Raw genomic sequence first — 57338 nt, forward strand, 5'->3', positions numbered from 1 at the left:
CCGGCACCGAAGGCTTTACCCTGAACCAGACGATGCTGCGCGTGCGCGACCCCAGTGCCAGCCTGGCCTTCTATCAGGACGTGCTGGGCATGACGCTGCTGCAGAAGCTGGATTTCGAGGAGGCGGCGTTCTCGCTCTATTTCCTCGGCTATCTGCGCGATGGCGAGAGCGTGCCGAGCGACCCGAAGGAACGCGCCCGGTTCGTGTTCACCCGCGAAACCACGCTGGAGCTGACACATAACTGGGGGACCGAGGACGATCCCGACTTCGCCGGCTATCACAGCGGCAACGACGATCCGCGCGGGTTTGGCCATATCGGGATCAGCGTGCCCGATGTGGCGGCGGCATGCGCGCGGTTCGAGGAACTGGGCGTCGATTTCCGCAAGCGGCCGGACGAGGGGCGGATGAAGGACATCGCCTTCATCACCGATCCCGATGGCTATTGGGTCGAAATCCTGTCGCCCAGCGGCATGACGCAGGCGGTGACCGATGCGGAGGACGCGGCATGAAGGCGATAGCGCTGCGCGCGCCCGGCGGGCTGGACCAGCTGGAAGTCGTCGAGCGGCCCGATCCGGGGCAGCCGGGGGCAGGCGAAATCCGGGTGGCGCTGCATGGCAGCTCGCTCAACTTTCACGACTATATCGTGGCCAGCGGCAAGTCGCCTGCCGAGGACGGCCGGGTGCCCATGGCCGATGGCGCCGGCACGGTCGAAGCGGTGGGCGAGGGTGTCACCGACTTTGCGGTCGGGGACAGCGTGGTGTCGTGCTTCTTCCCCGACTGGCAGGACGGCGGCCCGACGATCGGCGATTTCAGCCGGACGCCCGGCGACGGGATCGACGGCTTTGCGCAGGAGGTGGTCGTGTTGCCGGCGACCGCTTTTACCCTCGCGCCGAAGAGTTGGGACGCGGTAGAGGCGGCGACGATCACCACCGCCGGGCTGACCGCCTGGCGCGCACTGGTGGTCGATGGCGGATTGAAGGCGGGCGACCGGGTGCTGCTGCTCGGTACCGGAGGCGTCTCGATCTGGGCCTTGCAGATCGCCAAGGCGATGGGGGGCGTGGTCGCGATCACATCCTCCAGTGATGAAAAACTGGCGCGGGCCAGGGCGTTGGGCGCGGACTTTACCGTCAATTATCGCAACGATCCTGATTGGGGCACGACCGTCGCGAACTGGGCCGACGGGCGCGGGGTCGATCATGTGGTCGAGGTCGGCGGGCCGGCGACGCTGGCGCAGTCGATCGCTGCGGTACGGGTTGGCGGGCATATCTCGCTGATCGGCGTGCTGACCGGGCGCGGTGGCGAAGTGCCGACGGCGGCGCTGATGGCGAAGCAGGCACGGTTGCAGGGGCTGATCGTCGGCAGCCGGCGCGAGCAGCAGGATTTCGTGGCGGCCTTGGACGCGACGGGCATTCGACCGGTGGTGGATCGCCGGTTCGGGCTGGAGGCGTTGGCCGAGGCGTTCCGGTTTCAGGAATGCGGCGACCATTTCGGGAAGATCGGGGTAGGGTGGTGAGGGCATCGCCTGACCCCGACGCATAGACGCCGTACCCCCGCGCAGGCGGGGGTCCAGAGCCAAGCAACGCAACCGTTGCGTTCGGGACCCTGAACCCCCGCCTGCGCGGGGGTACGGTTACCTTACCGGAACGCGCTCACTCCCCGCTGGGCGTCTTCGCCTTCACCGTTTCCGGCGGGGTGATCGGCGAGAGCGTCTGCTTCTGCGTCGCGGTGTTGATGCGGCGGCGGCGTTCGAAGGGGGGCAGGTCGACGCGACGACCGGTCTTCAGCGCTTCCATGATCCCCTCGATCACGCGCAGGTCGGCGATCCCTTCCTCCGCATCGGGTTCGGGATCGTCGCCGTTCAGGATGCAGTCGGAGAAATACTTCATCTCGCCGCCGAACTGGTCGGTCGGCTTGAACTTTTCCTCGCGCTTGTCGGTGCCGATCGTGATCGTCTGATGCTGGGTATCGCCATAGCCAAAAGCGGGGTCGATATGGATGCTGCCCTTCGTCCCGGCGATGGTCAGGTGATCGACATTGCCGGCATAATAGCTGACGGTGAAGCTCGCCAGTCGATCGCCCGGCATCCGCAGTACGACCGCGAACGTATCATCGAGGTCGCCGAAGCCCGCGCCCGCCTGCCGCGTCGCGACCGCCGATTCCACCGCGGCCGGTTCCTCGCCGAACAGATAGCGGATGGCGTTGATCGGGTACGGCCCCATGTCGAACAGCGGGCCGGCGACGATGCCGTGCTTGGCGCGGTGGTTGTCGGGGTCGAGCGACTGGCTGAACGTCGCCGAGAACGTGACCAGATCGCCGAGCTTGCCGTCACGCACCATGTCGATCGCGGCCAGCGTGCCGGGCTCGAAATGCAGGCGATAGGCGGTCATCAGCTTGGCCGACGACGCGGCCTGCGCCGCGGCGATGGCGCGACCCTGTTCGACCGAGATTTCCAGCGGCTTTTCGCACAGGACATGGATGCCCGCTGCCAGCGCGGGAATGGCGAATTCGGCATGGCGCCAGTTGGGCGTGCCGAGATAGACCGCGTCGATCGTACCCGACGCCAGCAGTTCGTGGAACTGGTCATAGTCGTAGGTCGCATCGACCCCGTACATCTCGGCCAATGCGGCCGCCTTCTCCGTATCGCCGGTGACGATCGCGACCAGCTTCGAATTGCCGGTATGCTTGATGCCCGGCAGCATCGACCGCTGCGTAATGTCGCCCGCGCCGACGACGGCGTAGCGGACCTTCTTGCCTAGCCCGAAGGCGGACGCGATGCTCATGAAGCGGTTCTCCGTGGGGGATGGAATGGAGCGCCAACGCACGCGACGCGGACAATCTCCCGCGCTTTCGGACATTTGGCCCTTATCATGGGTTATCGGCTTCATGCTGTTCCGACCCGACGCCACCCGACCCGCCCTGCTTCGCGATGCCGAGGGCTATCTGCCACTCGCCTGCTATGGTGCACTGGGCGACGGGCGGGCGGTGGTGTTGTCGGGGACGGACGGGTCGATCGACTGGTGGTGCGTGCCGAACATGGATTCGCCGGCTTTGTTCGACCGGCTGTTGGACGGAACGCTGGGCGGCTATTTCGCCATCACCCCGGTGGAGCCGTTCACTAGCGAACAGTGCTACCGCGACGACAGCAACGTGCTGGAGACGATCTTCACCACCGCGACCGGCCGGGCGAAACTGGTCGAGAGCCTCAATAGCGGGACGGCGGGGCGGCTGCCCTGGGCCGAACTGGCGCGGCGCGTGGAGGGGCTGGACGGGCACGTCGCGTTCGCGCTGACGCTGCGGTTCGGGCGGCGGGCGGATACCGTCAGCCCTTATTTCGCGCGGGCCGGCGGGCATGACGTATTCCATGTCGGCGCGGTGCTGGGGCTGGTCCGGTGCAGCGATACCGTCGTGATCGATCGACAGGGCGATGACGGGATCGACGGGCGGATCGCCGTCGCGCAAGGCGAACGGGCGACGGTCGCCATCGTGGCGGGTGCCGACGAACCGCTGGTCGTACCCTCGATCGAGGCGATCGACGCGCGGATCGACCTGTCCTACCGCGAATGGCGCGACTGGACGCACGCGCTCGACTGGGCCGGGCAGCTCCATTGCGACGGTGCGCGAAGGGCGGTGGCGATCCGCAGCGCGCTGGCGCTCAAGCTGCTGCTTTATTCGCCGACCGGGGCGATCGTCGCCGCCGCCACGACCTCGCTTCCCGAAAAGATCGGCGGGCCGAAGAACTGGGATTATCGTTACGCGTGGATTCGGGATGCGGGCTACACGATCAAGGCGTTCCTGCGCATCGGTGCCTTTGGCGAGGCGAAGGCCGGGTTCACCTGGCTGCTCAAGCGGCTGGGGCAGGGGGTGCCGAAGGTCTGCTACACGCTGGGCGGTGATCCGGTGCCCGAGGTGCGCGAGATCGATATTCCGGGCTATCGCGGGTCGCGTCCGGTGGTGAGCGGCAACCAGGCGACCGACCAGCATCAGCACGGCATCTATGGCGACATCTTTGAAACCGCCGAGCGGTTCGTGGCGTGCGGCAACATCCTCGATGGTGAGAGTGCGGCAACGCTGTCGCATCTGGCCGACCTGTGCGCCGATCGCTGGCGACAAAAGGATGCCGGCATCTGGGAACTGGAGGAGGTGCAGCATTACACCATGTCCAAGATCAGCTGCTGGCAGGCGTTGCAGCGCGCGGTCGAACTGGCCGATGCCGGGCAGATTCCGCCGACCTGCCGCGATCGCTGGGCACGCGAACGCGACCGGATCATGGACTGGATCGGCGAACATTGCTGGGACGAGGAACGCGGGGCCTATCTCTGCTATCCCGGCGCCAACGGGCTGGATGCGTCGCTGGCGCTGGCGGTGCGGTTCCGCTTCGACGGGCAGGACCGGCTGGCGCGCACGCTGGACGCGATCGACCGCGAACTGGGCGCAGGCGCGTTCCATTACCGCTATACCGGCATGGAACGGGAGGAGGGATGTTTCCTCGCCTGCACCTTCTGGATGGTCGAGGCGCGCGCGATCCTGGGGCAGCATGACCGGGCTGAGGCGGCATTCGCGGCGGCGATGGACGGACTGGCGCATGGCACCGGCATCCTGCCGGAAATGATCGACCCCAGGACCGGCGACTATCTGGGCAACCTGCCACAGGGGTTGAGCCATCTGGCGCTGATCCAGGCGATCGCGACCCTGGGCGGGGCGGAATTATAGGGTTTGCCGGGAGTGCGACGGGCTGCGTCCCGTTCGGACAGGGAACCACGCGGCGTTTCAACAGCTTGGTCGGCTTACTGGCAGGAGAGCGACATGGATTACGGACTGGGCGGCGCGCTAGCGCTGGTGACGGGCGCGGATGGCGGCATCGGGCGTGAAGTGGCGCGGATGCTGTTGCAGGAAGGTGCGAAGGTCGCGATCAGCGACCGGGATGCGAAATCACTGGAACAGGTTCGCGCCGAACTGGCCGAATATGGCGATGTGGTGGCGATTGCCGCCGATGTGACCGACCTGTCGAGCGTGAAGGCGTTGTTCGAACAGCTGCGCGGCGAACGGGGTGATCCGACGATCCTGGTTCATACGGCCGGGGTGACGGGAGCCACCGGCGATTTCCTTGAGGTGGACGATGCCGGATGGCAGTCGACGCTCGACATCAACCTGATGGGTGCGGTGCGGGTTACGCGCGAGGCGATCCCGGCGATGCGCAAGGGAGGCGGCGGGCGGATCGTGCTGATTGCGTCGGAGGACGCGGTGCAGCCCTATGTCGACGAGCTGGCCTATTGCGCGTCGAAGGCCGGGGTGCTGAACCTGGCGAAGGGACTGTCGAAAGCCTATGGCTGTGACAATGTGCTGGTGAACAGCGTGTCGCCGGCCTTCATCGCAACGCCGATGACCGATGCGATGATGGACAAGCGCGCCGAGGAACAGGGCACCGACCGCGACAGCGCGATCCGCAGTTTCCTGAAGGAAGAACGCCCCGGCATGACCCTGGGCCGGCGTGGCAGGGCGGAGGAGGTCGCGGCGGCGATCCTGTTCCTGGTGTCGAAGCCCGCGAGCTTCGTGAACGGCGCGAATTTGCGGGTGGATTCGGGGTCGGTGATGACGATGGCGGGATAAGGATTCCTGCCATGCGGTCGGCGTATCCCCGCGCAGGCGGGGGTACGTACGCGTCAACAGGCCCCACTCTCCACACACGTCACCCCAGCGCAGGCTGGGGTCTCTCCGGGCTGGCGTGGCGCGCTATTCGCGGTAGACCCCAGCCTGCGCTGGGGTGACGTATCGGGTAGGCGTAGGGGACGTGCGTAAAACCCGCCGCCGCTACCTCACACCAGCACCTTCTCCGGCGTCTGAACTTCACTCAGCGGCGTCGTAGCGTCGATTTCCATCAGCGGCTTCAACAGCCCGTCGCGCAGATCATAGACCCAGCCATGAAGTTCGAGCGACTGGCCGGCCGCGAACGCCTTTTGCACGACGTCGGTGCGCGCGAGCTGGACCAGCTGGTCGTGGACGTTCAGTTCCACGAGGCGGTTCGCGCGCTGATCCTCGGGAAGGGCGTCCAGTTCGTCGCGGTGGTTGTCGACCACGTTGCGCGCGATCGCCAGCCAGTCATGGACATGGCCATCGACGCCGCCCTGCAACGCCGCCTGGATACCACCACAGGCATAATGGCCGCATACTATGATATGGCCGACCTTCAGCACCTCGACCGCGAACTGCACCACGGACATCAGGTTCTGGTCGTTCGGATCGACCAGATTGGCGATGTTGCGGTGGATGAACATGCCGCCGGGTTCGGTATTGGTCAGCTGGTCCGGCGCGACGCGGCTGTCGGAACAGCCGATCCACAGGAATTCGGGCTGCTGGCCGACGGTCTGCCGCGCGAAATAGTCGGGATTGTCCTCCAGCCGCTCGGCGGCCCAGGCCTTGTTGGCAAGGAGCAGGTGCTTGTATTCCCTCATGCGTAGGCGACCTCCTTGCGCGGCGCCTTGATCTGCGGTGCGGTGCGGTCGGCAATGTCGCCGCGGACCAGCACGTTGATGCCGCGATACTGCGCGTTCTTGATGAAGCCGTTGATGATGTCGATATTGTCGAGATCGACATAGCTGGTCGCCGACAGGTCGATCACCACCGTGCAGTCGTCCGGCACCTTTTCCAGTTCCCTGGTCAATTCGACCTTGTGGATAAAATACAGGTTGCGCTTGGCGCGCACCATGCAGCTGGCGCCGGGGCCTTCGCCGTCCTGCACGAACGTCACCGCCGGGCGGAAATTGCGCGCAATGACGAACACGAAGCCGACGACCAGCCCGACGACGATGCCCTTCAGCAGATCGGTGAACAGGATCGCGGCGATGGTGATGACGAACGGCACGAACTGGGTCATGCCCTGCTTCCATCGCTTGGTGAACAGTTCGGGCTTGGTCAGCTTGTAGCCGGTCTGGATCAGCACCGCCGCCAGCGCCGACAGCGGGATCAGGTTCAGCAGGAACGGAATCAGTAGGACGCTGAGCAACAGCCACGTGCCGTGCAGGATGGTCGACATCTTGGACGCGGCATTGGCATCGACGTTCGCCGACGACCGCACGATGACCGACGTCACCGGCAGGCCGCCGATCAGGCCCGAGATGATGTTGCCGCCGCCCTGCGCCAGCAGTTCGTGGTTCTTGTTGGTCACTCGCCGCTTGGGATCCAGTTCATCGACCGCCTTCACCGACAGCAGCGATTCAAGGCTGGCTACGATGGCGAGGGTCACCGCCACGGTCCACACCGTCGCATTGCCGATCTGGCCGAAGTCGGGGAGGCTGAACAGCTTCACGAACCCGCCGAGGCCATCGGCGATCGGCACGCTGACCAGATGGGTCGGCTTGACCTGGATCGACGGGGCGACCGCGCCGAACAGCGCGTTCATCGCAACCGATCCGACCACGACGACCAGCGGACCCGGCACGAAGCGCAACGGGCCGTCCTTTGGCTTGTTCTTATCCCACCAGAACAGGAACGCGATGCTGATCGCGGCGATGATCGCCGCCCCCCACACGACCTGTTCGCGCAGCACGAACAGGATGGTGTTGAAGGTGTTGAGGCCATCGCCCTGGCGAAAGGCGAAGTCGCCGCCCGGATCGCCGTCATAGCCGATGGCGTGCGGCACCTGCTTCAGGATCAGGATCAGGCCGATCGCGGCCAACATGCCGGTGATGACCGACGATGGCACGAATTCGCCCAGCACGCCCGAACGCGAAAAGGATAGCAGGATCTGCATACAGCCCGCTAGGAACACGGCGAGCAGGAACGCCTCGAAGCTCGGCAGCTTGGTGATCGCATCCAGCACGATCACGGTCAGGCCGGCGGCAGGACCGCTGACCGACAACGGCGACTTGCTGAGCGAACCGACGACGATGCCGCCGACGATACCGGCGATCAGCCCGGAAAACAGTGGTGCGCCGGAGGCGAGCGCGACGCCGAGGCACAGCGGGAGCGCCACGAGCGCCACCACGATTGAGGACGGGAGGTCCTGCCGCAGATTGGCGATCAGGGAAGGTTGCGTCGACATACGGTCGATAGCCTTTGAAACGGGGTGCGCCGGACGCGCTTGGGGGAAGCACGCCCGGCGCGGAACCCACGGCCGGCGGAACGGGGGAGGGAAGATTCGCCCCGCCAACCCGCAGGAACTGGTTATTCGGCGGCTTCCGCCGTCACGAAATCGGCGGCAAGGCGCTTTGCGGCGGGCAGCGCCACCGGCAGCGGCCGATCCGCATTGATCGGCGCGAAGCGGCCGGTCGTACCGTCGAGGGCGAGGATGGTGCCGGCATGGATGTCGACGAACCAGCCGTGCAGCGTCAGTTCGCCCTTGGCGATGCGCGACGCGACCGCCGGATGGGTGCGCAGGTGCGAAATCTGGACCACGACGTTTTCCAGGCTGGCGGCACGGACCGCCGCTGCATCGTCGAGGTCGGGATAGCTGTTTTCCACCACCGAATGCGCGGCATGGCTGTGGCGCAGCCACGCAGCGACGCTGGGCAGACCGTCGAGCGTTTCCGGCTTCATCAGCGCGCCCATCGCGCCGCAGCCCGAATGGCCCGACACGATGATGTCGGTGACGCCCAGCACGGCGACGGCATATTCGACTGTCGAGGTCGTGCCGCCATTCTGCTGGGTGAAGGGGGGAACGATGTTGCCAGCGTTGCGGATGACGAACACGTCGCCCGGCTTCGCCTGCAGGATATGTTCGGGGACGACGCGCGAATCCGAGCAGGAGATCATCAGGACCTTGGGGCTCTGCCCATCGGTCGCCAGCTTGGAATACAGGTCGGCATCGCTGCCGAACACATCCTTTTCGAAGCCGAAGACCCGGCCGATCACGTCGTTCATCATTTCCCTCCACACCGTGGCGGCGGCGCGAGGCCACCGGTTCGTGATCGGGATATAGAGGACGCAATCTTGCTGCGTTCGGCGGGGTTGTAACGAATTATTGCCGTGCGGCGAAAGGCGCCGGCAGGACGATCGCGGCGCACAGTCCGCCGGTATCGCGGTTGCGCAGTTCCAGCCGGCCGCCCTCCGCCTCCACCGCGCGCTGCACGATCGACAGGCCGAGGCCGAAACCCACCGTGTCCCGCTTGCGCGCGGTGTCGAGGCGGACGAACGGTTCGAGTACTTCGCCAAGCGATTCATCGGGAATGCCGGGGCCGTCATCCTCGATACGGATCACCGTCGCGCCGTCCTCTATGGCAAGGGTCAGCGTGACGCCGCCGCCATAATGGATCGCGTTTTCGACCAGGTTGGTGACGGCGCGGCGAAAGTGCGACCGGCGCACGGCGCGTTCGAAATGATCCGGCCCGACATAGCGCGCGTCATGGCCATGGTCGCCGGCATCGTCGACGATGCTGGCGCACAGCACGGCGATGTCGACCAGCACCGCACGCTCCGGCTCGCTCTCCCCGCCCAGAAAGGCCAGAAGCGAGGTCACCATCGCCTCCATTTCCGCAAGGTCGTTCTGTACGGTGCCCCGCAGGTCGCGGTCGGGAATGGCATCGGTGCGCAGCCGCAGCCGGGCAAGTGGAGTGCGCAGGTCGTGGCCGACGGCGGCCAGCGCGCGGGTGCGTTCGTCGATCAGCCGGTGGATGCGCGCCTGCAGCCCGTTGAACGCGACGACAAGGCGGCGGACTTCGCTCGGCCCCGCTTCCTCGATCGTCGGCAGCGTCGATCCGCCGCCGGGGCCAAAGCGGTCGACCGCATCGGCCAGCTGTCGCATCGGACGCAGCGTCCGCCGGATCAGCAGCCCGCCGACCACCATCAACGCGATCGCGGGGATCAGTGCCAGCAGGATGCGGCCGATCGCGAGATCGAAGGCGCGGAGTGGCTCCAGCGTGCGGAAGTAGAGCCAGCTGCCATCCTCCAGCTGCAAGGCGCCGCTGACGACCGATCGCCGCCCCTGACCGATCAGGGTCAGGTGCAGGCCGGTGGGGGCAAGGCTCGGCTCCCACGCCAGAATCTGCTGCTCCATCTCGCGCAGTTCGGTGCCGCTGGCGGGCAGTTCGGGCGCGGAGCCACGCCACTGCACGGCATAGCGTTCGGTGGTCAGTTCGGTCGCCATACCGGCGCGCTGGTCGACCGGGCGTTCCTCGACGATGCGCGTTGCGATGACGAGGTGTTCGGCGAGGCGGCGGGCTTCGTCGTCACGCACCGAAAACTGGCTCGCGCGTTCGTACAGCAGCACCGACACGCCGAACTCGATCACGATGGTCAGCAGCAGGATCGCGACGATCCGGCCGATCAGCCCGACCGGCAGCGCCGGAAACCGCCGCGCAAGCATCGTCTCAGCGCCGCTCGACCGGCACGTTCAGCATATAGCCGACGCCGCGCACGGTGACGATCGGCGGGGTGCCGCCGGCGGTCGACAGCTTGCGGCGCAACCGGCTGATCAGCACGTCGATGCTGCGGTCGGAACTGTCGCCCAGCCGGGTGCGCGACAGTTCGATCAGCCGTTCGCGCGCGATCACCCGCTGGGCATGGTCGAGCAGCACGACCAGCAGGTCGAATTCGGCCCCGGTCAGGTCGACCTGCGCCCCCGTAGGCGAGGTCAGTTCGCGACGCGGCACGTTCGCGGTCCAGCCTTCGAAGCTGTAGATGCCCTCCTCGCGCTGTGCGGCCTGTGCGTTCAGCTCGCCCCGGCGCAACACGGCGCGGACGCGCGCGATCAGTTCGCGCGTGCCGAACGGCTTGGGCAGATAATCGTCGGCGCCCAGTTCGAGGCCGATGACGCGATCGACCTCGCTCCCCTTGGCCGAGACGAAGATGATCGGCACCGCGCTGTTCTGGCGGATCTGGCGGCACAGGTCGATACCGCTGGTGCCGGGCAGCATGATGTCGAGCAGGATCAGGTCGACCGGCCCCTGTTCCAGCGCCAGCCACATTTCGGGCGCGGCCGAACAGGTGCGGACATGATAGCCGTTTTCCTGCAGCGCGCGGGCGGTCAGGGTGCGCAGCGCGGGATCGTCCTCGACGACGATGATCGAAGGGGCGGTCATGGGGTCAGGCTCTCCATCGCGTTCTTGTCTCGGCCGATCGGCCCGTTCGTCCTTCCCGCGCAGGCGGGAATCCATATGCGCGATCGCTTCGATTCTTTCCGCGATCGTCGCGTTTATGGATTCTCGCCTGCGCGGGGATGACGATGGTTGGCGCACAGGGTTCGTTCAATTCGGCCGGAATGTCCACCGCACCCGACCCCCGGTCAATTCACCTCGCGCCCGACCGGGTACAGCAGATACCGTTGGTCGTAATAGGGCGTGCGGGCATAGAACCATTGCAGCCGCGCGGTCGGATCGGCGGCGAAGGCCGGGTCGGCGGCGACCTTCGCATCGAATTCGGCCTTCAGCTGCGGATCGCTCGCCAGCATCCGGTCGGCCAGCGGGGCGATGGCATAGCCTTCGATATATTCGGTCCGCTGCAGCATTTCAGGCGCCATGTTCCAGGCGAGCACGCCGTCCTCGCTTTCGGGTTCGAGCAGGAAGGCGGCGAGGAGGCCCAGCGGCTGGTCGGCGGGTACGCGGACCGATCCGGCCGGCATGGTTTCGCGGCGGCGTTCATGGACGATGGTCGCGTCGAGCGGGATATGGCCTTCATTGGCGGATCCCAGTTTCGGATCGGTCGCGCGGGCCATATCGAGCTCCAGCGTGCGGGGGGCAGCGATCCGCTCGAAGCGGATGCCGTGCAGCGTCAGCAGGTCGATGACATGCGGCAGGGTGGCGGGCACCCACCATGCCTTTGGCAGCGTTACGTTCCTTTCGGGCGTGCTGCCATAAACCGGCATCCTGAACGTCACCGGCTTCGGCAGCCAGCGCAGTTCGTCGCGACCCGAAGCAGGTGAGCGATAGGTGTCGTGCGCCAGTCCCAGGAAATCGACGCTGTAGATCGGCTCCGGCGTCTGCTTCCACGATGTGGTGACGGTCGCCGGGCGTGAGGCGCGGTCGGCGTTGATCGCGGCGCGGAGTTCCGTAGCGCGCTCGCCCGCCAGTCGCAGCGATTCCTCGACGAAGACATAGGTGCCCAGCACCCGCTGGCGATAGGGTTTGAGCGAATGCGTCTCGACCAGCACCGTCGGGATGTGCGCGATGTCGCCATAGCCGGTCGAGAAACGCGGCGTGTCGACGTCCTGCGTCATCCCCTTTTCGGGGGCGCGGTTGTCGAGCGTACTGACATAATAGCCGGGGATGTGTCCGTTCCGCTTCAGCGCGGCATCCATCGCCGGGCGCAGCCGCGTGTCGAGGAACCGGCCGATCGCCGCCGATCGCGCATAATAGCCCCGCCAGCCGGAAAAGGCGTAGGTCACGTCATAGCGATGGTCGATGCCGTCGGTGACGTGCAGGTCGAGATACAGCACCGGATCGACCCGCCGGATCAGGCCGATCATCGCCTGCGTCTCCGGCGCGTCGGCCTTCAGGTAATCGCGGTTGAGGTTCAGGTTCTGCGCGGTCGTGCGCCAGCCCATGTCCTGCGGGCCGCGCTGGTTCGGGCGGTTGAACGGCGACGAACGCTCATGGCCGTCGACATTGTAGATCGGCACGAACACCAGATCGACCTTATCCAGCAGCCGGTCCTTGCCGCGCAGCGCGATGTCGCGCAGCAGCATCAGTCCGGCGTCCTTGCCCTCGATCTCACCCGAATGGATGCCGGCCTGTACCAGCACGACCGGCTTTGGCGTCGTGCCCTTATGCGCGCGGACAGCGTATAGCTCGCGGCCTTGCGGGCTCTTTCCGAACGTCTCGATCGACAGCAGCGGCGATGCGGCGACCAGCTTGTCGATCCATGCGCGGGTCGCGGCATAATCGGGCGTGGTGACGAACCCGCTCGCCTCCGCAGGGGTGATCCACGGGTCGTTGGCCTTTGCGACCAGCTTCTCGCTGGCGCCATGCCATGGCCGGACCGGCGGCAGCGGTGCCTCCAGCGGCGTATGGGCAGTGGCGGTCGAGGCGAGGAGCGCGGCGGCGAGGATCAGGATACGCATGGATGCGATGGTAGCGGATGTTACCGTGGATACCAGTGGCAGCGATATGCGGCGAAGGGCACCACCGGTGGCGCGCTTGTTGCCCAATGGCAACTATCCCAGCGTATCCATTGCCTATCCGGAACGATCCGTTCCGTAACAAGTTATTGCTCGATCAATATCCCCATATGGAGCCACGGCGATCGCCCCGGCGTATGAATTCAAGCCGCACGAGCGGCCGTTCCTGCCCGGTTCCCCCGCGACGCCCGACCATCCGTTCGGGCGGCGGGTCGGCTATTTCGCGATCGGCATCCTGCTGGGGGTGACCGGCGGGTTCAACAACGGCCTGCTGATCGCGAACCTGCCGCAGATCCAGGGCGCGCTGGGCCTGACCCCGGTCGAGGGCGGGTGGCTGACCGCGATTTCGTCGATGACCAGCGTGTGCATGTCGATGCTGCTGATCAAGTTCCGCCAGCAATTCGGGATGCAGCGCTTTACCCGCGTGTTCCTGGTCGGGTTCCTGATCCTGAACATCCTGCAGGTGTTCGTGCATAGCTATGGCGTGCAGCTGATCGTGCGCGGGGCATCGGGTATCGCCGCCAGCGCGCTGACGACCTTGTGCTTCCTGTATATCATGCAGTCGCTGCCCGCTGCCGCGCGACTGTCGGGGATGATTATCGGGTTCGGCGCGTCGCAGGTGGCGCTGCCGCTGGCGCGCGTCCTGTCGCCGCTGTTGCTCGCCGATGGGCGGATCGAGGCGCTGTTCCTGTTCGAACTGGGGCTGACGCTGATCTGTCTCGGCTCGGTCGCGCTGCTGCGCCTGCCGCCGTCGGACCGGACGCCGGCGTTCGAGCGGATCGATTTCCTTACCTTCGCGCTGCTGGCGCCGGGTGTCGCCTTGCTCTGTGCGGTGCTGGTGCAGGGGCGGGTCCAATGGTGGTCGACGCCGTGGCTGGGATACGCGATGGCCGCCGCCATCCCGCTGATCGGCGGGGCTCTGCTGATCGAGCATAACCGCGCCAACCCGCTGCTCAACACGCGCTGGATGCTGGGGCGCAATATCGTACGCTTTGCGATCGTCGCCGCGTCGTTGCGCATTTTGCTGTCGGAACAGACGTTCGGCACGGTCGGGCTGCTGACGGTCGTTGGCATGGGCAACGATCAGCTCGTCACCTTGAGCCTCATCATGACGCTGGCGTCGATCGCCGGGATCGTGGTCAGCCTTAAGACGCTGAACATGCAGGACCTGTATAAACCGGTCGTGATCGCGGTCGCGCTGATCGGGATCGGGGCGTGGATGGATTCGGATTCGACCAATCTGACCCGCCCCTCCAGCCTGTATATCAGCCAGGCGATCATCGCCTTTGCCGCACTCTATTTCCTCGGGCCGATGGTTATGATCGGCATCTTTCGCGCGCTGGCGCGTGGCCCGAGCCATATCATCAGCTTTTCGGCGATCTTCAGTATTTCGCAGACGATGGGTGGCCTTGCCGGCACTGCGCTCTTGGGGTCGTTCCAGATCGTGCGCGAGAAATATCATGCGTTCGAACTGACCCAGACGCTGACCGCCACCGACCCGCAGGTGGTGCAGCGCATCCAGCAGCTGGGCGGCGCCTATGCCCGCGTGCTGGGCGATGCCACGCTGCGCCAGGCGTCGGGCGCAGGGCTGCTGGGGCAGCAGGTGACGCGTGAGGCCAATATCCTTGCCTATAACGACGTGTTCCTCGGCGTCGCCGTGCTGTCGGCGGCGATGGTGGTGTGGCTGGGCGCGCTGTGGCTGCGCTACCGCCTGAAGGGTGTGAACCCGCTGGCCGGCGATCTCGCCGCCGTGCAGCAGATGCGACAGAAGCAGATGTCATGACCGATACCCAATTGTCCCGAGACGAAGCAGAGCGACTGGCCGATCCGGTCGAAATGCCGCAGGAACCAACCCCCGCGCGGGGGTGGGCGCCACCGCGCGGCGGGCTGAAGTCGACCATCGGCTTCGTCGCGCTGCTGTTGGGCGGGGTCGCGCTGGCGCTGTACGCCTGGGGGCTGTGGCCGTTCGGCAGTGCGATCCAGGCGACGGACAATGCCTATGTCCGGGGCCAGACGACGATCATCGCGCCGCAGGTCAACGGCTATGTCACGGAAGTGCTGGTCCGCGATTTCCAGGATGTGAAGGGCGGGCAGGTCCTCGCCCGGATCGACGACCGCATCTATCGCCAGCGCGCGGAACAGGCGCGCGCGCAGCTGGCGGCGCAACAGGCGAACCTAGCCAATTCGCAGCAGAGCGAGCGGTCGAGCGAGGCGAGCCTCGGCGGACAGGCGGCGGCGGTGCAGAACGCGCGCGCCCAGCTGGCCCGCGCGCAGGCGGATATGGCGCGCGTCAACGACCTGGTCCGCGAAGGATCGGTGTCCTTGCGCGAACGCGACCAGACGCTTGCGGCGCTGCGTGCGGCGGAAGCCGGGGTGGCACAGGCACAGGCGCAGCGCAGCGTCGCGCAGGAACAGGTGCGCACCGTCACGGTCGGCCGGGGCGGGTTGAACGCGGCGGTCGAGAATGCGAAGGCCGCGGTGCGGCTGGCCGAGATCGACCTCGCCAACACCGTGATCCGCGCGCCGCAGGATGGGCGGCTGGGCGAGGTCGGGGTGCGGCTGGGGCAATATGTGACTGCCGGCACGCAGATGATGTTCCTCGTGCCGCCGACCGTCTGGGTCACTGCCAATTTCAAGGAAGCGCAGACCGCCCGCATGGCGCAGGGACAGCCCGCCACGATCCGGGTTGATGCGCTCGATCGCGCCGAGCTGTACGGCCGGGTCGAACGGATCGCGCCCGCCGCTGCCAACGAGTTCGCCGTGATCCGCGCCGATAATGCGACCGGCAATTTCGTGAAGGTGGCGCAGCGTATTCCGGTACGGATCGCGATCGACCGCAACGACCCGCTGTTCCAGCGGCTGCGGCCGGGCATGTCGGTCGAGGCGCGGGTCGATACGCGGGGCGGCGCTTCGCCGGCGGCGCGATGAGGCGGGTCCTGCTGCTGTCGGTCGCGGTGCTGGCGGCCTGTACCCCGGCCACGCGTCCGCGCCCCGAGGCGGCGAACGTGACCCCGCCACCGGCATGGCGCACAACCCTGCCCGGCACCGCCCCGATCGCGGCGAATTGGTGGGAAGCGTTCGGCGATCCCGAGCTGACCCGACTGGTGACGGCGGCACTTGCCAACAATCCCGATATCGCCGTCGCGGTCGCACGGGTGGCGGAAGCGCGGGCGACCGAGCGGGTCGCGCGGGCGGCGCGCTTTCCGACGCTGGATGCCGGGGTCGGGCTGATCGAGCAGCGCGCGCTCAACGCCTTCGGTACCGCCAGCACCGGTACGTCGCTGCAACCTGTGTTTCAATCGGCCTACGAAGTCGACCTGTTCGGGCGGATCGGCAACACGATCGATGCCGCGCGCCTCACCGGCGATGCCGCCGCTGCCGCCGCAGACAGCGCGCGGCTGGCGGTCGCCGCCGCCGCCGCAAGCGGATACATCACGCTACGAGGCCTCGATGCGCGGATCGAAACGGTGCGCGCCACGATCGCATCCCGCGGTGAGGCGCTGCGCATCGCCCGGTCGCGGGCGGAGGTCGGCTATATTTCGCAGCTCGAACTGCGACAGGCGGAGGCGGAATATGCCGCCGTCACGCAGACGCTGCCGCAGCTGGAACTGCTGGCCAAGCGACAGGAAAACGCGCTGGCACTGCTGACCGGCACCCCCCCGCGCACGATTGCGCGGGGGCGGGCGCTCGACGCGCTGGCGCCGCCGCCTATTCCTGCCGGCCTGCCCAGCGACCTGCTGCGCCGTCGCCCCGACATCGCGCAGGCCGAGGCGACGCTCGCGGCGAGCGATGCGTCGCTGGCCGCCGCACGGGCGCAGTTCCTGCCGCAGCTGCGCCTGACCGGATCGACGGGGGAAGTGCTGTCGAGCGCCTTGCCCAATCCGGTCGGCATCTGGTCGATCGGGGCGAGCGTGCTGGCACCGCTGTTCCGGGGCGGGCAGCTGCGCGGCAATTATGATGGCGCGACGGCGCGGCGCGACCAGGCCGCGTTCGCCTATCAGCGCAGCGTCCTGACCGCCTTTCGCGAGGTCGAGGATGCGCTGGCCGGGGTCGACCGGCTGGCGGCGCAGCGGCGCGCGCTGGAGACGCAGCGGACCGCGACGGCAGAGGCGTTGCGCCACGCCACCAACCGCTATCGCGCGGGCTACAGCCCCTATCTGGAGCAGCTGGATGCGCAGCGCGCGTTGTTCAGCGCCGAGCTGTCGCTGGAACAGACCCGCGCCGATCAACTGAACGCGCTGGTCGCGCTGTATCAGGCGATGGGCGGGGGCTGGGGCACGTGATCCGGCCTGCGACCACGTCCGACATCCCGGCGCTGCACATGCTGGTGGAATCGGCGTTTCGCGGGGACAGCGCGCGGGGCGGGTGGACGCACGAGGCGGACCTGCTGGGCGGACAGCGCACCGACCAGGAGGCGCTGGCCGAAGCGATCGCCGATCCCGATCGCACCATCCTGATCGCGTTCGACGGCGATGCGTTGATCGGCTGTGTCGAGGTGAGGCGTGCCGATATGGGACGGTCGGCGCTGGGGCTGTTGTCGGTGCGACCCGATCGGCAGGCGGCGGGCACCGGTCGCCGACTCGTTGCGGCGGCGGAGGGCTATGCGCGCGAGCATCACCGAGCGGCACGGATGGAAATGACCGTCATCGCCGCGCGGGGCGAACTGATCGCCTGGTATGAGCGGCAGGGCTATGGTCGTACCGGAGAAATCCGGCCTTTTCCGATGGATGACCCCCGGTTCGGGCTGCCGCGCGTGCCGTTGTCGTTCGTCGTGCTGGAACGGACGCTCGTCTGATGCCGGTCCATGCGACAAGCCCCGCCCGAGGGTCCGGACGGGGCCTGCGACGACCGCGCAAGGGAGTGCGCGCGATAATCCTATCGCGGCGTCACAAATCCGCAACGACTATTTTCGAAGATCGGGTCCGGAGCCGGGGCGATCAACGCGTCGACATGCGCGTCGAGAACGGCGATCAGGCGGCGGAAGGTGGCGGCCTCTTCGAAATCCGGGTCGCCGATCCGGCGATACAGCACGCCTGCGCCCATCGTCAGGATCATGTCGCACAGCCGCGACCGTTCCTCCGCCTGCGATGCGGCCGGCGCGAGCGCGACCAGCACCCGCATCAGCGCGCCCGACACGCTGCGATTGATCGTGTGCGCGATGCCGCGGATGCGTTCGTTACGTGCGGCCTCCGCCATGATCTCGGCGAACAGGGGGTCGGGTTCGCCGTCGCTGCCGCAGCGCAAAAACTCGCGCAGCCATTCGCGGAGCGCGGGAATGTCGCGGGTTTCGATGGCGCGGGTCATGTCCTGATCGTTCAGGAAGATGGCAAGGTCGCTTTCGACGATCGCGGCGACGATCGCCTCCTTATCGGCGAAATCGCGATAAATCTGGCCCACCTTGATGCCCGACTCGGCGGCAAGCTGGGCGACGCCGGTGCCGTGGAAACCCTGTTCGGCGAACAGTCGCCGGGCGACGCTGACCAGTTGTTCGCGCCGCGCCGCCGCCCGGCCGGCGCGACCTGCCTCTCCGCACTGCAACAAATTCACTTCCAATTCACCTTTACCCTCTTGCCACGTCTGCCCTGGCAGCGTACCCGCCCCAAAGTGTGAGTGATCGATCACTCACGTTTAGCACATCCGTCGAGGACGTTCATGAAAAATCGCATGGCCCCACTGGCACTGGCGCTCATCCTTTCGGCTTGCGGAGGCGGCGGCGATTCGCAGCAGCAGCAGGGCGCGCCGCAGGGACCGCCGCAGGTCGGCTTCGTAACCGTCCAGCCGCAGCCGGTGACGCTGACCACCGAACTGCCCGGTCGCACCGCGCCCTATGAGACGTCGGACGTCCGGCCGCAGGTCAACGGGCTGATCCTCGCCCGGTTGTTCCAGGAAGGCGACTATGTGCGACAGGGCCAGGCGCTCTATCGCATCGATCCCGCGCCCTATCAGGCGGCGGTCGCCAGCGCGCGTGCGGCGCTGGCCCGCGCGCAGGCGTCGATCGCCTCGACCCGTAATCTTGCCCGCCGCTATGGCGAACTGGTCAAGATCAATGCGATCAGCCGCCAGGAATATGAAAATGCGGTGACCGGCGCGCAGCAGGCCGAAGCGGATATCGCCGCCCAGCGCGCCGCCCTGCGCCAGGCGCAGATCGACCTGTCGCGCACCACGATCACCGCGCCGATTTCCGGCCGGATCGGCCGGTCGGTGTTCACCACCGGCGCATTGGTATCGGCGGCGCAGACCAATGCGCTGGCGACGATCCAGCGGCTCGACCCGATCTATGTCGATATCCAGCAGTCGAGCGCCGACCTGCTCAAGCTGCGCCAGCAGATCATGGGCGGCGACCTGTCGCGCGGCGGCAATGCCGCGCGCGTCCGGCTGAAGCTGGAGGATGGCAGCACCTATCCGATCGAGGGGACGCTGAAGTTCACCGACGTCACCGTCGATCCGGCTACGGGCACGCAGGCGATCCGCGCCGTCTTCGCCAACCCGCGCAGCCTGTTGCTGCCGGGGATGTATGTCCGCGCCGAACTGGTCGAGGGTACCAAGTCGAACGGCATCCTCGTGCCGCAGCGTGCGGTCACGCGCGATCCGAAGGGTGCGGCCAGCGTCCTCGTGATCGGTGCCGACGGCAAGCTGGCACCGCGCCCGCTGCAGACGCAGCGTACCATGGGCGATGCATGGCTGGTGACCGGCGGGCTGAACGCAGGCGACAAGATCGTCGTCGAGGGCGCGCAGATGTTGCAGCCGGGTACCCCGGTAAAGGGCTATCCGTGGAAGCCGCAACCCGAGGGGCAGGCGCCGCAGGGTGCCGCCCCCGCCGGGGCCGGCGGCCCCCAGGCACAGGCGAAGTAACGGGCCATGTCACGCTATTTCATCGACCGACCCATCTTCGCATGGGTCATCGCCGTCGTGATGATGCTCGCTGGCGCCATCGCGATCCGCAGCCTGCCGATCGCGCAGTTCCCGGAGATCGCGCCGCCCGCGGTCGCGATCACCGCCATCTATCCGGGTGCCGATGCCGAGACGCTGGAGCGCACGACGACCCAGATCATCGAGCAGCAGCTCAAGGGCATCGACAATCTGCGCTATTTCTCGTCCTCGTCCTCCTCGGCGGGGACGGTGACGATCACCCTGACCTTCGAACAGGGCACCGATCCCGACATCGCCCAGGTGCAGGTGCAGAACAAGCTGCAGGCGGCGACCCCGCTATTGCCGCAGGAGGTCCAGCGCCAGGGCATTCAGGTCACCAAGTCCGCCGCCAGCTTCCTGCTGGTCGTCGGCCTCGTGTCGACCGACGGATCGCATACCAACAACGACCTGTCCGACATGGTCGTGTCGCAGTTCCAGGACCCGATCAGCCGCGTCAGCGGCGTGGGTGAGTTGCAGGTGTTCGGCGCGCAATATGCGATGCGCATCTGGCTCGATCCGATCAAGCTCAACAGCTATCAGCTGACCGTCGCCGATGTGACGTCGGCCGTACAGGCGCAGAACGCGCAGGTCTCGGCCGGCCAGATCGGTGCGCTGCCGGCACCCAAGGAGCAGATGCTGAACGCCACGGTCAGCGTCCAGTCGCGCCTGCAGACGCCGGAGCAGTTCGCCAACATCCGCCTGAAGACTAACGCCGATGGCGCGGTCGTCCGGCTGGGCGATGTCGCGCGGGTCGAACTGGGAGCCGAGAATTACGGCTTCGACGTGCAGTATAACGGCAAGCCCGCTTCGGGCTTCGGCGTCCGCCTTGCCGCCGGTGCCAACGCGCTCGACACGGTGGAACTGGTCAAGGCGCGCGCGCAGGAGATCGGACGCAGCCTGCCGGGCGACGTGAAGGTCATCTATCCGTACGACACGACGCCGTTCGTCCGCCTGTCGGTCGAACAGGTCATCCACACGCTGATCGAGGCGGTGGTGCTGGTCTTCCTCGTCATGTTCCTGTTCCTGCAGAACTGGCGTGCGACGATCATCCCGACCATCGCGGTGCCGGTGGTGCTGCTCGGCACCTTCGCGGTGATGGCGGTCGCTGGCTTCACCATCAACACGCTGACACTGTTCGGCATGGTGCTGGCGATCGGCCTGCTGGTCGATGACGCGATCGTCGTCGTCGAGAACGTCGAACGCCTGATCCAGACCGAGGGGCTGTCCCCCAGGGAAGCCGCGCGCAAGTCGATGGACGAGATCACCAGCGCGCTGGTGGGCATTGGCCTGGTCCTGTCGGCGGTGTTCCTGCCGATGGCGTTCTTCGGCGGGTCGACCGGCGTCATCTATCGCCAGTTCTCGATCACGATCGTCTCGGCGATGGTGCTGTCGGTGCTGGTCGCGCTGATCCTGACGCCGGCGCTCTGCGCCACGATCCTGAAACCGCATGATCCGCACAAGCACGAGAAGGGCAACGGCCTGCTCGCGCGCTTCTTCCGCTGGTTCAACGACCGGTTCGAACGCGGCCAGCAGAAATATGAGGGCGGGGTACGTCGCACCACGCGCAGCTGGAAACGGTCGATGCTCGTCTATCTGCTGATCGTGGCGGGCATGGTCTTCGTCTTCACGCGCCTGCCCTCGGGCTTCCTGCCCGACGAGGATCAGGGCACCGTGCTGGCGCTGGTGCAGGGGCCGGCAGGATCGACGAGCAGCCGCACCGAAAACGGCCTGAACGTGGTTCGCGACCATTTCCTCAAGCAGGAATCGGCCAATGTCGCGGGCGTCTTCACCGTCAACGGCTTCAGTTTCGCGGGGCAGGGGCAGAATGCCGGTCTGGTGTTCGTCAACCTGAAGCCGTGGGAGGATCGTGGCGGCGCCGAGAACAAGGCGCAGGCGATCGTCGGCCGGGCGATGGGGGCGTTCAGCCAGTATAAGGACGGCATGATCTTCGCGCTGGTGCCGCCGGCCGTGCAGGAACTGGGCAACGCCACCGGCTTCGACGTGCAGCTGGTCGATACCGGCGGCATCGGCCACGAACGGTTGTTGCAGGCGCGCAACATGATGCTGGGCATGGCGTCGCAGGACCCGCGCGTGGCGCAGGTCCGGCCGCTCAGCCTCGACGACGCACCGCAGCTCAAGGTGAAGATCGACGAGGACAAGGCACGCGCGCTGGGGCTGGATCTGGCCGACGTCAATTCGACGATCGCGACCGCATGGGGCGGCGGCTATATCAACGACTTCATCGATCGCGGTCGCGTGAAGCGCGTCTATGTGCAGGCCGATGCGCCCTACCGGCTTGCGCCGGAGGATGTCGGCGACCTGTATGTGCGCGGCGCGAACGGGCAGATGGTGCCGTTCACCGCCTTCTCGACGCTCGAATGGGCCAATGCGCCGGTGTCGCTGACCCGCTATAACGGCCAGTCGGCGATGCAGTTGCAGGGTGCACCCGGACCGGGGCTCAGCACCGGTGCGGCGATGCAGGCGATGGAGGAAATCCACGCCAAGCTGCCGCCGGGCACCGCGCTCGAATGGACCGGGCTGTCGTTCGAGGAACGGCTGTCGGGTGGTCAGGCGCCGGCGCTTTATGGCCTGTCGCTGCTGATCGTGTTCCTCTGCCTCGCCGCGTTGTACGAAAGCTGGTCGGTACCGATTTCGGTGCTGCTGGTCGTGCCGCTGGGCATTCTGGGCGCGCTGCTGGCGGCGTGGCTGACGGGGCTGAACAACGACATCTACCTGCAGGTCGGTCTCATCACGACCATCGGCGTGTCGGCGAAGAACGCGATCCTGATCGTCGAGTTCGCCGAAGAGCGGATGGGTGACGGGATGAACGCGGTCGATGCCGCGGTGGAGGCGGCGCGGTTGCGATTGCGCCCGATCCTGATGACCTCGCTCGCCTTCGTGTTCGGTGTGCTGCCGCTGGCGATCAGCACCGGCGCCGGCGCGGGCGGCCAGAACGCGATCGGCCGGGCGGTGGTCGGCGGCATGTTGTCGGCGACGATCCTCGCAATCTTCTTCGTACCGATGTTCTTCGTCGTCGTGCTGCGCCTGTTCGGGCACGGCGGCAAGGACACCCCTGCCGACACGCGGGACAATGACCGCGAAGACGGCAACCGCTCCACCCACGGCGACGAACCCGCGCCGCAGGGAGCATGACCATGAGCAAGAACGCCATGACGCTGCGTAACCTGACCCTCCTCGTCGCCACCACCGCGCTGGCGGGGTGCAATCTGGCGCCCAAGAATGTCCGGCCGGAGGGGGCGATTCCGTCCATCCTGCCGCAGGGCGGATCCTATCCGGTGCTGGGCGCCGAACAGGCCGATGTGACCCGGATCGGCTATCGCGATTTCTTCGTCGATCCGCGGTTGCAGGCGGTGATTGCCACCGCGCTCGACAACAACCGCGATTACCGGGTGACGGCGGCCAATGTGCTGGCCGCCCGCGCGCAATATCGCGTGACCCGCGCCAGCCAGGTGCCGACGACCTCCGCCAATGGCGGCGTTACCTATACCAACAACCCGTTCGGCGCGCTGGGTGGTGCCGGCGGGGCAGGAGGTGCCGGTGGCGCGGGCGGCGTGCCCGCCCAGACCGGCAACCTCGAAATCTATCAAGCGTCGGTCGGGTTTTCCGCGTTCGAACTCGATCTGTTCGGGCGGGTGCGCAATCTGAGCCAGGCGGGCCTGCAGGAATATTTCGCGACCGAAGAGGCACAGCGCGCCGCACGGATCACGCTGATCGGCGAAGTCGCGACCGCGTGGCTGACCATGGCGGCCGATCAGGACCAGTTGCGCCTATCGCGCGAAACGCTGACCAGCTTCGGCCGGACGCTGGAACTGACCCGTGCGCAGTTCCGGGTCGGGGTCATCTCCGAGCTGGAGGTGCAGCAGGCAGAGACGAGCTACCAGCAGGCCCGCAACGACATCGCCGCACTGACCGCGCAGATCGCGCAGGACCAGAATGCGATCAACCTGCTGGCGGGGACGACGGTTCCGGTCGAACAGCTGCCGACCGAACTGGGCGAGCGCGATCCGATCCTGTCGAACCTGCCGACCGGCGTGTCGTCCGCGGTGCTGCTGCGTCGGCCGGACGTATTGCAGGCCGAGCGTCGCCTGTATGCCGCCAACGCCAATATCGGGGCGGCGCGTGCTGCGCTGTTCCCGACCATTTCCCTGACCGCGACGCTGGGTACGATCAGCACCGCGCTGGGTGGCCTGTTCGGATCGGGGACGCAGCAATTCTCGGTCGCTCCGGCGGTGGCGCTGCCACTGTTCGACGGCGGCCAGCGGCGTGGCAATGTCGAGGTCGCCCGTGCGCAGCAACTGGCGGCGGTCGCGACCTATGAAGGTACGCTGCAGACGGCGTTCAAGGAAGTGGCCGATGCGCTGGCGACGCGCGGCACGATCGACGAACAGCTATCGGCACAGACCGCAAAGGCGCGCTCGGCGGCCACGGCCCAGCGGCTGTCGGATGCGCGCTATCGTGCCGGCATCGATTCCTTCCTGAACACGCTCGACGCGCAACGCACCAGCTATACCGCACGACAGGCGCTGGTGCAGACCCGGCTGGCGCGGGCAAGCAACCTGGTCACGCTGTATCGGACACTGGGGGGCGGGCTGAACTAGCCCGCCGAACAGACCCCTTGCGTCGCGATATGATCGGCATATGCTCTCCTGCATAACGATAAGGAGAGGAACGATGAATCCGATCGAACCGGGCGATGCCGCCGGCGAGAAGAGCATGGTGATCCTGCAAAGCCTGCTCTGCCTGTTGCGCGAGAAGAACCTGTTGTCGCGCGCCGATATCGAGGAACTGGCGGCGAAGGTCGCCAGCCGGGCAGCCGACCGCGAACGCGACCCGCTGCCATGCCAGAGCGACGCGGTGGTCGCGGCGGCGAGCGAGATGGATCGGCTGGGTGCCTATATCGGCGGGCGCTATGGCGGGAAACACCGTCGTATGTAATTGATGCGACACCGTTTGCCGCGTTCGTCGATGCGGTCGGCGGTGTCATCACGGCGTCAGAATTTACGGCGACACGCATCCCCGGCACCCGTTATGCGTTCTTCGCATGTCCGGTCCTGCCGGGCGGGTATCATAGACGGACGGGTTAACGTCCTTGAGAGGTTGTCGTGTCTTCGATCGTATCGGACGAAATGTCCTATTTTGTACGCCGTGCCGAACAGCAGCTGGAATTTGCGCAGCGTGCCGACCATGAGCAGGTCGTGAGCGCGCATTACGAATTGGCGAACCTGTATCTCGATCGCGCCTATGCGCCGGTTGTGCCGGTGGAAGGGACTGCGCAGGCGGCCTGAGCGGCGGATTTGCGATATTCGTGCAAGCGTCGGACCGCTTCCTGCCGGGGGCGGTCATTGCGGATAGTTCCTGCCCGTCAGGCTACGCCGCCAGACGCTGCACTGGCAGCAGGTTGGTGAAGTATCGGGGGATGATCCCGACGCGCCCCTCCTGCGTGGCCAAGGGGTTTGTCGAGAGAGCGTATTGCAGCATCTACCCCAAACGTTCCTCCCATACGCCCCTTTGACAGGTTCATGAGCGACTGAGGGCGAACAGGCAGGCTTGAGGTTATCCTACTCTAGCGATTTCGGTGCCACCAGTTGCGGGGCCGTGCTGATACATCGCAAACGGAGCGTTGGTACGAGCAGTCCGACATCCTGCGTCAACCACATGTCTTTCCCGCGAAAGCCGGTTTTGCCAGAGCGATGTGCCGGGATCGGCCGGACGCCCAAGCTCTAACACAACGATAGGTCGGATCGGGCGCGGACCGGACATACCACACGGAACGCCGGGATGGACGGCACCCTGCCGCCCACCCCGCATCCAAAACCCTCACCCGTTGGGGACGTCGGCTTCCTGCTGGTTCACCATCGTGTCGTCGACCGGTGCATCGTCGTCGCTGCCACTCTGGCCGCGGGTCGAGCGCGAGGTCATGCCGGTGGCCGATGCGTCGTCCAGCACCTGCTGGTCGGGTTCGACCGGCGGGGGCGGGGGCAGGACTTCGGCCGGAGCAACGGCCGACAGGTTTTCGGTGACCGGCGGCGCGGCCTCGTAATTTTCCTCCGCCAGCGGGGTGGGCGGCGGCGCTTCCTCGTCGAACGCGCTGTTTTCGATCGGGGCGTCTTCGGGCGCCTTGTCCGAGCAACCGCCCAAGCCGGTCGCCAGCAACAGGCCGCTGCCGGCGAGCAGCGCCACGCGCCATCCGTTTTTCATCGTCATCCCCCTTATCGTGCGGCCAACTGGCTGGCCTCGGCGCGTGCTGCGATCTTGTTTGCCAGCACGCCGTCCCATTTATACGGATCCTCGCGGAAGCTCATCGTGCCGTTCGGCGTGGCGAAGGCGGTCCAGTAGAGCAGATACACCTTCACCGGATCGGCGACCTTCGCGCGCACGGTCTTACCCGATGCGAGTGTCGCGTCGATCTGCGTGTCCGGCCATTCGGGCGTGGTGCGCAGCAGCAACCGCGCCAGGTCCTCGGGCTTTTCGAGGCGGACACAGCCATGGCTGGCCAGCCGGTCGAACTTGGCGAAGCCCGCCTGTGCCGGGGTATCGTGCAGATAGACCGCGAACGGATTGTCGAAATCGAACTTGAACCGCCCGAGCGCGCTGTTCTCCGACGCCTGCTGCAGACGGCGCCCGCCGCCTTCCGTCTCGATCACGCGAAAGCCGTTGCGCTTCAAATAACCGGGGTTCGCCCGTTCCTTGGGCCACAATTCCTTATCGGCAATCGACGACGGGACATTCCATGGCGGATTGAGGACGATCGAATGGATCGTCGAGGTGAGCATCGGCGTCTCGTCGCCCGGACGGCCCGTCACCGCCTTCATTGATGTCACCGGCTGATCGCCGTCGAACACCGTCAGCACGGCGGCGGCGATGTTCACCTGGATACGGTTCTTTTCCAGCTCGGTCGGCAGCCAGCGCCACCGCTCCATATTCGCCTTGATCTGCTTGATCCGCTCACCCACCGGTACGTTGAGCGACGCAACCGTCTGCCCACCGACCTGTCCGGCGGGGTTCAGGCCATAGCGACGCTGCGCACGGCGGACCGCATCCAGCAGCGACTGGTCGAACGTGTCGCCACTTGCCGACAGTTCGCTGTCCTCCACCGCCAGCCGCTTGCGCAGCGCCGCCACCTGCGGCCCGCGCCCGCCCAACCGCATGTCGGAGCCTGCGCCGATCGTCGGCCAGCCGCCATTCGCCTGGATCTTGCGATAGCGCGCAAGGCCCGCGACCAGCGTGTCGTATCCGGCATAGGGCGGCGGGAGCGACGCGATCCAGCTTGCCAGCTTGTTCGTCGCCACCGCGTCGCGGAACGACGGCAACGGGTCGAACGCCTGCGGCCGCATCGCCCAGTCCTTCTGGAAATCCGCGTTATCCAGCCGTCCGGCGCGCACCGCATGGGCATGGTCGAGCGCGGCGCGGACCAGCGCCGGGCCGGTCAGGCCATCCAGCGACGGTTCGCGATCCTTCAGCCCCTGCGCCACGGCATCGCGCGCCAGCAGCCGGGCAAGTTCGCTCTCCTGCGCGGCGGTCAGCGTCGGCAGCGGCAGGGGGGCGGGCACCACCTGCACCATCGGCGCGGTGGTCGGCAGCGTCGGCACCACCGGCGGCGGCGTCACCTGCGCCATGGCGGTGGCCGAGCCGGTCAGCGCGATGCCGGCCAGCAGCACGCTGCGGGCAAGGCGGTGGAAACTAGGGCGATGGTCGGTAATCGTCGTCATCCTATACTCTTCCGGTGCGGCACGCAGGCTGTATCGCATTCGAACCTGCCGCACGATGAACCGTTCCCCTTGCGCGCCTGTTACCACAAGGAAATGGTAGTTTCGAACCCCCGCCGTCAGGAAAGATGGCGCTTGTCGAGCTTGCGCGCCAGTGTCCGGCGATGCATCCCGAGCCGACGGGCCGCTTCGGAGATGTTGAAGCCGGTATCGGCCAGCGTCTGGTGGATATGTTCCCACTCCAGCGTCTTGATCGAGGTCGGGGCGGCAGTCAGGTCGGCATCCGCATTCCCTTCGACACGGGCGAAGGCCGCTTCGATTTCGTCGGTGTTGGCGGGCTTGGTCAGATAGTTGGTCGCGCCCAGCTTGATCGCCTCCACCGCCGTCGCGATGCTGGCGAAGCCGGTCAGCACGACGATCCGCATCGCCGGATCGATCGCCGACAATGCGGAGACGCAGGCCAGGCCAGACGCACCGCCTAGCCGCAGGTCGACCACCGCATGGTCGGGTGCGAAATCGCGCGCCAGTTCCTCCAGCCTTTCGGGGCCGCCGGTCACCTCGACCACATAGCCGCGCCGTTCGAACGACCGGCACAGGGTGCGGGCAAAGGTGGCGTCGTCCTCGACGATCAGCAATCGGCGCTCGGTCATCGCGTCTTCTCCAGCGCCAGCGAATCGATCGGCAGGATCAGCGTCGTCTCCGCCCCGCCGCCATCGCGGTTCAGCGCCTCGATCGTGCCGCCCAGCGGCCGCAGGACGTTGGTGGCGAGATAAAGGCCGAGGCCGGCACCCTGCCGCTCCTTGCTGGTATTATAGGGTTTGCCGAGCTGCGAGAGGATGCGGTCCGAAAAGCCGTTGCCGTCGTCGCGCACCGTCAGGCGCAGCATCGACCCGTCGCGCAGCGCCACCAGCGCGATATGCCGTCCACCGGCCTCGACCGCATTGTCGAGCAAATTGGTCAGCGCCTGCGCCAGCGCGCGGTCGGCGACGATCGGCACGTCCGGCCCCAGCCGATCCTCGAATGCCGCCCGGCCCGGATCGTTGCCGCGCCAGCGGGTCAGCGTGTCGGTCAGGAAGGTGCGCAGCGTAGTACGGGTCGGAGCCTCGCCGGTCACTTCGCCCGCGGCGAACAGGATGCCCGACACGATTTCCTTGCAGCGCATGACCTCGGCCCGCATGTCGTCGACCTCCGCTACGAAGCGCGGATCGCGGCGGATGGCCGGCTCGTTCTTCCAGTCGCCGAGCAGCACCGCGATCGACGACAGCGGCGTGCCCAGTTCATGCGCGGCGCCGCTGGCGAGCAGGCCCATGCGGACGATATGCTCCTCCTCGACCGCGCGCTGGTGGAGGCGGGCGACTTTCGTATCGCGGTCGCGCAGGTTGGCGGCAATCCGCGTGACGAAGGCAACCAGCAACGTCGCGGCCAGCACGAAGTTGATCCAGTTGCCGATCAGATAGGCCTCCGACAGGCTGCTGGCATAGGCCGGCGGCAGGTCGAGCGGGCGGTGGAACGGCCCCAGCAACGCGAACGCCCCACTGGTGATCGCTACCAGCGCCCAGCTCGACCAGACCTTCAACAGGATCGCGCCGATCACGACCTGCAACAGATAGAGCGAGACGAACGGATTGCGCGCGCCGCCCGACAAGTAGAGCTGCGCGGTCAATGCCGCGACGTCGAGGACCAGCGCGGCGAACAGCGGCAGGTTGGTGTCGCTCCACCGCGATCGACGGGCAAGGGTGACGAGGTTGAGCAGCACCAGCCCCGCCAGCACGCTCGCCATCGGGACCAGCGGCAGACGGATGCCGAGCAGCCCGTCGACCACGAGGATCGTCCCCAACTGCCCCCCGACCGCCAGCCAGCGCAGCTGCACCAGCAACAGCATGTTGCGACCGACTCCCTCGGCCGCGGGCGGCTGCGGAGTCGGGGCGGGGGCGGCGGGTTGCATCGGGCGCATGTTACGCCCGTGGTTCGCGTCGTGCGACCCACCATGTCATGCCGCCCAGCAGCAGCGCGAGGCCGAACCACGTCAGCGCATAGACGAGGTGGTTGTTGCGAAACGTGACGACGGTCAGCCCGCCGCGTGGCCATTCGACCTTGGGGTCGGCGACCGCATCGATGAAATAGGGGGCGACGTTGCCCAGTCCGCGCCTGGCCGCGATCGCCGCGACATCACGCGAATACCAGCGGTCTTCGGCAGGCACGTTGCTGCGCAGGAAGCCGCCGCCGGGTTCGGTGATCCGCAACAGCCCGCGCACCGTCACGGTGCCGGTGGGCGGAGCTACCTTGCCACGCTTGTCAGCCGGCACGAACCCGCGATTGACGAGGAGCGTGAAGCGCCCGGTGTCGAGCGGGGTCAGGACCCAGAAACCGCCGCCCAGTGCGGTCGCGGCCTGCGTATAGGTATCGGCTTGTCGGCGGTAGCGCCCGGTGGCGACGACGGGACGATAGGCGTCGTCCTGCGCGATCGCGCCCCAGCGCGAAGGCGGTGGGGCGGGGACGGGCGGGGAGCGCAGCATCGCTTCGGTGCGCTGGATCAGGTCCAGTTTCCACACCCGCCGCTGCAACTGCCACACGCCCAGCCCGATCAGGCCGGCGATGACGCATCCGATCAGGGTCCCGATCAGGATGCGTCGGATCGGCCGGCCCGCCATCGACCGGGCCTGGGTCACATCGCGCTCATGTCCCCGGACATCTGGGGCATCATGTTCACGTTCATATGGTACATGACCCACAGCGACCCGGCGATGGTGATCCCGACCAGCACGACCGTGAAGATCAGCGCCATCAGCGTCCAGCCATTCTCAGACTTGGTGTTCATGTGCAGGAAGTAGATCATGTGGACGATGATCTGCACGACAGCGCAGATCATCACGATGGCAGCGGTGATCCGCGCATCGGCGATCGCCCCCGACATCACCAGCCCGAACGGGATGGCGGTCAGCAGGACCGACAGCAGAAAGCCGATGATATATTCCTTGCGCGACCCATGCGCAGGGGCGTCGCCGTGACCGCCATGGCCGTGGTGGCCATGATCGTGACCATGCGCGTCGTGATGGGCGTGGCCGGCCATTAGAGGACTCCCAGCAGATATACGAAGGTGAAGACGCCGATCCAGATGACGTCGAGGAAGTGCCAGAACAGCGACAGGCACATCAGCCGGCGCATATTGGCGGCACCGAGGCCGTATTTCGCGACCTGCACCATCAGCGTGACCAGCCACACCGACCCGAAGGTGACGTGCAGCCCGTGGGTGCCGACCAGCGTGAAGAAGCTGGACAGGAACGCGCTGCGCTGCGGTCCGGCGCCTTCGTGAATCAGGTGACTGAACTCGTAGAGTTCGATGCCGAGGAAGCACAGGCCGAACACGCCGGTGATGGCGAGCCAGCGCAGCGTCGCGCCCTTCTTGCCCTGTTCGGCGGCGATCATCGCAAAGCCGTAGGTGATCGACGAGAACAGCAGCATCGCGGTATTGAGCGCGACCAGCGGCAGGTCGAACAGTTCCTTGGCATCCGGGCCACCCGCGGTGCTGCCCGAATAGACGCCATAGGCGGCGAAGAGCATGGCAAAGATGAGGCAATCGCTCATCAGGTAGAGCCAGAAGCCCAGCATGGTGCTGGACCCGGCTTCATGCTCATGCTCCTCCGCCAGGTGATAGGCGCGTTCCGATGCGCCTGCGGGGATTTGTACCGACGAACCCATGCTTATGCCCCCGCGGCCTGGAGGTCGGCAGTCCGCTGCCGCTCCGTCTCGATGACTTCCTCGACCGGAATGTGGAAGTCGCGGTTGTAGTTGAAGGTGTGGAAGATCGCGACGCCGATCACTGCGACGAACGACAGTGCCGCCAGCCACCAGATGTACCAGACCATCGCCAGACCGAAGACGGTCGACAGGCCGGCCAGCACGATCCCTGCCCAGGTGTTGCTCGGCATGTGGATGGCGGTGAAGCCTTCCTTCGGACGCGCATACTTGTGGCTCTTCATGTCGTACCACGCGTCCATGTCGTGGACGACGGGCGTGAACGCGAAGTTATAGTCCGGCGGCGGCGACGAGGTTGCCCATTCGAGGCTGCGACCGCCCCACGGATCGCCGGTGAAGTCGCGCAGCTTGTCGCGGTTCATGATGCTGACGGCGATCTGCACCAGGAAGGCGGCGATGCCGACCGCGATGATCGCGGCGCCGACGGCGGCGATGACGAACCAGATCTGGAGCGACGGATCGTCGAAGTGGCGCAGGCGACGGGTGATGCCCATCAGTCCCAGCACATAGAGCGGGGTGAAGGCGACCCAGAAGCCGACGAACCAGCACCAGAAGCTGACCAGACCCCACTTCTTGTCCAGCTTGAAGCCGAACGCCTTCGGGAACCAGTAGTTGATGCCCGCGAACATCCCGAACACCACGCCGCCAATGATGACGTTGTGAAAGTGGGCGACGAGGAACAGCGAGTTGTGCAGCACGAAGTCGGCAGGCGGCACCGCAAGAAGCACGCCGGTCATGCCGCCGACCGTGAAGGTCAGCATGAACGCGATCGCCCACATCATCGGCAGTTCGTAGCGGATGCGGCCGCGATACATGGTGAACAGCCAGTTGAAAATCTTCGCGCCCGTCGGGATCGAGATGATCATCGTCGTGATGCCGAAGAACGAGTTGACGCTCGCGCCCGACCCCATGGTGAAGAAGTGGTGCAGCCACACCAGGTACGACAGGATGGTGATGACCAGCAGCGCGTAGACCATCGACGTATAGCCGAACAGCCGCTTGCCCGAGAAGGTCGACACGATTTCCGAGAACACGCCGAACGCCGGCAGGATCAGGATGTAGACTTCCGGGTGGCCCCAGATCCAGATCATGTTCACGTACATCATCGGGTTGCCGCCGAGCGTGTTCGTGAAGAAGTTGGTGCCGACATAGCGGTCGAGCGACAGCAGCGCGAGGACGGCCGTCAGCACCGGGAAGGCGGCGACGATCAGGATGTTGGTCACCAGCGCCGACCAGGTGAAGATCGGCATCTTCATCAGGCCCATGCCCGGCGCGCGCATCTTGACGATGGTCGCGATCAGGTTGACGCCCGACAACAATGTCCCGACGCCCGCAAGCTGCAATGCCCAGATATAATAGTCGACGCCCACGTCGGGTGAGTAATCCAGCCCCGACAGCGGCGCGAACGCCAGCCAGCCGGTACGCGCGAATTCGCCCACGAACAGGCTGGCCATGACGATCACGACGCCCGACGCGGTCATCCAGAAGCTGAAATTGTTCAGGAACGGGAAGGACACGTCGCGCGCGCCGATCTGCAGCGGCACGATGAAGTTCATCAGGCCCGTGACCAGCGGCATCGCCACGAAGAAGATCATGATGACGCCGTGGGCGGTGAACACCTGGTCATAGTGATGGGCGTTCAGGAACCCTTCGTTCTGGCCGAAGGCGATCGCCTGCTGGCTGCGCATCATCACCGCGTCGGCAAAGCCGCGCAGCAGCATGACGATGCCGAGGATCATGTACATGATCCCGATCCGCTTGTGGTCGACCGTGGTGAACCACTCCTTCCAGAGATAGCCCCACAGTTTGAAATAGGTCAGCGCCGCCAGCACCGCCGCGCCGCCGATGGCGACCGCGATGAATGTCATGACGATGATCGGTTCGTGGATCGGGAAGCTCTCGAGCGTCAGGCGCCCGAAGATCAGCTTTGTAAGGGTATCGGACATGATCTCGTTCTCAGCCAAGTGCCGGAGCGGTGCGGCCCGGAATCGCGGGCGGCGCGATGCGGGTCATGTTACGGTTGGCGTCGCTGCCCGGATCGGCGGCGCCGGGGGCGGCGGACGACCCTTGCGGCGCATCGCCGCTGCTGTGCGGGCTGACGCCATATTCGGAGGGTGCCTTTTCGAGTGCACCCTTGGTACGCTCCCCCTCGGGCAGCCGGCTGTTGACCGCCGAACCATGGCCGCCATGGCCCATGCTCTCGGTCATGCACGGCGTGCCGGGCTTGACGCACATCTGCACGATGCGGGTGAACAGGCCCTGTTCGACCCCCGAAAAGCCCATCGGCGGCACCTTCTCGCTGGGCTTTTCCAGTTGGAGATAGCGTGCGGTATCCAGCCGGTTCGGCATCGCCTTCACGCCCGCGACGAACTTGTCGAAGCCGGCGGCATCGGTGCTGGTCGTCTTGAAGTTCATGTAGGAGAAGCCGGCACCGCTATAATGCGCCGACATGCCCTCGAACGTGCCGGGCTTGTTCAGCACGGCGTGCAGCTTCGTCTCCATGCCCGGCATCGTGTAGATCATGCCGGCCATCGCGGGCACGTAGAAGGTGTTCATCACCGAGGACGACGACAGGCGGAACCGCACCTGGCGATCGACCGGGACCACCAGCCGATTAACCGTGGCGATGCCCTGTTCGGGATAGATGAACAGCCACTTCCAGTCGAGCGAGACGACCTGGATTTCCAGCGGCTTCTGGTTCTCCGGCACCGGCTTGCCCGACGAAATCTGCCCGATCGGGCGATAGGGGTCGAGCAGGTGGGTGCTGATCCAGGTCAGCGCGCCCAATGCGATGACGATCAGCAGCGGGCCGGACCAGATGACCAGTTCGAGCGCGGTCGAATGGTCCCAGTTCGGCTTGTACGTCGCCTTTTCATTGGTCGCGCGGTATTTCCACGCGAACCAGACGGTCAGCGCCATGACCGGAATAATGATGAGCAACATCAGGCCGACCGAGATCATCAGGACGTCGCCCTGTTGGCGCGCGACGTCGCCGGCGGGATTGAGCACGACCAGGTCGCATCCACCGAGCAGCGGCAATGCCGCGAGCGGAAGGAGCGAACGCAGTGGCCGGTGCCACGGGAGCGAGCGGGGCAGGATCATGAGCGCGACCTATGCCGTGCGATGCTGCACTGCGATAGGACATTTTGTCCTATCCCCGCGTTTGGTGCATTGCGATAACGGGCGCATAGTCTGCCTATCTGCGCGTGCAGCGCACCATATCTGGAGTCCCTATGGCCGAGGCCTTCGTTCATTCCGGCGAGCTTGAGGGGGATGCCCGAGTCGTCAATTCCTCGGACGAGGTGAACGTCCAGTCCGAAGAGATCGCCATCGGCGTCATCATCGGGCGTACGTCGGAGTTCTTCGACTTCTTCGTGTATGCGATCGCATCGGTGATCGTGTTCCCGCAGCTGATGTTCCCCTATGTCGACCGGCTGACGGGTACGCTCTATTCGTTCGCGCTGTTCCCGCTGGCGTTCTTTGCGCGTCCGCTGGGTACGCTGCTGTTCATGTGGATCGACCGTCGCCATGGGCGCGGCACGAAGCTGACCATCGCGCTGTTCCTGCTTGGCACCGCGACCGTGGCGATGGGCTTCCTGCCCGGCTATGCACAGGTCGGCGCGTGGTCGGCGATCCTGCTGGCGGCGCTGCGCATCCTGCAGGGGATCGCGCTGGGCGGTGCCTGGGACGGCCTCGCCTCGCTGCTGGCGCTCAACGTGCCGCAGGACCGGCGCGGGTGGTATGCGATGATCCCGCAGCTGGGCGCGCCGCTGGGCCTGATGGTCGCCAGCGCGCTGTTCGCTTTCTTCACCGCCTATATGAGTGCCGAGGATTTCATCAGCTGGGGCTGGCGCTATCCGTTCTTCGTCGCGTTCGCGCTGAACGTCGTGGCGCTGTTCGCGCGGCTGCGCATCGTCGTGACGCCGGAATATACCGCGCTGTTCGAGAATCGCGAGCTGAAGGCGTCGGCGGTGATGCCGACCGTCAAGCGCGAATGGAAGACGATCGCGATCGGCGCGCTGGTGCCGCTGGCCAGCTTCGCACTGTTCCACATGGTCACCGTGTTCCCGCTGTCGTGGATCCTGCTCAAGACCGAGCAGCCGATCGAACGCTTCCTGTGGATCGAAACCGCCTGCGCGATCTTCTTTATCTTCGCGATCGTCATCTCGGGCGTGCTGGCCGACCATGTCGGGCGGCGCACGCTGCTGGGGATCGGCGCGATCGCCATCGCACTGTTCTCTGGCCTGGCGCCGCTGCTGCTGAACGGCGGGGATGCGGGCGAAATCGCGTTCATGATCACCGGCTTCATCCTGCTCGGCCTGTCGTTCGGCCAGTCGTCGGGGACGGTGGCGTCGAACTTCGCCAAGGATTCGCGCTATACCGGCGCGGCGCTGACGTCGGACCTCGCATGGTTGTTCGGCGCGGGGTTCGCGCCGTTCGTGGCGCTGGCGCTGGCCGACAAGCTGGGGCTGATCGCGTCGGGCCTGTATCTGTTGTCGGGTGCGGTCGGGACGCTGGCGGCATTGGCGCTGAACAAGGAACTGGCACGCCGGCTCGATTGAGCTTGTTCGTGCTGCGATACTGGGCGGCGGCGCTTGCGCTGGCGGTGGGAAGTCCCGCCGCCGCGCAGGACGCCGCCGTCGTCGTTTCCGCCGATACCGCGCTGGCGCAGGACGCTGCCGAGGTAGCACGCATCCGCGGCATCGACCCGGCCGAGGCGCTGGTCCTGTTGCGCAAGCAGGCGGCGAGCGTCGCCGCGACCGAATGGATCGAGGGGGAATATCGCGACCGGCTGGCGGGGACCGTGATCGAACGGGACGGTGCGGTCATCGTGCTGCTGACCGGCAAGCGCGCGGTGCCCGACGGGCAGGTGACGATCGACGGTCTCTCCATCCCGATCCGTTTCCGCACCGGGGCGACCGCGACCCGCGCGGAGATGCTGGCAGCGATCACCGCGCATCAGGCGGCAATCCGGGCGATGGTCCAGCGTCCGCCGGCCATGGGAATCGACGCCCGGAACGGCGAATTGCTCGTCCTGATCGGCGCGGCGGATGCGGCGGGAGATGTCGCGGCGCTCAAGCGGCAGATCGTGTCGCTGACCGGTGTACCGGTTCGCATCGCGACCAGCGGCCGCCCCGAACTCGACCTGGCGGGGGAGGTTGTCGGCGGATCGCGGTTGATCGGTCCCGACCCGGCGAGCGGCCGGCGTTTCTATTGCACGACCGGCTTCGTCGTGACCAACGGCATGCAGAACGGCATCGTCACCGCCGCCCATTGCCCCGATACGTTGGAGCATGTCGCGAAGGACGGGACGCGCAAGCCGCTGACCTTTATCGAGCAGTGGGGCTGGGGCTTCCACGATGTGCAGGTCAATGCCAGCCCCGAAGCCGTCCAGCCGCTGTTCTTCTCAGACGCGGCGCGCACCGTGCTGCGCCCGGTCGACGGGCAGCGCAGCCGGGCCGGCACGCGGGTCGGCGACATCGTGTGCCACCGGGGCGAACATAGCGGCTATAGCTGTGCCGACGTCGAGATGGTCGACTTCGCGCCATCGGGCGACCTGTGCGGCGGGCCGTGCCTGCCGACCTGGGTGGCGGTCGCGGGGCCGGGGTGCAAGGGCGGCGACAGCGGCGGGCCGGTGTTCGTCGGCACCACCGCCATCGGATTGTTGAAAGGCGCGAGCTATCGTCCCGACGGGACGTGCGTGTTCTATTACTATATGTCACTCGACTATTTGCCCGATGGCTGGCGGCTGGTCCGTACGCCGGGCGCCTTCACATTGCCGGGGGCGCTTCCCAACTCTCCCCGATGACCGTTGCCATTCCCGCCGCCACGCTGATCCTGTTGCGCGACCGTGCCGAGGGTGCGCCGGAGATATTGATGGTCGAGCGCGCGGCGGCGATGGCCTTTGCCGGCGGTGCGCTGGTGTTCCCCGGCGGGCGGATCGACGCCGGGGACGAAGCGTTGGCATGGGCGATGGGTGACGGCGATCTGGCACCGCGACTGGCCGCGATTCGGGAGACGATCGAGGAAGCCGGAATCGCGATCGGCGTCGATGGCGACATCGCGGCGATGCGCGCGGCGCTTGCCGATGGCGCACCGATCGGCGCGCTGGCGCCCGTCAATCCGTCTGCGCTGATCCCCTATGCCCGGTGGCGGCCCGACCATATGCCGGTGCGGGTGTTCGATACCTGGTTCTATGTCGCACGCCTCCCCGACGATGCACCGCCCGCACGGGTCGACGCGACCGAGAATGTCCGTACCCTGTGGATCACCGCCGACGCCGCACTGAACGCAGCCGATCGGCGGGAGGCGACGTTGCTGTTCCCGACGCGCTGTGTGCTGGCGCGCCTGGCGCAACATGACGATGTCGATGGGGTGCTGGCCGATGCGCGGCGCTGGCCGGTGCGGACGATCACCCCCTGGATCGAGGAGCGGGAAGGGGGCAGCGTGGTCCGCATCCCCGACGATCTGGGCTATCCGTTCACCGCCCAACCGACCGAGCGTGCGGTGCGGGGGTGAGGGCGCTGTCGATGGGCATCCGCACCCTGGTCTGGCTGGCCATCCTCGCCGCGATCGCCTTCGCGCTCTATGCCTTTACCCGCAGCCGGCCGCAGGACGTGCCGTGGACGCCGCTCGACCTGTCGCAGCCGATCGGCATGTTTACCCGCGGCAAGATCGGCGACCTGGCGGGCGATTACGCCGGATGTCGCGCGCTGCTCGATGCCGCTGGGGTGCGCTATACTGCGCTGCCGCCGCGCGACGGGGCGGAGCAGTGCGGCTATGCCGATGCAGTGCGGATGCGTGGTGGCGGATCCCGCACCATCGCGATCACCCCCGATGTCGGCGTGTCGTGCCGGGTGGCGACGGCGATGGCGCTATGGGAATGGCAGGTCGTGCAGCCCGCCGCGCAAAGGCATTTCGGCGTGCCCGTGGCGCGGATCGAGAATTTCGGGAGCTATAACTGCCGCCGGATGTACGGCCGCGATACCGGCGCGTTCAGCGAACATGCGACCGCCAACGCGCTGGACATCGCCGCATTCGTCCTGCGCGACGGGCGACGGGTGAGTGTCGTCGGCGACTGGACGGTGGGAAGGGGGCGCGACGATGCCGCCAAGGCCGCGTTCCTGCGCGAGGTCCGCGACGGCGCATGCGGTGTGTTCTCGACCGTGTTGTCGCCGGACTACAACGCCGCGCACCGCGACCATTTCCACTTCGACCAGGCGCGGCGCGGGTTCGGCGGCGCCTGTCGCTGACCCCGCCCGACCATCAATGCATCGGTGCGCCGGCCTCCACCTTTTCCACCCATGCCGGATAGAAGGCCGGTTGTCGCATCGACCAGCCCGATGCGGTCGCCGCCGCTTCGCTCAGCGACTGCAACAGCTTGCGGCGCAGTTCGGGGTGGAGGTGCGGTAGCGCCGCCGATGCACAGAAGGCGGCGGGCAGCCACGGCCGCGCTTCCGGCCCGACCAGCCGCTCATAGAGAAAGCGATAGGCGCCGAACGTCGTCAGCCGCCCCTGGCCCAGGTCGAAGGCAGTCACCGTCAACAGCGGCGTCATGAACGGTTCGATCGCGTCCAGCCCGCTGTCTTCGGGAATGCAGGCGCGGATGTCGGGCAGGCGGTCGTAGATGCGGGCCTGCGCGCGGATACTGGCTGCCTCCACCACGTCGCGCGACCAGCGGCGCATCGCATCGTCCCGGTCCAGCCCGATATCGAGCGAGCGGCGGATGTAACGCTGCGTCGCGGACGAAAAGGTCGCGAACTCCTTCATTTCCGCCAGCGTCATCGCGCCTTCGGCCGGCCTGCGTGCAATCGCCATCTCTGAACTCCCCGCCCAAGATTACAACCAACCGGATATTGCCGCATATTGGTTAACGGCTTGCTGAACGAAATGCGGCAATCCCGATCGACGACACATCCGATCAGGTTCGGTGTTGCATTGCAACATTCCTGTCATGCGGTTCGTCGCATCCGACAGTGCGGCGGGATCAGGCAGGGAGGGGGGAGAGCGAACGAAGCCACTCGGTTCATCCGCCGGTCATCGCCGCGCAAACACGCTTCGTCGGAATTGGTTCCCATTTGGCCGACGGTGGGGTTTTCGCCGCCGGCAAACCCTGCTTCATGCCGCTCACGACATTCGTGGGGCCGTGGGGGTCAGATGAAGTTTGGTGCTGTGGCAGCGCGTTTTGCGCTGGTGGTTTCGTGCGCTCTGGCGATGGTGGCTCCGGCGCAGGCCCGGTTCTGGCAATGCGCCCCCTATGCCCGTGAAATTTCGGGCGTCGAAATCTTCGGCAACGCTCATACCTGGTGGGGTCAGGCAGCCGGGAAGTACGAACGCGGCCATGCGCCAAAGGAAGGCGCCGTCCTGTCGTTTGCTGCTACGTCGAAGATGCGCCTCGGCCATGTTGCCATGGTGTCGAAGGTTGTCAGCGACCGCGAAGTGCTGCTGACCCACGCCAATTGGTCGCAGCGTGGCGGGATCGAGCGCGATGTCCGCGCGGTCGACGTGTCGGCCGCCGGCGACTGGAGCGAAGTAAAGGTATGGTACGGTCCGCTCGGCGGCCTCGGCACCTCGGCATATCCCGCCAACGGTTTCATCTATGCCAAGCACGCACCGCATGGCAGCGCGATCGACGCGCCGATGGTCATCGTGAAGACCGATCCGCCCGCGCCGACCCAGGGTGGCGCCAGCGGCCAGCCGGTACAGGCCCGCATGGTCGTAGCGCTCAACGACTGAGCCTGCCGCCCCACATCCGCGAAAAGGCCCGCCGCTCGTCGAGTGGCGGGCCTTTTGCCATTCAGGCGGGACGAAAGGTCATCGCCACGCCGTTCATGCAATAGCGTTTGCCGGTCGGCGGCGGGCCGTCGTCGAACACGTGACCGAGATGCCCGCCGCAACGGCTGCACAGCACCTCGGTCCGGGTCATCATCAGCGACCGGTCGCTGCGGGTGGTTATGGCGCCCTTGCGCGGAGCGTAGAAGCTGGGCCAGCCGGTGCCGCTCTCGAACTTGGTCGACGACAGGAACAGCGGCTGGCTGCACCCGGCGCAGGCAAAGACGCCCTTGCGCTTTTCCCCGTTCAGCGGGCTGCTGTACGGACGCTCGGTCCCTTCCTGTCGCAGGACATCATATTGTGCGGGCGACAGGCGCGCCTTCCACTGGGCATTGGTCAGCTTGACCGGAAAGGACGGCGCAGCCTCGCTGGCCTCCGGCGCGCAGCCGATCAGCGCGGCAAGCGCCGACATTCCGGTAAGTTCGAGCAGGCGACGGCGATCGATCGACATGGCACGTCCTTTCGAACGGGATGTGGGAAAGGCGCGGAGCGACGGCAATATCGGGGTACGGAAAGCGACAAACGAAAATCTTTTGCCAAATTCGCGTACAGGTTGCATGGTAAACGATACGCGCGGCCTTGCCGTGGCCGCAATTTGGGGCCATCTGGCACCCTATGCCTTTTTCGACGTTACCCGAACCGCTCGCCGCGGCGCTGTCCGCGCGTGGCTATGAATCCCCGACCGCCGTTCAGGCGGCCGTCCTGACGCCCGATGCCGAAGGGCGCGACCTGCTGGTGTCCGCGCAAACCGGATCGGGCAAGACCGTTGCCTTCGGCCTTGCCATAGCACGCGACCTGCTCGATGCCGAGGACAAGATGCCGCGCGCCGGCACGCCGCTGGCGCTTGCCATCGCGCCGACCCGCGAACTGGCGCTGCAGGTCGCGCGCGAACTGCTGTGGCTGTATGGCCCGACCGGTGCGCGCATCGTGTCGTGCGTCGGCGGCATGGACGCCGCGCGCGAACGTCGCAACCTGAGCCATGGCGCGCATATCGTCGTCGGTACGCCGGGTCGTCTGCGCGACCATCTGGAGCGCGGCGCGCTCGACCTGTCGGGTCTGAAGGTCGCGATCCTCGACGAGGCCGACGAGATGCTCGACATGGGCTTTCGCGAGGATCTCGAAGGGATTCTCGACGGCACGCCGGCCGAGCGCCGGACGCTGCTGTTCTCGGCGACGCTGGCCAAGCCGATCGTGGCGCTCGCCAAGCGCTATCAGAAGGACGCGTTCCGCATCGATACCCGCGAAGCGGAGCGGGGCCATGGCGACATCAGCTATCAGGCGATGACGGTCGCGCCGAACGACATCGAGAATGCCGTCGTCAACCTGCTGCGCCTGCACGAGCCGGACACCGCGTTCCTGTTCTGCGCGACGCGGGAGGCTGTGCGCCACCTGCACGCCAATCTGGTCGAGCGCGGCTTCGATGCGGTCGCGCTGTCGGGCGAGCATTCGCAGTCGGAGCGCAACCATGCGTTGCAGGCGCTGCGCGACCGCCGTGCCCGCGTGTGCGTCGCGACCGACGTCGCCGCGCGCGGCATCGACCTGCCCTCGCTCAGCCTCGTCGTCCATGTCGAGCTGCCGCGCGATGCCGAGGCGCTCCAGCACCGCTCGGGCCGGACCGGTCGCGCGGGCAAGAAGGGCATTGCCGCCCTGATCGTGCCCTATCAGCGCCGTCGCCGCGTCGAGGGGCTGCTGCGCGATGCCAAGATCAACGCCGAATGGATCGGCGTGCCGACCCCGGAGCAGATTCACGCAGCGGACCGCGAACGCCTGCTCGCCAAGCTGGCCGAGCCGGTCGAGTTCGACGAGGCCGATGTCGAACTGGGTGCGCGCCTGCTGGCCGAAAAGACGCCGGAGGACATCGCCGCGTTGCTGGTCCGGGCGTATCGTGCCAAGCTGCCCGCGCCGGAGGAGCTGTCGGCCGGCGGCGCGCCCGATCGCCGCGATCGGCCCGAAGGGCCGCGTCCGGGTTTCGAGGATACGGTGTGGTTCCGCATGAATGTCGGCCGCCGCCACAATGCGGACCCGCGCTGGCTGCTGCCGTTGCTGTGCCGTCGCGGGCACATCACCAAGGGTGAGATCGGCGCGATCCGCATCGCCAACGACGAATCGGCGTTCGAAATCCCAAAGGCGATCGCGGGCAAGTTCATCGCTTCGGTGAAGCGCACCGCGACGCCCGACGACGACCTGATGTTCGAACAGATGTCGGGCCCGCCGGCCGCTCCGCAGCGCCGCACCAACGGCGCGCCGCCCCGCCATTCCGCCAAGCCGTATCGCGGCGGACGTCGGGGCTGATCGGGTTTTCACGCCGAGGCGTCGAGGCGCGAAGGAGTAGTCGATAGTTTTCGCGCAGAGACGCGGAGACGCAGATAGAGATCGTGTGTGCGGCGGTCGTTCGCCGCGCCAGCGGCCATTGCCGCTTTTTGCAGCGACTCTACAAGGCTTCGCCGGGAAGGTAGCGATCACCAGTGTCGCGATCTCTTTGCGCCTCCAAGCCTCTGCGCGAAAACTACCTTCTCCCTTCTTCTCCGCGTCTTCGCGCCTCCGCGTGAAACAATCCTTGTTTCGCCCCCGGCAAGCGCCCTCGCACCGTTGCGCCATCGCGCCAAAAGGCGTATGGCGCGCCGGTTCGACGAGTACAGACTCGCGAAGGCCGGGCGCTTGCGCGCCCTTTCCGCATAGCCGGGGCAAGCCTTTCGTGACGACGAAGTCGCCGAATGCCGCGTGTCGTATTCGGCGCGCGCGGCAATCCCGGTCAAAGACCGCCGGAACCAACCGGCCGGCCGGAAACATAGAAGTCTAGGAACCACGTTCTTTATGGCCAGCATGGCAAATCCCACCCGTGACGATTTTGCGTCGATGCTCGACGACATGTTCGGCGCTTCGGAAAGCTTCGAAGGCCGCGTCGTCATCGGCACCGTCACCGGCATCGAAAACGACCTGGCGGTCATCGACGTCGGTCTGAAGTCGGAAGGCCGCGTGCCGCTGCGCGAATTCGCCGCGCCGGGCCAGAAGGCCGATCTGAAGGTCGGTGACGAAGTCGAAGTCTATGTCGACCGCGTCGAGAATGCTAACGGCGAAGCGATGCTGAGCCGCGACCGCGCCCGTCGCGAAGCCGCATGGGACAAGCTGGAAACCGAATTCGCTAAGACCGCCCGCGTCGAAGGCGTCATCTTCGGCCGCGTCAAGGGCGGCTTCACCGTCGACCTGTCGGGCGCCGTGGCGTTCCTGCCGGGTTCGCAGGTCGATATCCGTCCGGTGCGCGACGTCACCCCGCTGATGGACATTCCGCAGCCGTTCCAGATCCTGAAGATGGACCGCAAGCGCGGCAACATCGTCGTGTCGCGTCGTGCCGTGCTGGAAGAAACCCGCGCCGAGCAGCGTTCGGGCCTGATCCAGTCGCTCGCCGAAGGCCAGGTGATCGACGGCGTGGTCAAGAACATCACCGATTACGGTGCGTTCGTCGACCTCGGCGGCATCGACGGCCTGCTGCACGTCACCGACCTGTCGTACAAGCGCGTCGGGCATCCGTCGGAAGTCCTGAACATCGGCGATACCGTCCGCGTTCAGATCATCCGCATCAACCGCGACACGCAGCGCATCTCGCTCGGCATGAAGCAGCTTGAGAGCGATCCGTGGGATGGCGCCGGTGCCAAGTATCCGGTCGGCGCGAAGCTGTCGGGCCGGGTCACGAACATCACCGAATATGGTGCGTTCGTCGAACTGGAGCCGGGCATCGAAGGTCTCGTCCACGTTTCGGAAATGAGCTGGACCAAGAAGAACGTCCATCCGGGCAAGATCGTCTCGACCAGCCAGGAAGTCGACGTGATCGTCCTCGAAGTCGATCAGGACAAGCGCCGCATCTCGCTGGGCCTCAAGCAGGCACAGGCCAATCCGTGGGAGAAGTTCGCGGAAGATCACCCCGTCGGTTCGACCGTCGAGGGCGAAGTCAAGAACGCGACCGAGTTCGGCCTGTTCATCGGCCTGGACGGCGACGTCGACGGCATGGTCCACATGTCGGACATCGCATGGGGCATTTCGGGCGAGGACGCGCTCAACCTGCACCGCAAGGGCGAGACGGTCCAGGCCGTCGTGCTGGCGGTCGAGCCGGACAAGGAGCGCATTTCGCTCGGCATGAAGCAGCTGGAGCGTGGTGGCCCGGTCGCCGCGCAGGCGGGTGATCGCCTGAACAAGAACGCGATCGTGACCGTGACCGTCCTCGAAGTCCGCGACGCGGGCCTCGAAGTGCAGCAGGGCGACGATGGCGCGACCGGCTTCATCAAGCGCACCGACCTCGGCCGCGACCGCGACGAACAGCGTCCGGAGCGTTTCCAGGTTGGTCAGAAGTTCGACGCGATGGTCACCGGCTTCGATCGTTCGAAGAAGCCGACCTTCTCGATCAAGGCGATGCAGATCGCCGAAGAGAAGCAGGCGGTGGCGCAGTATGGTTCGTCCGACTCGGGCGCGTCGCTGGGCGACATTCTGGGCGAGGCGCTGAAGGCGCGCGGCGAACAGAAGTAAGCCTTAGCCTGCCGATCGGCAGGAACAGGAACGGGGTGCTCCACATGTGGAGCGCCCCGTTTTTTCGTTCATTCGAAAGGCGGATTGTGACGGGCGATAGACATAGGTTAGGGCAGGCCAGTGTCCCGATCGCACCGTTCCGGGATATGGTTTTGAAATGGCGGGGGAAATGATGATCCGATCCGAACTGGTTCAGCAGGTGGCACAGGAAAATCCGGAACTGCCACCGCGGGATGTCGAACGGATCGTCACGACCTTCTTCGACGCGATCACCGAACAGCTGCGCAGCGGCGGCCGGGTCGAACTGCGCGGCTTCGGTGCGTTTTCGACCCGTGCGCGCGATGCCCGTACCGGGCGCAACCCGCGTACCGGCGAAGCGGTCGACGTGGATGCGAAGCGCGTTCCATATTTTAAGCCGGGCAAGGAAATGCGCGCGCGCCTCAACGTCTGAGCGCGTACCGCGCCGGGACGGATTTGCCCCCTTTCGCGCGGAGTGCCGCTGGCGCATGTCAGGGTCGGAACCGAGGAAGGACCGGCCGATGACCGCCCGATTATTGCTGCCCGCCGCGATGTTGTTGCTGGCTGCGCCGCTCCCCGCACAGCAGCGAGCCGCACCGTTCGTTATCGAACAGACCGGCGAAGGCTTCGCGACCATTGATGCCGCTGTCACTGCGGTGCGCGACGGGACTGCGACGATCCTGATCGCGCCCGGCACTTATCGCGACTGCACGGTGCAGACCGGTGGCGACATCACCTTTCGTGCGCGAACGCCGGGCACGGTGATCTTCGACGGCGGTGCGTGCGAGGGGAAGGCGACGTTCGTCCTGCGCGGACGGCGCTCGACGGTCGACGGCATCGTATTTCGCCGTATCCGCGTGCCCGACGGCAATGGTGCCGGCATCCGCACCGAGATCGGTGACCTGACCGTCACCAACTCTACCTTTCTCGACAGCCAGGAAGGCATTCTCGGCGGCAATCCGGAGGGGCAGCAGCGCATCCGCATCGACCGCTCGACCTTCGCCGGCCTTGGCCAGTGCGACGAGACGACCGACTGTTCGCATTCGGTGTATCTGGGCAATAACGGATCAATCACCATCACCCGCTCGCGGTTCGAACGCGGTACCGGCGGCCATTATGTGAAGATCCGCGCCCCCCGGATCGAGATCACCGATTCCAGCTTCGACGACAGCCGGGGCAACAAGACCAATTACATGATCGACCTGCCCGAAGGCGCCACCGGGCTGATCGCGCGCAACACCTTTGTCCAGGGCAAGGCGAAGGAAAACTGGACCGGCTTCATCGTCGTGGGTGCGGAAAAGCACAGCTTCCCGGCGCGCGGTCTGAAGGTCGAGGATAATGATGCGCGACTGGCACCGGGGGTCGACAAGAGCCCGGCGTTCGTCGCGGACTACACCGGCGATGGCGTGGCAGTCGGCGCGAACCGACTGGGGCCGGGCGTGCGCAAGTTCGAGACGCGCTGAACGCTTTCTGTTTCGGGTAGCGTGCGATCTGCGATAGTCGTGCGCCCATGCAGCACCGTTTCGTCCTTGCACCGCTCCTGCTCCTGATCGCCGCGCCGGCGGTTTCCGTCCCGCGGCAATCGCCGCCGGCGAGGATATTGAACGACCTGTCCCGTTGGACGATGCAGCCGGATGCCGTTCGGCGGAGCGATGCTCCGATCCTTCGCCGATCCTTGTCGAGGGCAGAGGCGGACAGGGCGGTCGACTTGTTGGCCGCTGCACGCGCGCGACGCATGGCGGCTGACGACCGACAGGTGATCGCGGCAAAGGCGATCACGCTTGGCGACAAGACGCTGCGATGGGAAAGCCGGCAGTTCGGTGATGCCCCGTTCGGCAAGCGCAGCCTGTGGATTTCGATGCATGGCGGCGGCAATGCCGCGCCGGCGGTCAACGACCAGCAATGGCGCAACCAGATCGGGCTATACCAGCCGTCCGAAGGTATCTACCTCGCACCGCGCGCGCCGACCGATACGTGGAACCTGTGGCATGAGGCGCATATCGACCCGCTGTTCCAGCGACTGATCGATGCGCAGGTCGCGATCAACGGCGTCGATCCCAACCGCGTCTATCTGCTCGGCTATTCTGCCGGCGGCGACGGGGTGTGGCAGCTGGCGCCGCGCATGGCGGATCGCTTTGCGGCTGCGGCGATGATGGCGGGCCATCCGAACGAGGCCAGTGTCGCGGGCCTGCGCAACCTGCCGTTCGCTATCTTCATGGGCGGGGCGGACGCGGCCTATGACCGTAACCGGATCGCGGCGGAGAAGGGCGCGGAGCTGGAAAAGCTGCACGCCGCCGATCCGGGCGGCTATGTGTCGATGACGCGGATCTATCCGGGCCTGCCGCACTGGATGAACCGCAAGGATGCCGAAGGCTTGCCGTGGATGGCGCAGTTCACGCGCAATCCATGGCCCAGGCGGATCGTGTGGGTGCAGGACGACGTGACCCACGATCGCTTCTACTGGCTGCAACTCCCCGATGCGGCACAGCCCAAGGCCGGCGACCGGATCGACGCGCGGGTCGAGGGACAGGCGATCACGATCGACGGTGCTGTACCGGCCGGGCTGACATTGCGCCTGTCCGACCGGTTGGTCGATCTCGACCGGCCGGTGCGGGTGACGGTCAACGGACGGATGGCGTTTGCGGGCAAGGTCCCGCGCACCGCCGCCGCCATCGTCCGGTCGCTGGAGGAGCGGGCCGGTCCGGCATCGGCAGCGACGGCGTTGTTGGCGCTGCCCTGAAATTTCGCGTCCGTCGAGCGGGGTTCTCGACGGACGCTTCGCGACAAGCTCGAAGCTGCTCGAACCGCACGGCAGGCTCAGCGGCAGGTCGATCCCGTGCCCGGATCGAGGTCGAGGCAGCGGCCGTCGATCTCGCCCTTGGGCACGTTCAGGCCGATCGTCGCGGCCAGCGTCGGCAGGATGTCGACCGTCTCCACGCCGAATGGTTCCTCGAACCCGCCGGCACCCTTCCGCCAGAACAGGATTGGCACGCGCCGGTCATAGTCCCAGAAGCTGCCATGCGTCGCGACCGCGCTGCCGACCACCGGATGCGGCAGCGTCAGCACGCGCGGCTTCATCGCGACCAGCAGATCGCCCGAGCGCGGCGGGTAATAGGATGCGCGGGCACGCTCCAGCAGGGTCCAGGTTTCGGGCGGCGTGTTGGGCACGGTCGTCGCCATCACCTGCGCACGGGTGAAGACCGCCTGCGTCTGCGGATGAGCCATGAACATCGCGATCGCCTCGCGCTCGACGGCGGCCTTTTGCGCCGGTGTCAGGTTGATGTCGTACCAGACATCACCGTTCACCGCACCGAACAGCACGGGGCCGGCTATACCGAGCTTCTGGCCGATCGCCTTGCCAATCCCCTCGACGGTCAGCTCGCCGTCCTGGCGCACCGCTTGCGGAATCGCATGTTCGGCATGGCGTTCGCTGGCGTCGCTGCCACCATGGTCGGCGGTCAGCACGACTTGGTAATCGACGCCGGTCGCGTCCAGCACCTTGAAGAATTCGCCCAGGCTCTGGTCAAGCGAGGTCAGCTGCAGGCACATCTCGCTGCCTTCGGTGCCATAGCCGTGCCCGACATAATCGGTGGCGGAGGCGCCGATCGAAATGATGTCGGTCTGTGGTCCCTGGCCAAGCTTCATGTCCTGGATCAGCCCGGCGGCAAGTGCCAGGACGGCGGCATCCCATTCGGGCGAGCGGCGGAAGTTGTTCACGTCGCCCGCCTCGCGCGCGAAACGACCGGTGCCGATCGTCTTGCCCGCGACCGACACCGCCCGCGCGAGCGGCTGGCAGAAGGTCGGCAGCGTCATTGCCGGTTGCGCCGTCGCGATCTGCTTCGCCACGGCGGCGTTGGCGCGCGCGACCACCGGCGGCATCTTGCGTCCGGCATAGCTGACGAAGCCGTCCTTGCCGAACCACCACAGTTCGTCGACCTTGTGCCCGCCCATCATCACCGCCGCGCGGTCCTTGCCCGCGACCGATACGACGCGGGTGCGCGGGTCGGCAGCCTTCATCCGTTCGCCCAGCGTCGGCACCATCAGGTGCGTGTCGGACACGGTATAGTCCTTGAACGTCGAACCGGGCACGCGCTCGTCCTCCGCGCAATAGACCTTGTGATCGGGGCGGCTCGTGCTGCGCTGGTCGATCCAGTCATTGGCGATGATGCCGGTCCGCGACGGGCGCGATCCGGTCAGGATCGTCGAATGGCCGGGGCAGGTTTCGGTCGCGGCATGGCTCTGATAGCCCGACGGGAACACCGCGCCCTGCATCATCCGTACGAAGCCGCCGGTGAAGCGCGCGCGATATTCGGCGAACAGGTCGGCGGAGAACTGATCGACCGAGATGGCGACGATCAGCTTGGGACGAGTCGTCGGATAGGTCGGCGGTACCGGGACATCGGCGGCTGCCGGGGCGGGCGCGGCGGTCTGCGCCATGGCGGGGACGGCGGTGCCGAGCAGCAGCGCGGCAAGGGTCGGGAAACGCATTGAGGAACTCCGCGGACGGTGCATCCGTCCCGAAACTCCGCTACCCGGCGGACATGACACCGGCAAGAACGCTGTGGCGACTCATCGCCATCCTCCTGGCTCTCCTAACGGCACTGCCGGCCATGGCGCAGGTGCCGGGGCAGCGGCACGTCGAGATGCGGATCGTCGCGGAGAGTGATAGCCCGGCGGCAGGATCGCGCATCGCGCTGGCGCTGGTGTCGGTGCCCGATGCCGGCTGGCACGGATATTGGAAGAATCCCGGCGCGGTCGGCACACAGCCGCGACTCGACTGGACCTTGCCGGCGGGCGCGCGGGTCGGCCCGCTGCGCTACCCGGTGCCCGAACGGCTGACCGTCGCCGGGATCATCAACTATGTCTATGAACGGCCATGGACGATCCTGACTGACCTGCAGCTTCCCGCCGGGCTGGCGAAGGGGAGTGCGGTGCCGGTGCGACTCGCGATCGACTATCTGGTCTGTACCCGCGAAATCTGCGTTCCGGAAAAGGCCGAACTGTCGACCGTGCTGACCATCGGCGACGGCGCGATCGCGCCCGGTCGCCGCGTCGAATTCGACGGATGGCGGCGCGCGCTGCCGCGGCCACTCGGATCGCCGGCGCTGTTCCAGGCGGGGGAACCGCTGCGGCTGCGCATACCGTTCCCGGCATCGCAGCCGATCGGCGACGCCTATTTCTTCCCCGAAACCGAAAATGCGATCGATTACGACGCGCCGCAGGCCATCCGCCGCGACGGTGACGCGATCGTCGTCGAGACGAAGGGCACCGGCAAGCCGTCTGCGATCGAAGGCGTATTGGCGACCGGGCCGGGACAGGGCTTCGCGGTCCGCGCCACCCCCGGCGCGGTGGCCGCTGCCGCCGATCCGACGCCGATCCGCGCCGCGCTGATTGCCTTTGCCGGGGCGCTGTTGGGCGGTTTGCTGCTCAACATCATGCCCTGCGTCTTTCCGATCCTGAGCCTGAAGGCGCTGAGCCTCGCCCGGTCGGGCGAGTCGGCGGCCCATGCGCGGGCGGAGGGGGTGGCCTATACCGTCGGGGCGGTCGTCACCTGCATGGCGCTGGGCGGCATCCTGCTGGCGATCCGCGCGGCGGGCGTGGCGGCGGGGTGGGCGTTCCAGCTGACCGATCCGCGCGTCGTGCTGCTGCTGCTGGTACTGACCGGCGGCATCGCGCTGAACCTCGCCGGACTGTTCGAACTGCCGACGCCGCAGCTGGGCAACCACAGCGGGCGGGGCGGGGCATTCGCCACCGGTGCGCTGGCTGCGTTCGTCGCGACACCCTGCACCGGACCGTTCATGGGCGCCGCGCTCGGGTCGGCGCTGGTGCTGCCGCCGGTCGCGGCGATGGCGGTGTTCGCGGGCTTGGGGTTCGGCCTCGCACTGCCGTTCCTGCTGCTGGGCTTCGTGCCAGCGTTGCGCCGCCGCCTGCCACGGCCGGGGTCATGGATGGATGCATTCCGCAAGGCTCTGTCGGTGCCGATGTTCCTGACCGCGCTGGCACTGGCATGGATATTGGGGCGACAGGCAGGGGTCGACGGCATGGAGCTGGGGCTGGGGGCGCTACTGCTCGCCGGGCTGGGGCTGTGGTGGACCGGACGGCGGCAGTCGCGCGGGCGCGACCGGGCGTGGTGGCCGGGGATCGCCGCGCTGGTGCTGGCGGTGGCAAGTGCCGCGCTGGTGCAGCGCGCACCGCCCGCCGGGGCTGTCCCGACCGGCATCGCCGGGGCCGAACCGTTCAGCGAGGCGCGGCTGGCGGCGCTCCGGGCCGAGGGCAAGCCGGTCTTCGCCTATTTTACCGCCGACTGGTGCCTGACGTGCAAGGTCAACGAACGCGCCGCGATCGAGACGCAGGCGGTTGCCGATGCCTTTCGAAAGGGCGGGGTGAAGGTGCTGGTCGGCGACTGGACCGACGGCGACCCGACGCTCGGCCGTTTTATCGAGGCGCATAACCGGGCCGGCGTGCCGCTATATCTGTGGTATGGGACGGGCGAAAAGGACGCGCGCGTGCTGCCGCAGGTGCTGACGCCGGCAACCCTGACCGAGTTGGTACCCGAGCGCACATAGCCGCTTGCCAGCCCCAATTTTGCAGCGCAGCATGTGGAGCGTTAACCGACCTGCGGCGTTGGGGGTTGAATGGGGCGAGCGTTCGACGAAATCTGGGGACATGGTGGGCCGGATCATCCGCGTACCGACCTTGCGGCACTGGCACGATGGATGCGCGAGGTGCCTTCCCATGAGTTGAAGCGCCGCCTGCAATCCGCCGAAGCGACCTTTCGACAACTGGGCATCACCTTTGCGGTCTATGGCGACAGCGAGGCGGCGGAACGGATCATCCCGTTCGACATCGTGCCGCGCGTGTTCATGGCCGACGAATGGGCGCGCCTGTCACAGGGGCTGATCCAGCGGACGCAGGCGATCAACGCTTTTCTCGACGATATCTATGGCGAACGCCGCATCCTGAAGGCGGGGGTGCTGCCGCCCGACCTGATCTTCGGCAACGCGCAGTTCCGGCCCGAAATCGCCGGTATCCGCCCGCCGCATGGCGTCTGGGCGCATATCTGCGGCATCGATCTGGTACGCACTGGGCCGGACGAATTCTTCGTACTCGAGGACAATGCCCGCACACCGTCGGGTGTGTCGTACATGCTGGAAAATCGCGAGGCGATGATCCGGCTGTGCCCCGAACTGTTCCGCAATTTCCGCGTGGCGGCGGTCGACAGCTATCCCGACAAGCTGTTGGAGACGATGCGATCGGTCGCTCCGCCGGGGGCGGGGGCACACCCGACCTGCGTCGTGCTGACGCCGGGGCATTTCAATTCGGCCTATTACGAACACAGCCTCCTTGCCGATTCGATGGGCGTCGAACTGGTCGAGCCGGCCGACCTGCTGGTCGACGACGATGTGGTGTGGATGCAGACCATCGCCGGACGGGTGCGGGTCGACGTCATCTATCGCCGGATCGACGACGACTTCATCGATCCGGTCGTGTTCCGCCCCGAATCGCTGCTGGGCGTGCCGGGGCTGATCGCTGCGTACCGCGCGGGCAATGTCGCGCTGGTCAACGCGCCGGGCAACGGCATCGCCGACGACAAGGCGATCTATAGCTACATGCCGGAGATCGTCCGCTTCTACGCCGAGAGCGAACCGATGCTCCCCAATGTCGAGACATGGCGCTGTCGCGAGCCGCAGGCGCTCAAATACGTCCTCGACCATCTGGACGAGGTGGTGGTGAAACTGGTCGACGGATCGGGCGGCTATGGAATGCTGGTCGGACCCACCGCATCGAAGGCGGAGATCGAGGAGTTCCGCCGCGCGCTGATCGCCGAGCCGCAGCGTTATATCGCGCAGCCGACGCTTGCGCTGTCGACCGTACCGACGCTGACCGAAGCGGGCCTTGCCCCGCGGCATGTCGATTTCCGCCCGTTCGTGCTGACCGGCGCCGAGACGGTGCAGGTCGTGCCCGGCGGCCTGACCCGCGTCGCGCTGAAGGAAGGGTCGCTGGTAGTCAATTCCAGCCAGGGCGGCGGCACCAAGGACAGTTTCGTGCTGATGGACGATGGTCCGGTCCAGTCACAGGTGCAGGCGATGGGCGGGATGACCCAGTCGCAGGGGGGGCGCTGACATGGCGATGCTCTCCCGCACCGCCGCCTCGCTCTATTGGCTGGGGCGCTATGTCGAGCGCGCCGATTTCCTTGCGCGGCTGGTGGAGGCGACCGTGCGGCTCGATGCGCTGTCGTCGCGTCCGGCCGGCGATGCCGCATGGGCCAGCGCGCTGGCGGTCAGCTATACCGAGGACAGCTTCGCCGCGACCGGGCAGGGCGTCGGGCAGGCTTCGGTCGCACGCTTCCTGACCTGCGACCGCAGCCATGCCGGGTCGATCCTGTGGTGTCTCGACGCCGCGCGCAACAATGCGAAGGCGGTGCGCACCGCACTGACCCGCGACGCGTGGACCGCGATCAACCGTGCGTGGATCGTCTTCAACACGCCGCGGGGCGAGGAGGGCGAGGACATCCTCAACCTCGTCGAGGCGATCAAGGCCGAGGCGCGCGGCTTCGAAGGCGCAGTGCAGCGCATGATGAAGAACGAGGCGACGTGGTTCGTGCAGCTGGGGGCGGCGATCGAGCGTGCCGACAACACCGCGCGGCTGATCGACGTCAAATATCACCTGTTGCTGCCGGAGGGCGAGCGGATCGGCGGCGCGATCGATCGCGATCAGTGGACGACGATCCTGCAAACGGTGTCGGCCGTCACGGCCTATCGCTGGCTGTATAGCGAGGGGCTGAAGCCCGCCAACGTCATCGAATTGCTGCTGTCGCGTGGTGAGGTGCCGCGCAGTCTGGCGGCCTGCGTCGATGAAACGGTCGAGATGCTGAACATGCTGGGCAAGCGCACCGGTTTTCAGGGGGAGGCCGACCGGATGGCGCGTGCCCGGCTGGCGCGGATGCAGAAGACCCGCGCGCACGAGGTCATCGTCAGCGGCCTGCATGAATATCTGAATGCCTTCATCCGGGAGAATGCGATGCTCGACGCCGCCATCGCCCGCCAGTTCCGTTTTATCTGATGCGGCTGACGGTCCACCATGAAACGCGCTACCGCTTTACCGAGCCGCAGGCGCGGATCGTCCAGTTGCTGCGGTTGTTTCCTGCCGATACCAGCCACCAGACGGTGGTGAACTGGCGCATCGACGTCGATTGCGACGCGCGACTGCGAGAGGGGTTCGACGGCTACGGCAACGTCACGCGGATGCTCTATGCGGAGGGTCCGGTCGATGCGCTGGTCCTGACGGTATCGGGGGAGGCACTCCTGACCGAAACCGATGGTCCGATCGAGGGAACGGACGAGCCGTTTCCCCCTGACCTGTTCCGCCGCGTGACGTCGCTGACCCGCGCCGATGCGCTCATCAAGGGGCTGGGGCAGGGTGACGACCTGGCTGCCATGACCGCGCTGGCCCGCGCGATCCATGCACGCTGGCCACTCGACCGGCGGCCGACGCCGACGATCCGTCCGGCAATCGAGGCGGCGAGCGCTGCACGGCTGGCCCCACGCGACATGGCGCAGATCTTTATCGCCGCCGCGCGGGCGCGGGGTGTGCCGGCGCGTTACGTGTCCGGATACAGCCTGTCAGGCGACGACGAACGCCGCACCGCTGCGCCCCATGCCTGGGCGGAGGCATATGTTTCGGGTGGCTGGTATGCATTCGATCCGGCAACCGGCGGGCGGTCGGGACTGGATCATATCCGGGTCGCGGTCGCGCTGGACGCTGCCGGTGCGGCACCGATCGCAGGCGTGCGGATGGGGGCCGGCGAAGAAGAACTGGACGTCGATGTTCGGGTAGGCAGCGAGGTGGAATAGTTCCCCCCCTGGCACGGGGCGGGGGCAGCCGCAGGCTGGTGGAGAAGGGCTTCTGCAGTCGATGCGCTGCGTAGTCACCCTTCCACCGCTACGCGGCGGTCCCCTCCCCGTGCCGGGGTGGCGTTCTTACCCTTCCTGCCCGCGATAGTTCTTCAGCTCGTCGCCGACGATCTGCACGACGTGCAGCACGTTGGTCGATCCCGGCGTCCCGAACGGTACGCCGGCGCAGACGACCACGCGGTCACCGGCCCCGGCCATGTTGTGGCGCAGGACCATGCGCTTGGCCTTCGCGACCATTTCCTCGAACGATTCGACGTCGCGGGTGTGGACCGCATGGACACCCCACAACAGGCCGAGGCGGCGGGCGGTGTCGATCTGCGGCGTCAGCACCATGATCGGCACCGCGGGCCGTTCGCGCGCGATGCGGCGCGCGGTCGAACCCGATTTGGTGAAGCAAAGGATCGCCTTCGCATCGACCGTGGCGGCGATGTTCTTGGCGGCTTCGGCCAGCGCGTCGGCGGTGGTGGGGTCGGGACGCAGTACGGTGAAGTGGACGCGGTCGCCATGCGCCGGGTCGCGTTCGACGGCGTGCGAGATGTCGTTCATCATCGCGACCGATTCGACGGGCCAGCTGCCCGCGGCGCTTTCCGCCGACAACATGATCGCATCGGCCCCGTCATAGACGGCGGTCGCCACGTCCGACACTTCGGCGCGTGTCGGCGAGGGCGAGGTGATCATCGATTCGAGCATCTGCGTCGCGACGACGACCGGACGGCCGAGGCGGCGGGCGGTTTCGACGATGCGCTTCTGCAGCGGTGGCACCGACTGCGGCGGCAGCTCGACGCCCAGGTCGCCGCGCGCGACCATCACGCCGTCGCACTGCTCGACGATCTCCTCCAGCCGGGCGACGGCCGAAGGCTTCTCGATCTTGGCGAGCAGCGCCGCCTTGCCCTGGATCAGCTTGCGCGCCTCGGCCAGATCCTCCGGCCGCTGCACGAACGACAGTGCGATCCAGTCGACGCCCTGGTCGACCGCGAAGTGCAGGTCGGAAATATCCTTCGGCGTCAGCGCGGCCATTGGCAGCACGACGTCGGGGACGTTCAGCCCCTTTGAATTGGACAGCGCGCCGCCGACCACGACCTCGGTCAAGATCCTGTCGTCGTCATGGTCGAGGACGCGCAGCACCAGCTTCCCGTCGTCGAGCAGCAGGCGGGCGTCGCGCGCGATCGCGGCGAAGATTTCGGGATGGGGCAACTGGACGCGCGTGGCATCGCCAGGTTCGTCCGACCGGTCGAGCGTGAAGCGCTGCCCGGCCTCGAGCATCACGCGACCTTCGGCAAAGCGGCCGACGCGCAGCTTCGGACCCTGAAGATCGGCGAGGATCGTGGTCGGGCGGCCATATTGCTTTTCAAGCCCGCGAATCGCCTCGATCACCGCGACCTTCGATTGCTGGTCGCCATGGCTCATGTTGACGCGAAACGCATCGGCGCCCGCTTCGAACAGCTTCGCGATCATTTCGTACGTATTGCTCGCAGGACCGAGCGTGGCGAGGACGCGAACCTTGCGCGAACGGGGGCTGATGGCCTTGGTCATGATAGTCTCCGGGCGTTGCGCGCCTGCCTCTAAGCCTTATTCGTAAACGATCAACCTTTAGGATCACCAAATGCCAACAATCGATTGCATTGACGATGCGGCGCAGGCCGCCGCCTTTCGCCGGCTCCTGCGCCATCTTCAGCATCGGACCGATGCGCAGAATGTCGACCTGATGGGGCTGGCCGGTTTCTGTCGCAACTGCCTAGGCGACTGGTTGGGGGAGGCCGCCGGGGTGTCGAAGGACGAGGGGCGTGAGGCGGTGTACGGGATGCCCTATGCGCAGTGGAAGGCGAACCACCAGCTGCCCGCCAGCCCCGAACAGATCGCACGGATGGAAGCGAGCGTCGCGAAGAACCGTGCCGACACCGCCGACGACGCTGCGACGACCGACCCCCGCTGATCGGTTGAGGCGCGCGCGCGGATCGGCTAGGCGCGCCCGTTCACGAATTCTTGACCATCGTTAGGGGACCCCCATGACCGACAATGTTTCGGCGGAACAGCTCCGCCTGCTCATCGAGCGTATCGAGCGCCTGGAAGAAGAGAAGAAGGGCATCAGCGACGACATCAAGGACGTCTATGCCGAAGCCAAGTCGACCGGGTTCGACATCAAGACGATGCGGACGATCATCCGCCTGCGCCGCATGGAAAAGCATCATCGCGACGAGGCCGACATGCTGCTCGAAACCTACAAGCAGGCGCTCGGCATCTAAGACCGCATAAGGGGCAGGGACATGGCCAGCGTCTTCCACTTCGCGACCCGCCTGCTGACGCGGCATGGCGACCCGCAGGGCGAAGAGGAAGCCCATGTCCTGTCCGCGATCGAACGCGGCACCCCCGTCACCCGCGACGCCGCCGACGAATCGGACGCGCGCTCGACGTTCGGCGACCGGCTGGCGGATCGGGTCGCGGCAGTCGGCGGGTCGTGGGGGTTCATCATCGCCTTCACGGCTGTGCTGCTGGGCTGGATGCTGCTCAATTCCGATGTGCTGTCGCACTTCGGCATGGCGTTCGATCCCTATCCCTACATCTTTCTCAATCTGATGCTGTCGACGCTGGCCGCGATCCAGGCACCGGTCATCATGATGA

The 57338-nt window shown here is 66.6% G+C and carries 51 protein-coding genes (1 of these 51 running past the window's edge); 30 read left to right on the forward strand and 21 right to left on the reverse strand.

What is annotated here, in order from left to right; all coding sequences use genetic code 11:
• A partial coding sequence (gene gloA / locus QZ755_RS13730; RefSeq protein ID WP_294323906.1) for a lactoylglutathione lyase occupies positions 1 to 509 on the forward strand: 509 nt, incomplete at its 5' end.
• Entirely contained in the window at positions 506 to 1513 is a 1008-nt protein-coding gene (locus QZ755_RS13735; RefSeq protein WP_294323908.1) for an NAD(P)-dependent alcohol dehydrogenase, read from the forward strand. The genes gloA and QZ755_RS13735, both read left to right, overlap by 4 nt.
• A gap of 136 nt (positions 1514 to 1649) precedes the next feature.
• Here the strand turns inward: QZ755_RS13735 and QZ755_RS13740 are convergent, their stop codons facing one another.
• Positions 1650 to 2780 carry a Gfo/Idh/MocA family oxidoreductase gene (locus QZ755_RS13740; protein ID WP_294323910.1) on the reverse strand — a complete coding sequence of 377 codons (1131 nt, stop codon included), beginning with the start codon at positions 2778 to 2780 and terminating at the stop codon, positions 1650 to 1652.
• 103 nt (positions 2781 to 2883) lie between these two features.
• On the opposite strand from QZ755_RS13740, the gene QZ755_RS13745 reads away from it, so the two are divergent.
• Together QZ755_RS13745 and QZ755_RS13750 are read left to right on the forward strand one after the other, a co-directional pair.
• The gene (locus QZ755_RS13745; protein WP_294323911.1) at positions 2884 to 4710 is read left to right on the forward strand and encodes a glycoside hydrolase family 15 protein; all 1827 of its coding nucleotides are present in this window, start codon (positions 2884 to 2886) and stop codon (positions 4708 to 4710) included.
• A 93-nt stretch (positions 4711 to 4803) separates the two neighbouring features.
• Positions 4804 to 5607 (forward strand): SDR family oxidoreductase, encoded by an 804-nt coding sequence (locus tag QZ755_RS13750; RefSeq protein ID WP_294323913.1) that lies wholly within the window; start codon positions 4804 to 4806, stop codon positions 5605 to 5607.
• A gap of 206 nt (positions 5608 to 5813) precedes the next feature.
• On the opposite strand, the gene QZ755_RS13755 is transcribed toward QZ755_RS13750, so the two are convergent.
• The 6 genes from QZ755_RS13755 to QZ755_RS13780 all read right to left on the reverse strand — a co-directional run bounded on the left by QZ755_RS13755 (position 5814) and on the right by QZ755_RS13780 (position 12988).
• Positions 5814 to 6449, reverse strand: a complete 636-nt coding sequence (locus tag QZ755_RS13755; protein WP_294323915.1) for a carbonic anhydrase — start codon at positions 6447 to 6449, stop codon at positions 5814 to 5816.
• On the reverse strand, positions 6446 to 8038 hold the full coding sequence (locus QZ755_RS13760) for a SulP family inorganic anion transporter (protein WP_294323917.1): 1593 nt from the start codon (positions 8036 to 8038) through the stop codon (positions 6446 to 6448). The genes QZ755_RS13755 and QZ755_RS13760 overlap by 4 nt, the downstream gene beginning before the upstream one ends.
• A gap of 122 nt (positions 8039 to 8160) precedes the next feature.
• On the reverse strand, positions 8161 to 8856 hold the full coding sequence (locus QZ755_RS13765; protein ID WP_294323918.1) for a carbonic anhydrase: 696 nt from the start codon (positions 8854 to 8856) through the stop codon (positions 8161 to 8163).
• Positions 8857 to 8953: 97 nt separating this feature from the next.
• Entirely contained in the window at positions 8954 to 10297 is a 1344-nt protein-coding gene (locus tag QZ755_RS13770) for an ATP-binding protein (protein WP_294323920.1), read from the reverse strand.
• Between the two features lie 4 nt (positions 10298 to 10301).
• Positions 10302 to 11012: a response regulator transcription factor gene (locus QZ755_RS13775; protein WP_055763130.1), complete on the reverse strand. Its 711-nt coding sequence runs from the start codon at positions 11010 to 11012 to the stop codon at positions 10302 to 10304.
• A 203-nt stretch (positions 11013 to 11215) separates the two neighbouring features.
• Entirely contained in the window at positions 11216 to 12988 is a 1773-nt protein-coding gene (locus QZ755_RS13780) for a M14 family metallopeptidase (RefSeq protein WP_294323924.1), read from the reverse strand.
• Positions 12989 to 13289: 301 nt separating this feature from the next.
• Here QZ755_RS13780 and QZ755_RS13785 point away from each other — a divergent pair, with 301 nt between their 5' ends.
• From QZ755_RS13785 to QZ755_RS13800, 4 genes are read left to right on the forward strand one after another with little or no spacing between them, the layout of a single operon-like run.
• A complete protein-coding gene (locus QZ755_RS13785) occupies positions 13290 to 14828 on the forward strand; it encodes an MFS transporter (protein WP_294323926.1) in 1539 nt (512 codons plus the stop codon).
• Positions 14825 to 15973 (forward strand): HlyD family secretion protein, encoded by a 1149-nt coding sequence (locus QZ755_RS13790; RefSeq protein WP_294323927.1) that lies wholly within the window; start codon positions 14825 to 14827, stop codon positions 15971 to 15973. The genes QZ755_RS13785 and QZ755_RS13790 overlap by 4 nt, the downstream gene beginning before the upstream one ends.
• Positions 15970 to 17328, forward strand: a complete 1359-nt coding sequence (locus QZ755_RS13795; protein WP_294323929.1) for an efflux transporter outer membrane subunit — start codon at positions 15970 to 15972, stop codon at positions 17326 to 17328. The genes QZ755_RS13790 and QZ755_RS13795 overlap by 4 nt, the downstream gene beginning before the upstream one ends.
• Positions 17325 to 17840: a GNAT family N-acetyltransferase gene (locus QZ755_RS13800; RefSeq protein ID WP_294323932.1), complete on the forward strand. Its 516-nt coding sequence runs from the start codon at positions 17325 to 17327 to the stop codon at positions 17838 to 17840. Before QZ755_RS13795 ends, QZ755_RS13800 begins: the two co-directional genes overlap by 4 nt.
• 80 nt (positions 17841 to 17920) lie before the next feature.
• Here QZ755_RS13800 and QZ755_RS13805 read toward each other — a convergent pair whose 3' ends face one another.
• Entirely contained in the window at positions 17921 to 18592 is a 672-nt protein-coding gene (locus tag QZ755_RS13805) for a TetR/AcrR family transcriptional regulator (protein WP_294323934.1), read from the reverse strand.
• Between the two features lie 105 nt (positions 18593 to 18697).
• Here QZ755_RS13805 and QZ755_RS13810 point away from each other — a divergent pair, with 105 nt between their 5' ends.
• The 5 genes from QZ755_RS13810 (at position 18698) to QZ755_RS13830 (ending at position 25260) form a co-directional block, all read left to right on the forward strand.
• Entirely contained in the window at positions 18698 to 19897 is a 1200-nt protein-coding gene (locus tag QZ755_RS13810; RefSeq protein ID WP_294323937.1) for an efflux RND transporter periplasmic adaptor subunit, read from the forward strand.
• Positions 19898 to 19903: 6 nt separating this feature from the next.
• On the forward strand, positions 19904 to 23107 hold the full coding sequence (locus QZ755_RS13815) for an efflux RND transporter permease subunit (protein ID WP_294323939.1): 3204 nt from the start codon (positions 19904 to 19906) through the stop codon (positions 23105 to 23107).
• Positions 23104 to 24573 (forward strand): efflux transporter outer membrane subunit, encoded by a 1470-nt coding sequence (locus QZ755_RS13820; protein ID WP_294323941.1) that lies wholly within the window; start codon positions 23104 to 23106, stop codon positions 24571 to 24573. Before QZ755_RS13815 ends, QZ755_RS13820 begins: the two co-directional genes overlap by 4 nt.
• A 73-nt stretch (positions 24574 to 24646) precedes the next feature.
• Positions 24647 to 24910, forward strand: a complete 264-nt coding sequence (locus QZ755_RS13825) for a hypothetical protein (protein ID WP_294323942.1) — start codon at positions 24647 to 24649, stop codon at positions 24908 to 24910.
• Between the two features lie 191 nt (positions 24911 to 25101).
• On the forward strand, positions 25102 to 25260 hold the full coding sequence (locus tag QZ755_RS13830; RefSeq protein WP_294323944.1) for a hypothetical protein: 159 nt from the start codon (positions 25102 to 25104) through the stop codon (positions 25258 to 25260).
• Between the two features lie 532 nt (positions 25261 to 25792).
• Here QZ755_RS13830 and QZ755_RS13835 read toward each other — a convergent pair.
• The 9 genes from QZ755_RS13835 to cyoA all read right to left on the reverse strand — a co-directional run bounded on the left by QZ755_RS13835 (position 25793) and on the right by cyoA (position 34539).
• Positions 25793 to 26173, reverse strand: a complete 381-nt coding sequence (locus QZ755_RS13835) for a hypothetical protein (RefSeq protein WP_294323945.1) — start codon at positions 26171 to 26173, stop codon at positions 25793 to 25795.
• Between the two features lie 11 nt (positions 26174 to 26184).
• Complete coding sequence (locus QZ755_RS13840) at positions 26185 to 27684, reverse strand: L,D-transpeptidase family protein (RefSeq protein WP_294323946.1); 1500 nt, start codon at positions 27682 to 27684, stop codon at positions 26185 to 26187.
• A gap of 116 nt (positions 27685 to 27800) precedes the next feature.
• The gene (locus QZ755_RS13845) at positions 27801 to 28331 is read right to left on the reverse strand and encodes a response regulator transcription factor (RefSeq protein ID WP_294323948.1); all 531 of its coding nucleotides are present in this window, start codon (positions 28329 to 28331) and stop codon (positions 27801 to 27803) included.
• Complete coding sequence (locus QZ755_RS13850; protein WP_294323950.1) at positions 28328 to 29626, reverse strand: ATP-binding protein; 1299 nt, start codon at positions 29624 to 29626, stop codon at positions 28328 to 28330. The genes QZ755_RS13845 and QZ755_RS13850 overlap by 4 nt, the downstream gene beginning before the upstream one ends.
• A gap of 10 nt (positions 29627 to 29636) precedes the next feature.
• Complete coding sequence (locus tag QZ755_RS13855; RefSeq protein ID WP_294324046.1) at positions 29637 to 30332, reverse strand: SURF1 family protein; 696 nt, start codon at positions 30330 to 30332, stop codon at positions 29637 to 29639.
• 14 nt (positions 30333 to 30346) lie between these two features.
• Complete coding sequence (gene cyoD, locus QZ755_RS13860; RefSeq protein WP_294323951.1) at positions 30347 to 30751, reverse strand: cytochrome o ubiquinol oxidase subunit IV; 405 nt, start codon at positions 30749 to 30751, stop codon at positions 30347 to 30349.
• Positions 30751 to 31380 carry a cytochrome o ubiquinol oxidase subunit III gene (gene cyoC, locus QZ755_RS13865; RefSeq protein ID WP_055790543.1) on the reverse strand — a complete coding sequence of 210 codons (630 nt, stop codon included), beginning with the start codon at positions 31378 to 31380 and terminating at the stop codon, positions 30751 to 30753. Before cyoC ends, cyoD begins: the two co-directional genes overlap by 1 nt.
• Positions 31381 to 31382: 2 nt before the next feature.
• Positions 31383 to 33383 (reverse strand): cytochrome o ubiquinol oxidase subunit I, encoded by a 2001-nt coding sequence (gene cyoB / locus QZ755_RS13870; protein WP_294323957.1) that lies wholly within the window; start codon positions 33381 to 33383, stop codon positions 31383 to 31385.
• A 10-nt stretch (positions 33384 to 33393) separates the two neighbouring features.
• Positions 33394 to 34539, reverse strand: coding sequence for a ubiquinol oxidase subunit II (gene cyoA / locus QZ755_RS13875; protein WP_294323959.1), 1146 nt, complete (start codon positions 34537 to 34539; stop codon positions 33394 to 33396).
• A gap of 131 nt (positions 34540 to 34670) precedes the next feature.
• On the opposite strand from cyoA, the gene QZ755_RS13880 reads away from it, so the two are divergent.
• From QZ755_RS13880 to QZ755_RS13895, 4 genes are read left to right on the forward strand one after another with little or no spacing between them, the layout of a single operon-like run.
• Positions 34671 to 35999 (forward strand): MFS transporter, encoded by a 1329-nt coding sequence (locus QZ755_RS13880; protein WP_294323961.1) that lies wholly within the window; start codon positions 34671 to 34673, stop codon positions 35997 to 35999.
• 8 nt (positions 36000 to 36007) lie between these two features.
• Positions 36008 to 37246, forward strand: a complete 1239-nt coding sequence (locus QZ755_RS13885) for a hypothetical protein (protein ID WP_294323963.1) — start codon at positions 36008 to 36010, stop codon at positions 37244 to 37246.
• Positions 37243 to 37956, forward strand: a complete 714-nt coding sequence (locus tag QZ755_RS13890) for an NUDIX domain-containing protein (protein ID WP_294323965.1) — start codon at positions 37243 to 37245, stop codon at positions 37954 to 37956. Before QZ755_RS13885 ends, QZ755_RS13890 begins: the two co-directional genes overlap by 4 nt.
• Positions 37953 to 38690 carry an extensin family protein gene (locus tag QZ755_RS13895; RefSeq protein WP_294323967.1) on the forward strand — a complete coding sequence of 246 codons (738 nt, stop codon included), beginning with the start codon at positions 37953 to 37955 and terminating at the stop codon, positions 38688 to 38690. Before QZ755_RS13890 ends, QZ755_RS13895 begins: the two co-directional genes overlap by 4 nt.
• Positions 38691 to 38703: 13 nt before the next feature.
• On the opposite strand, the gene QZ755_RS13900 is transcribed toward QZ755_RS13895, so the two are convergent.
• Positions 38704 to 39255, reverse strand: coding sequence for a hypothetical protein (locus tag QZ755_RS13900; protein WP_294323969.1), 552 nt, complete (start codon positions 39253 to 39255; stop codon positions 38704 to 38706).
• A 339-nt stretch (positions 39256 to 39594) separates the two neighbouring features.
• Between QZ755_RS13900 and QZ755_RS13905 the strand changes: the two genes are divergently transcribed.
• Positions 39595 to 40173, forward strand: a complete 579-nt coding sequence (locus QZ755_RS13905; protein ID WP_294323971.1) for a CHAP domain-containing protein — start codon at positions 39595 to 39597, stop codon at positions 40171 to 40173.
• Positions 40174 to 40234: 61 nt separating this feature from the next.
• Here QZ755_RS13905 and msrB read toward each other — a convergent pair whose 3' ends face one another.
• On the reverse strand, positions 40235 to 40681 hold the full coding sequence (msrB, locus tag QZ755_RS13910; protein WP_294324048.1) for a peptide-methionine (R)-S-oxide reductase MsrB: 447 nt from the start codon (positions 40679 to 40681) through the stop codon (positions 40235 to 40237).
• Positions 40682 to 40884: 203 nt separating this feature from the next.
• On the opposite strand from msrB, the gene QZ755_RS13915 reads away from it, so the two are divergent.
• The 5 genes from QZ755_RS13915 (at position 40885) to QZ755_RS13935 (ending at position 47545) form a co-directional block, all read left to right on the forward strand.
• Positions 40885 to 42561 carry a DEAD/DEAH box helicase gene (locus QZ755_RS13915; RefSeq protein ID WP_294323973.1) on the forward strand — a complete coding sequence of 559 codons (1677 nt, stop codon included), beginning with the start codon at positions 40885 to 40887 and terminating at the stop codon, positions 42559 to 42561.
• A gap of 522 nt (positions 42562 to 43083) precedes the next feature.
• A complete protein-coding gene (gene rpsA, locus QZ755_RS13920; RefSeq protein ID WP_066689665.1) occupies positions 43084 to 44787 on the forward strand; it encodes a 30S ribosomal protein S1 in 1704 nt (567 codons plus the stop codon).
• 172 nt (positions 44788 to 44959) lie between these two features.
• A complete protein-coding gene (locus QZ755_RS13925; RefSeq protein WP_294324050.1) occupies positions 44960 to 45238 on the forward strand; it encodes an integration host factor subunit beta in 279 nt (92 codons plus the stop codon).
• A gap of 88 nt (positions 45239 to 45326) precedes the next feature.
• Complete coding sequence (locus QZ755_RS13930) at positions 45327 to 46268, forward strand: right-handed parallel beta-helix repeat-containing protein (protein WP_294323975.1); 942 nt, start codon at positions 45327 to 45329, stop codon at positions 46266 to 46268.
• A 272-nt stretch (positions 46269 to 46540) separates the two neighbouring features.
• A complete protein-coding gene (locus QZ755_RS13935) occupies positions 46541 to 47545 on the forward strand; it encodes a hypothetical protein (protein ID WP_294323977.1) in 1005 nt (334 codons plus the stop codon).
• Between the two features lie 77 nt (positions 47546 to 47622).
• Here the strand turns inward: QZ755_RS13935 and QZ755_RS13940 are convergent, their stop codons facing one another.
• A complete protein-coding gene (locus QZ755_RS13940; RefSeq protein ID WP_294323979.1) occupies positions 47623 to 49293 on the reverse strand; it encodes an alkaline phosphatase family protein in 1671 nt (556 codons plus the stop codon).
• Positions 49294 to 49346: 53 nt separating this feature from the next.
• Between QZ755_RS13940 and QZ755_RS13945 the strand changes: the two genes are divergently transcribed.
• From QZ755_RS13945 to QZ755_RS13960, 4 genes are all read left to right on the forward strand, one after another.
• Entirely contained in the window at positions 49347 to 51371 is a 2025-nt protein-coding gene (locus QZ755_RS13945) for a protein-disulfide reductase DsbD domain-containing protein (RefSeq protein ID WP_294323981.1), read from the forward strand.
• Positions 51372 to 51440: 69 nt separating this feature from the next.
• Positions 51441 to 52928 carry a circularly permuted type 2 ATP-grasp protein gene (locus QZ755_RS13950; protein ID WP_294323983.1) on the forward strand — a complete coding sequence of 496 codons (1488 nt, stop codon included), beginning with the start codon at positions 51441 to 51443 and terminating at the stop codon, positions 52926 to 52928.
• 7 nt (positions 52929 to 52935) lie between these two features.
• The gene (locus QZ755_RS13955; protein ID WP_294324051.1) at positions 52936 to 53868 is read left to right on the forward strand and encodes an alpha-E domain-containing protein; all 933 of its coding nucleotides are present in this window, start codon (positions 52936 to 52938) and stop codon (positions 53866 to 53868) included.
• A complete protein-coding gene (locus QZ755_RS13960; RefSeq protein WP_294323985.1) occupies positions 53868 to 54659 on the forward strand; it encodes a transglutaminase N-terminal domain-containing protein in 792 nt (263 codons plus the stop codon). The genes QZ755_RS13955 and QZ755_RS13960 overlap by 1 nt, the downstream gene beginning before the upstream one ends.
• Positions 54660 to 54785: 126 nt before the next feature.
• On the opposite strand, the gene pyk is transcribed toward QZ755_RS13960, so the two are convergent.
• Complete coding sequence (pyk, locus tag QZ755_RS13965; protein WP_294323987.1) at positions 54786 to 56252, reverse strand: pyruvate kinase; 1467 nt, start codon at positions 56250 to 56252, stop codon at positions 54786 to 54788.
• Between the two features lie 70 nt (positions 56253 to 56322).
• Between pyk and QZ755_RS13970 the strand changes: the two genes are divergently transcribed.
• The 3 genes from QZ755_RS13970 to QZ755_RS13980 form a co-directional block, all read left to right on the forward strand.
• On the forward strand, positions 56323 to 56652 hold the full coding sequence (locus QZ755_RS13970; RefSeq protein ID WP_294323988.1) for a DUF1244 domain-containing protein: 330 nt from the start codon (positions 56323 to 56325) through the stop codon (positions 56650 to 56652).
• Positions 56653 to 56725: 73 nt separating this feature from the next.
• Positions 56726 to 56962 carry a DUF2312 domain-containing protein gene (locus QZ755_RS13975; protein ID WP_055790484.1) on the forward strand — a complete coding sequence of 79 codons (237 nt, stop codon included), beginning with the start codon at positions 56726 to 56728 and terminating at the stop codon, positions 56960 to 56962.
• Positions 56963 to 56983: 21 nt separating this feature from the next.
• Positions 56984 to 57338 carry the 5' portion of a DUF1003 domain-containing protein gene (locus QZ755_RS13980; protein ID WP_294323993.1) on the forward strand. The gene runs 179 nt beyond the window's last position, so the window shows 355 of its 534 coding nt (coding positions 1-355); its start codon is at positions 56984 to 56986; its stop codon lies beyond the right edge, outside the window.

Origin of the sequence: uncultured Sphingomonas sp. (assembly GCF_913776855.1) — a bacterium.
Taxonomy (GTDB): Bacteria; Pseudomonadota; Alphaproteobacteria; order Sphingomonadales; family Sphingomonadaceae; genus Sphingomonas.

Excerpts from the sequence above, each read along its gene's own strand:
- QZ755_RS13765 (WP_294323918.1), bottom strand. The coding sequence starts at position 8,856 with ATGAACGACGTGATCGGCCGGGTCTTCGGCTTCGAAAAGGATGTGTTC.
- QZ755_RS13925 (WP_294324050.1), top strand. The coding sequence starts at position 44,960 with ATGATCCGATCCGAACTGGTTCAGCAGGTGGCACAGGAAAATCCGGAA.
- QZ755_RS13750 (WP_294323913.1), top strand. The coding sequence starts at position 4,804 with ATGGATTACGGACTGGGCGGCGCGCTAGCGCTGGTGACGGGCGCGGAT.
- QZ755_RS13820 (WP_294323941.1), top strand. The coding sequence starts at position 23,104 with ATGACCATGAGCAAGAACGCCATGACGCTGCGTAACCTGACCCTCCTC.
- QZ755_RS13775 (WP_055763130.1), bottom strand. The coding sequence starts at position 11,012 with ATGACCGCCCCTTCGATCATCGTCGTCGAGGACGATCCCGCGCTGCGC.
- QZ755_RS13740 (WP_294323910.1), bottom strand. The coding sequence starts at position 2,780 with ATGAGCATCGCGTCCGCCTTCGGGCTAGGCAAGAAGGTCCGCTACGCC.
- QZ755_RS13900 (WP_294323969.1), bottom strand. The coding sequence starts at position 39,255 with ATGGCGATTGCACGCAGGCCGGCCGAAGGCGCGATGACGCTGGCGGAA.
- QZ755_RS13835 (WP_294323945.1), bottom strand. The coding sequence starts at position 26,173 with ATGAAAAACGGATGGCGCGTGGCGCTGCTCGCCGGCAGCGGCCTGTTG.
- QZ755_RS13970 (WP_294323988.1), top strand. The coding sequence starts at position 56,323 with ATGCCAACAATCGATTGCATTGACGATGCGGCGCAGGCCGCCGCCTTT.
- QZ755_RS13755 (WP_294323915.1), bottom strand. The coding sequence starts at position 6,449 with ATGAGGGAATACAAGCACCTGCTCCTTGCCAACAAGGCCTGGGCCGCC.
- QZ755_RS13945 (WP_294323981.1), top strand. The coding sequence starts at position 49,347 with ATGACACCGGCAAGAACGCTGTGGCGACTCATCGCCATCCTCCTGGCT.
- QZ755_RS13810 (WP_294323937.1), top strand. The coding sequence starts at position 18,698 with ATGAAAAATCGCATGGCCCCACTGGCACTGGCGCTCATCCTTTCGGCT.
- QZ755_RS13845 (WP_294323948.1), bottom strand. The coding sequence starts at position 28,331 with ATGACCGAGCGCCGATTGCTGATCGTCGAGGACGACGCCACCTTTGCC.
- QZ755_RS13935 (WP_294323977.1), top strand. The coding sequence starts at position 46,541 with ATGGCGGCTGACGACCGACAGGTGATCGCGGCAAAGGCGATCACGCTT.
- cyoA (WP_294323959.1), bottom strand. The coding sequence starts at position 34,539 with ATGATCCTGCCCCGCTCGCTCCCGTGGCACCGGCCACTGCGTTCGCTC.
- QZ755_RS13930 (WP_294323975.1), top strand. The coding sequence starts at position 45,327 with ATGACCGCCCGATTATTGCTGCCCGCCGCGATGTTGTTGCTGGCTGCG.
- QZ755_RS13790 (WP_294323927.1), top strand. The coding sequence starts at position 14,825 with ATGACCGATACCCAATTGTCCCGAGACGAAGCAGAGCGACTGGCCGAT.
- QZ755_RS13770 (WP_294323920.1), bottom strand. The coding sequence starts at position 10,297 with ATGCTTGCGCGGCGGTTTCCGGCGCTGCCGGTCGGGCTGATCGGCCGG.
- pyk (WP_294323987.1), bottom strand. The coding sequence starts at position 56,252 with ATGACCAAGGCCATCAGCCCCCGTTCGCGCAAGGTTCGCGTCCTCGCC.
- QZ755_RS13830 (WP_294323944.1), top strand. The coding sequence starts at position 25,102 with ATGTCCTATTTTGTACGCCGTGCCGAACAGCAGCTGGAATTTGCGCAG.
- QZ755_RS13890 (WP_294323965.1), top strand. The coding sequence starts at position 37,243 with ATGACCGTTGCCATTCCCGCCGCCACGCTGATCCTGTTGCGCGACCGT.
- QZ755_RS13795 (WP_294323929.1), top strand. The coding sequence starts at position 15,970 with ATGAGGCGGGTCCTGCTGCTGTCGGTCGCGGTGCTGGCGGCCTGTACC.
- QZ755_RS13855 (WP_294324046.1), bottom strand. The coding sequence starts at position 30,332 with ATGGCGGGCCGGCCGATCCGACGCATCCTGATCGGGACCCTGATCGGA.
- msrB (WP_294324048.1), bottom strand. The coding sequence starts at position 40,681 with ATGTCGGCGCTTGCCGCGCTGATCGGCTGCGCGCCGGAGGCCAGCGAG.
- QZ755_RS13780 (WP_294323924.1), bottom strand. The coding sequence starts at position 12,988 with ATGCGTATCCTGATCCTCGCCGCCGCGCTCCTCGCCTCGACCGCCACT.
- QZ755_RS13760 (WP_294323917.1), bottom strand. The coding sequence starts at position 8,038 with ATGTCGACGCAACCTTCCCTGATCGCCAATCTGCGGCAGGACCTCCCG.
- QZ755_RS13905 (WP_294323971.1), top strand. The coding sequence starts at position 39,595 with ATGAAGTTTGGTGCTGTGGCAGCGCGTTTTGCGCTGGTGGTTTCGTGC.
- QZ755_RS13825 (WP_294323942.1), top strand. The coding sequence starts at position 24,647 with ATGAATCCGATCGAACCGGGCGATGCCGCCGGCGAGAAGAGCATGGTG.
- QZ755_RS13960 (WP_294323985.1), top strand. The coding sequence starts at position 53,868 with ATGCGGCTGACGGTCCACCATGAAACGCGCTACCGCTTTACCGAGCCG.
- cyoD (WP_294323951.1), bottom strand. The coding sequence starts at position 30,751 with ATGGCCGGCCACGCCCATCACGACGCGCATGGTCACGATCATGGCCAC.
- cyoC (WP_055790543.1), bottom strand. The coding sequence starts at position 31,380 with ATGGGTTCGTCGGTACAAATCCCCGCAGGCGCATCGGAACGCGCCTAT.
- QZ755_RS13850 (WP_294323950.1), bottom strand. The coding sequence starts at position 29,626 with ATGCAACCCGCCGCCCCCGCCCCGACTCCGCAGCCGCCCGCGGCCGAG.
- QZ755_RS13975 (WP_055790484.1), top strand. The coding sequence starts at position 56,726 with ATGACCGACAATGTTTCGGCGGAACAGCTCCGCCTGCTCATCGAGCGT.
- QZ755_RS13915 (WP_294323973.1), top strand. The coding sequence starts at position 40,885 with ATGCCTTTTTCGACGTTACCCGAACCGCTCGCCGCGGCGCTGTCCGCG.
- QZ755_RS13735 (WP_294323908.1), top strand. The coding sequence starts at position 506 with ATGAAGGCGATAGCGCTGCGCGCGCCCGGCGGGCTGGACCAGCTGGAA.
- QZ755_RS13745 (WP_294323911.1), top strand. The coding sequence starts at position 2,884 with ATGCTGTTCCGACCCGACGCCACCCGACCCGCCCTGCTTCGCGATGCC.
- QZ755_RS13955 (WP_294324051.1), top strand. The coding sequence starts at position 52,936 with ATGCTCTCCCGCACCGCCGCCTCGCTCTATTGGCTGGGGCGCTATGTC.
- rpsA (WP_066689665.1), top strand. The coding sequence starts at position 43,084 with ATGGCCAGCATGGCAAATCCCACCCGTGACGATTTTGCGTCGATGCTC.
- QZ755_RS13940 (WP_294323979.1), bottom strand. The coding sequence starts at position 49,293 with ATGCGTTTCCCGACCCTTGCCGCGCTGCTGCTCGGCACCGCCGTCCCC.
- QZ755_RS13815 (WP_294323939.1), top strand. The coding sequence starts at position 19,904 with ATGTCACGCTATTTCATCGACCGACCCATCTTCGCATGGGTCATCGCC.
- QZ755_RS13840 (WP_294323946.1), bottom strand. The coding sequence starts at position 27,684 with ATGACGACGATTACCGACCATCGCCCTAGTTTCCACCGCCTTGCCCGC.
- QZ755_RS13880 (WP_294323961.1), top strand. The coding sequence starts at position 34,671 with ATGGCCGAGGCCTTCGTTCATTCCGGCGAGCTTGAGGGGGATGCCCGA.
- cyoB (WP_294323957.1), bottom strand. The coding sequence starts at position 33,383 with ATGTCCGATACCCTTACAAAGCTGATCTTCGGGCGCCTGACGCTCGAG.
- QZ755_RS13950 (WP_294323983.1), top strand. The coding sequence starts at position 51,441 with ATGGGGCGAGCGTTCGACGAAATCTGGGGACATGGTGGGCCGGATCAT.